Below are 57,105 nucleotides of genomic sequence, written 5' to 3' on the forward strand. Positions count from 1 at the left end.
CATCGCTGGCGCTCCTTCGAATCAAAGCGCCAGTGAGAGAATCATACAACATGCTGCAGAGACGCCACTTCTTGCTGCACCGAGTCAATCTGTCGCGCCCCAAAACCGTGTAGACACGCTAGTGCGAAAGCAGGGACCCATAACCACAAATGCTGATTGTTGAACGATGTTGGGACAACGAGTCCCACTCAACACCTGCCGCGGCGTATGGGTCCCTGCTTTCGCACGGACGACACCGAACAAGCTGTTTGACAGTTGAATCCGAAAACCAATGTGGCTCATAACCGCCGCAACGCGACGAACCGGCGTCCGCTGCTATCCAGCCGGCATCAGGATCGCCTCTCGCGCCGCGTGCCAGCTCGCCTCGTCGGGTGCGCACAGCAAGCCGCCGGTCAGATTGACCGGCCGGTAGGATGATCCGTCGAAATGCGCGCTGTAGCCGCCGGCCTCGCGATGCAGCAGCCAGCCCGCGGCATGATCCCACGGCATCAGCTTGTTGTAGAACAGCAGGTGGCAATGTCCGGAGGCCGCCATGCGATACTCGTGCGCGGCGCATCTGAGCCAGGCGCTGCCGCCGAGCCTGGAAAGATTGCCGGCGACAATTGTGCGTAGCGGCTCGGGCAGGAAGTTGACGCCGACGATCGTATCCATCTGCTTGACCGGCACGGCGGGAGCCACTTTCAGGTCATGCCGCCGGCCGTCCGGCATCGCGAGCCACGCGCCCTCGCCGCGCAGCGCGAATGCGGTGTCGTTGCTGACCGGATCATGGATCGCGCCGAGCACGATCTCGCCGCGCATGGTGGCCGCCACCATGGTGCCGAACAGCGGCAAGCTCGAGGTGAAGTTCCGCGTGCCGTCGATCGGATCGATGATGAAGGCAAGCTCCGCGGTTCCGACCTGATCGAGCGCGGCCGGATCACGCGCGGTGCCCTCCTCGCCGATCACAACCGCATTCGGAAACGCCCGCAGCAGCGCCGCCGATATCGCCTGCTCGGCAAGCTCATCGGCTTCGGTGACGACGTCGAATGCCGATGTCTTGGTGCGGACCTCGATCTCCCGCACGCGGCGGAACCGCGGCATGATCTCGCTGCGGCCGACTTCGGCAAGGATGGCTCCGATATCAAGCGCGTCGGCGTGGGACAGTTTCACGCGGCATTCTCCTGCGTTGCGCCGGCATCCTATCGTGGAATTGCGACTGCGTGGCGGTCAGCGGCGCTGGTTGTAGACATCGATGCAGACGGCGCCCAGCAGGACGAGGCCCTTGATCACTTGCTGATAATCGATGCCGATACCGAGGATCGACATGCCGTTGTTCATCACGCCCATGATCATGGCACCGACCACCGCGCCACCGACCCAGCCGACGCCGCCATAGGCCGACGCACCGCCGATGAAGCAGGCGGCGATCACATCGAGCTCGAAGCCGAGGCCGGCCTTCGGCGTCGCGGTGTTGAGCCGGGCTGCGAACACCAGCCCGGCGAGCGCGGCCAGCACGCCCATGTTGACGAAGGTGAAGAAGGTGAGCCGTTCGGTCTTGACGCCCGACAGTTTCGCCGCCTTGGCGTTGCCGCCCACCGCGTAGATCTGCCGCCCGATCACCGTCCGCCGCGTGACGAAGCCATAGAGCGCGATCAGGACGGTCATGATGACGAGCACGTTGGGCAGGCCGCGATGCGAGGCGATCAGGTAGGTGAAGTAGAGCACCGCGCCCGCCAGCGCGATGCTCTTGACGACGAAGAACGCATAGGGCTCGACGGCGATGCCGTGCGCCTGCTCACGCGCCCGGCTCCTGGCGGTCGCCAGCACCAGCACAAACGCCAGGACGATGCCGATCGCGAGCGACGTCGGATAGAGCGTGCCGGCGCTCGGGAACAGCTCGGGGATGAAGCCCGACGACAGCTTCTGGAAGGTCGGCGGGAACGGCCCGACCGACTGGCCCTGCAGGACCGCAAGCGCGAGGCCCTTGAACACCAGCATGCCCGCCAGCGTCACGATGAAGGACGGAATGCCGAAATAGGCCACCCAGTAGCCCTGGGCCGCGCCGATCGCGGCGCCGACCAAGAGGCAGGCGACGAAGGCGATCGGGTAGCTGACATGGTAGCGCACCATCAGCACCGCCGCGACGGCGCCGACGAAGCCCGCGACCGAGCCGACCGAAAGATCGATATGCCCGGTGACGATCACCAGCAGCATGCCGAGCGCCATGATGACGATGTAGCTGTTCTGCAGCACGAGATTGGTGAGGTTGAGCGGCTGCAACAGCGTGCCGTCGGTCACGATCTCGAAGAACAGCATGATCGCGAGCAGCGACAGCAGCATGCCGTAGTTGCGCAGATTGTTCTTGATGAAGCCGGAATGCCTGGGGGCCTCGGGAAGCGATACCGTCTTGTCGGTCATGGTGCCCCTCCTCCGGCGCGTGCCACCCTTTCGTCGGCGCGGCGTCCGGACATTCTGTCATTGCGCATGATGGCGCGCATGATCTTCTCCTGCGTCGCATCGTGGCCTGCGAACTCGCCGACGAAGGCGCCGTCATTCATCACGCAGATCCGGTCGCAGATGCCGAGCAGCTCGGGCATCTCCGAGGAGATCACCACGACGCCCCTGCCGGCCTCCGCCAGCTCGTTGATAATGGAGTAGATCTCGTATTTCGCGCCGACGTCGATCCCGCGCGTCGGCTCGTCCAGCAGCAGCACCCTCGGATCGGTCATCAGCCATTTCGACAGCACGACCTTCTGCTGGTTGCCGCCCGAGAGGTCGCCGGTCGCCTGGTAGACGTCGGAGCAGCGGATCCGCATCCGGGTGCGGTAGTCGCTCGCGGCCTTCAGCTCGGCGACATCGTCGATCACGCCGCGATCCGACACCTGGCGCAGGCTCGCCACCGTCACGTTCTTGCGGACGTCGGCGGCAAGGATCAGCCCGAGCTGCTTGCGGTCTTCGGTGACATAGGCGATGCCGGCATCGATCGCGGCCGGCACGCTGGACAGATCGGCCTCGCGTCCATCGAGGCGGACCTTGCCGGAGACGTTGGTGCCCCAGGCGCGGCCGAACAGGCTCATGGCGAACTCGGTGCGGCCGGCGCCCATCAGGCCGGCGATACCGACTACCTCGCCGCGCCGCAGTGTGAAGTCGACGTTCTTGATCACCTGCCGCTCGGTATGCAGCGGGTGATACACTGACCAGTTCTCCACCGTCATCACGGGTTCGCCGATCTCCGCCTTCCGCTCGGGAAAACGATGCGCCAGATCGCGGTCGACCATGCTGCGGATGATGCGGTCCTCCTCGATGCGCTCGGTCCGGCAGTCGATGCTGTCGACGGTGCGGCCGTCGCGCAGCACCGTGATGCGGTCGGCGACCCGCGCAACCTCGTTCAGCTTGTGCGAGATCAGGATCGAGGCGATGCCCTGCTCGCGGAAGGCCAGGAGACGCTCGAGCAAGGCGGCGCTGTCGGCCTCGTTGAGACTGGCGGTCGGCTCGTCGAGGATCAGGATGCGCACCCGCTTGGACAGGGCCTTGGCGATCTCCACGAGCTGCTGCTTGCCGACGCCGAGGTCGGTGATCAGCGTGTCCGGCGGCTCCCGCAAGCCGACCTGCGCCAACAGTTCGGCGGTCCGCCGATGCACCGCGTTGCGGTCGATGACGCCGAACCGCGACGGCGGATGCGACAGAAAGATGTTCTCGGCAATCGACATCAGCGGGATCAGCGCCAGCTCCTGATGGATGATGATGATCCCGAGCGCCTCGCTGTCGTTGATGTCGCGGAAGCGCCGCTCCTCGCCGTCGAACACGATCGATCCATCGTAGCTGCCGGCCGGATAGACTCCGCTCAAGACCTTCATCAAGGTCGACTTGCCGGCGCCGTTTTCGCCGACCAGCGCATGGATCTGCCCAGCCTCGACGGTAAAGCTGACGTCGCGCAACGCCTGCACGCCGGCAAAGCTCTTGCTGACGCCGCGCATCTCAAGCATTGCCGTCATCGGATCATGTCCTGCAGCGTCAATCGCCCCCCGGCCCGGCTCGCCGCCGCTTGCCCGGCGATCCGCCCTGAAGCCTATTCCGTTCCGATTAAATCGGAACGGGGCTCCAGATTCTAGTTTTGACGCGTTTTCCTCACGCGAACCGGTACCCGCTTCGCTCGAAAACGCTCTAGTCGAATTGCGAGCGCTTGTAATAGCCGCTGTCAATCAGGACTTTCTCCCAATTGGTCTTATCCACCACGACCGGCTTGAGGAGATAGGACGGAACCACCTTGACCCCGTTGTTGTAGGTCTTGGTGTCGTTGACGCTGACCTCCTTCTTGCTCAGCACAGCGTCGACCATGTCGGCGGTGACCTTGGCGAGGTCGCGGGTGTCCTTGAAGATGGTCGAATATTGCTCGCCGCGCAGCATCGCCTTGATCGAGGGGACTTCGGCATCCTGCCCGCTGATGTACGGCATCGGCTGGTCCTTGCTGCCGTAGCCGACGCTCTTCAGCGAGGAGATGATGCCGATCGACAGGCCGTCATAGGGCGACAGCACCGCGTCGACGCGCTTCTTGCCGTAGAACGCACTGAGCAGGTTGTCCATCCGCGCCTGCGCGGTCGCACCGTCCCAGCGCAGCGTCGCAACCTTGTTCATGCCCGTCTGGCCGCTGCCGACCACGAGCTTGCCGCTGTCGATATAGGGCTTCAACACCGACATCGCGCCGTCGTAGAAGAAGTACGCGTTGTTGTCGTCGGGCGAGCCGCCGAACAGCTCGATGTTGAAGGGCCCCTTGCCCTCCTTGAGCCCGAGCGCGTTCTCGATCGACTGGGCCTGCAGCACACCGACCTGGAAATTGTCGAAGGTCGCGTAATAGTCGACGTTGGGGGTGCCGCGGATCAGGCGGTCATAGGCGATCACCGTGATGCCCTGGGCCTTGGCCTGCTTCAGGACATCGGACAAGGTGGTGCCGTCGATGGCCGCGATGACCAGCACCTTGGCGCCCTTGGTCACCATGTTCTCGACCTGGGAGAGCTGGTTCGGAATGTCGTCTTCGGCATATTGCAGATCGGTGCCGTAGCCGCGCTCCTTCAGCACCTTGACCATGTTGTTGCCGTCGTCGATCCAGCGTGCCGAGGACTTGGTCGGCATCGCGATGCCGATGGTCGGCTTGCTCTGGGCCATGGCGTCGCGATCCGACACCGTCGCGGCAAGGCCGGCCAGCGCAAGCGCGAACAAGGTGGTCTTCAATTTGAACATGCTTCACTCCCTTGCTTTTTTGAGTTGGGATTCCAGTTGCCGTGGACAGCATCAATCGACGGCGATCGCTCGTGGGCCGGCCTCAGATTCTACGGCGATGTCGGATCGGCGCCGGGACCGTCACGAACCGAAATTGCGGAATGTCGATCGTACCCGTCAACAGCGCCAATGCTCGCTACGCATGGTCGGTCATGTCGATCCCGCAATGCCGGGTTCAGCCGCGAGCCATGTCGTTGGACGAACGAGGCGCAGGAATGACGTGGAGGATCATGAGGCGCCGGTCTCCCGGAATCGTTGGCGAGCGCCAGCGTCCGACAGGACGTCTGGCGGTGCGCTGCCGTTTTCTGCACCCTTTGGTTGATGTTGCCGCTGCAATGTGGACGCAAGCGCCGACTGGCCATTTATTTAATTATCCGAAGAAATTGATCGGAGACGCGGAGGGTCGCAGGGGTACTGTCCGGAATCGCTGGCAAGTCCCATCGCCTCCCAGGTGGTGCAGCACCGCTTCTGGTAACCTTTGGCCGGATTGTGCCTTCACCCTGCTATGGATGCAAGCGCCATTTATTTCATCATCTGAATAAATTGGCCTGAGCTGCCGGCCGGCGGCAGCGATCTTCAGGCGTCGATGTCAGAGAGATCGTCAACAACCAGCAATGCCTCGGTGAAATCGTCGTCGCTGAAATAGGTGCTGCGGGTGATGACCACGGGGATGCCGGCGCGCGCCGCGGCGGCGAGGCCGTTGCCGGAATCCTCGATTGCGACGCAATCTCCCGGCCCGAGCCCGAGCCGGGTCAGGACCTCGGTGTAGACGTCAGGCGCCGGCTTCTTCCGCGGCACGTCGTCGCCGGCAACGATCGCCTCGAACTGATCGGCCCAGTCCAGCCCCAGCGAAACCGAAAGCAGCGCATCGATATTGCCGTGCGAGGTGGTCGTTGCGATCGCCAGGCGCTGGCCGCGGCTGCGCGCGCCGGCGAGCCAGGCCCTGACACCCGGCCGCAATGGGCAGCCGCCCGAGGCAATCAGCGCGGCGTAGCGCGCGGTCTTGATCCTGTGCAGGTCGGCGATCTCGGCGAATGTCAGCATTGGGACCGCGTTGCGCTGGTCGAAGGCGCGGATGCGCTCCTTGCCTCCGGCCACCCGAAGCAGCCGCGCATAAGTGACCTGGTCCCAGAACCAATCGAGGCCGGCTTCGGCAAAGGCTTCATTGAAGGCGCGGCGGTGCACCTCCTCGGTTTCGGCGAGCGTGCCGTCGACATCGAAGATCAGGGCGCGGGCGCTCACGATGATGTCGCGCATCCCGGCGGACCGGATCACGGCGAGCGCCTCGTTCATCGTCCCTCGCCCGGCGCACCGGCGCCTTTGACGAACACCCGGCTAGCGAGCACGTCGCCGGCCTCGATCGACATCACGTCGTCGGCGGTGAGCGTGCGGTCGAGCTTCGCCACGATCCGGTTGGCCTGGCGCAGCCGGATGCGATCGAGCGCATTGCGGATCGAGCGTGCATTGGAGAACAGCGGCTGTTCTTTGCGCACGGCGATGTAACGGATGAAGGCCTCGCGGGCTTCCGGAGAGAACCGATAATTCTGCTGCTGCAACATCAGCTCGGCGATCCAGAGCAACTCGCCGTCCGAATAGTCCGGGAAATCGATATGATGCGCGATGCGGGAGCGGAAGCCTGGATTGCTCTGGAAGAATTTCTCCATGCGGTCGCCATAGCCGGCCAGGATCACCACCAGATCCTCGCGCTGCTGCTCCATCACCTGCAGCAGGATCTCGATCGCCTCCTGCCCGTAGTCGCGCTCATTTTCCGGGCGATAGAGGTAATAGGCCTCGTCGATGAACAGCACGCCGCCCATCGCCTTCTTCAATATCTCTTTCGTCTTCGGCGCGGTGTGGCCGATATATTGGCCGACGAGGTCGTCGCGCGTGACGCTGATGACGTGGCCGCGGCGCACGAAGCCGAGCTTGTGCAGGATGCCGGCCATCCGCAGCGCGACCGTGGTCTTGCCGGTGCCGGGGTTGCCGGTGAACGACATGTGCAGGGTCGGAAACGTCGTCGCCAGCGCCATCTTCTGCCTGATGCGTTCGACCAGCAGCAGCGAGGCGATCTCGCGGATGCGGGTCTTCACCGGCTTCAGGCCGATCAATTCGGTATCGAGCTGGTCGAGCACGTCGCCGATGCCGAGGTCGGCGAATTCATGGCGAAGGTCGATGGTCTCGAGCGGGGTCTCGCGGATTTGTTCGCTGATCTGTTCTTGCGCCTGCGTCATTATCATCTCGCCTGGAAAAGCTCCGTCGCCGCGGCGGCGACGACGGAGAAGTGCATCCGGACCAGGACGGTCGAGGGAGCAACCCGCCTGGTTTGCAAGCCGGACGCGGTCAATGATCGGTGTAGCGTTCGCCTTCGGGGCGGCCCGCTGCATAGGAATGGGTCGCATAACGCAGATTGCGTCCGGCCGCCTCCTGGCGGTCGAGCCGGAAGCCTGGCTCCTCCTGCGGCCGGTTGACGATGAAGGAGATGCGAACCGACTCCCAGCCCGGGCTGGAATCAAAGCCGGAGATCCGGATATAGCGGTCGCCATAGACCCGTCGGCAGTCGGCGAGCTCCTTCATGATGCCCGCCGCATCGCGCAGGTCGAACATCGGCAGGCCCCACATGTCCCAATAGGTGTTGCGGGGATGCGGATCGTCGGTGAACTCGATGTTCACCGCCCAACCCTTGTCGAGGCAGTATTGCACCTGCGCAGCGATCTGCTCGTCGGTGAGATCGGGCAGGAACGAGAAGCAGCCTTGGGTAACGCGCATGAGTATCTCCTCTCAGACCGCCATGCTCGGCGTGGGAACGAAATCGGGGGCGTCGGTCGACTCGTAGTTGAAGGTGACGTCCTTCCAGACGTCGAGCGCCTCGCGCAGCGGCGTGCAGGTCTGCGCCGCCTTGGCCAGGATCTCCGGCCCCTCATGGACGTAGTCGCGCCCCTCGTTGCGGGCGAGGATCATGGCCTCCAGCGCGACGCGGTTGGCGGTGGCGCCGGCCTGGATGCCGCGGGGATGGCCGATGGTGCCGCCGCCGAACTGCAGCACGACGTCCTCGCCGAGCAGATCGAGCAGCTGGTGCATCTGGCCGGCATGAATGCCGCCAGAGGCCACCGGCATCAGCTTGTTGAGGCTCGCCCAGTTCTGGTCGAAGAACACGCCGTGCTCCAGGTGCAACGGATTGAAGTCCTCGCGGCAGATGTCGTAATAGCCGCGGGTGGTGTTCGGATCGCCCTCGAGCTTGCCGACCACCGTGCCGGCATGGATGTGATCGACGCCGGCGAGCCGCATCCATTTCGCGATCACGCGGAACGAGACACCGTGGCTGCGCTGCCGCGTGTAGGTCGAGTGGCCGGCGCGATGCAGATGCAGGATCATGTTGTTCCTGCGCGCCCACTTCGCCATCGACTGGATCGCGGTGTAGCCGATCACAAGGTCGATCATGACGATGTTGGAGCCGAGCTCATGGGCAAACTCCGCGCGCTCGTACATGTCCTCCATGGTCGCCGCGGTGACGTTGAGATAGGTCCCCTTGATCTCGCCGGTCGCGGCCTGCGCGCGGTTGACCGCCTCCATGCAGTAGAGGAAGCGCTCGCGCCAGTGCATGAAGGGCTGCGAGTTGATGTTCTCGTCGTCCTTGGTGAAATCGAGCCCGCCTTTCAAGGCTTCATAAACAACGCGGCCGTAGTTGCGGCCGGACAGGCCGAGCTTCGGCTTCACGGTGGCGCCGAGCAACGGACGGCCGAACTTGTCGAGCCGCTCGCGCTCCACCACGATGCCGGTCGCGGGGCCCTGGAATGTCTTCACGTAGGCGGTCGGCAGCCTCATGTCCTCGAGCCGCAGCGCCTTCAGCGGCTTGAAGCCGAACACATTGCCGATGATCGAGGCCGTCAGGTTCGAGATCGAGCCCGGCTCGAACAGGTCGAGGTCATAGGCGATGTAGGCGAAGTAGCTGCCCGGCGAATTCGGCACCGGATCGACGCGGTAGCACTTCGCCCGGTATTTCTCCGCGGCCGTCAGCCGGTCGGTCCACACCACGGTCCAGGTCGCGGTCGAGGATTCGCCCGCCACCGCCGCGCAGGCTTCGGTCGGATCGACGCCATCCTGCGGCGTGACGCGGAACAAGGCGATGACGTCGGTGTCCTTGGGCTCGTAGTTCGGCTCCCAATAGCCCATCCGCTTGTATTCCATCACGCCGGACTTGTAGCGATCCTTGCCGCGCACTGTGATCGACTGCTGCATGTTCATCGAAATCTCCTGTGGTTCGTCGCCATTTGCTCAGGCGGCCTGGGTCATCTTTCCAATTTGCGGATCGAGCGCGCCGGCGCGATAGCGGCGGGCCATCTCCGGCAGTGCAACCACCTTGATCCGGGCGGCATTGCCGGCCGTGCCGAACTGCTCGAAGCGATCACGGCAGAGTTCGCGCAGCGCATCCATCGCAGGCTTCAGGAATTTGCGCGGATCGAACTCGCTCTTCGATTGGACGGCGACCTTGCGGAAGGCCGCCGCCATCGCCAGGCGGCAATCGGTGTCAATATTGACCTTGCGCACCCCGTGCTTGATGCCGCGGACGATCTCCTCGACCGGGACGCCCCAGGTCTGCGGCATCTCGCCGCCGAACTGGTTGAACATGTCCTGCAGCGGCTGCGGCACCGAGGACGAGCCGTGCATCACCAGATGCGTGTTCGGCAGCCGCGTGTGGATCTCCTCGACCACGCGCATCGCCAGGATCTCGCCGTCGGGCCGCCGCGTGAACTTGTAGGCGCCGTGCGAGGTGCCCATCGCGATCGCGAGCGCATCGACCTTGGTGGCGCGGACGAAATCGACCGCCTGGTCCGGATCGGTGAGCAGCTGATCATGACTCAGCTTGCCCTCGACGCCATGGCCGTCCTCCTGCTCGCCGCCGCCATGCTCGAGCGAGCCGAGCACGCCGAGCTCGCCTTCGACCGACGCGCCGACCCAGTGCGCCATGTCGACCACCCGGCGGGTGATATCGACATTGTAGTCATAGTCGGCTGCGGTCTTGGCGTCGGCCTTGAGCGAGCCGTCCATCATGACGGAAGTGAAGCCGTAGCGGATCGCGGTGGCGCAGGTCGCCTCTTCATTGCCGTGATCGAGATGCAGGCAGAGCGGAATCTGCGGATGCATCTCCTCGAGCGCGTCGATCATCTTCGCCAGCATGATGTCGTTGGCATAGGAGCGCGCGCCGCGCGAGGCCTGGATGATGACAGGCGCATCGCAGGAAGCCGCCGCCTCCATGATGGCGAGGCCCTGCTCCATATTGTTGATGTTGAAGGCCGGAACGCCGTAGCCGCGTTCGGCGGCGTGGTCCAGCAACTGCCTCAGGGTTATCCGCGCCATGGTGGCGTCCTCCTTTCAATTCGCTCGTTGAATGAGCTGTTTTGCTGCAGCAGCGATTGCCGCGGGCGTGATGCCGAATTCGCGGTAGAGCACGTCGGCCGGCGCGGAAGCGCCGAAGCCGGCCATGCCGACGAACGCACCGTTGTCGCCGAGCCAGCGGGCCCAGTCGCCCTCGACCGCAGCCTCCACGCCGACGCGCGGGGCGCTGCCCAGCACCTGGGCGCGATAGTCGCTCGGCTGCTGGCGGAAAAGGTCGAAGCACGGGCCCGAGACGACCGCGGCCTGTACCCCGTCTTCCGCCAGCAGCTTTGCGGCTTCGAGCGCAATCGCCACCTCCGAACCCGTTGCAATCAGGGTGACGTCACGCGCGAAGGCCGGCTCGACGAGAACGTAGGCGCCGAGCGCGACCTGGTTGTCCTTGCTGCCGTCGCGAACCGTCGGCAGCGCCTGCCGCGACAGGCAGAGGATCGACGGCGAGGTCTCTGCCTTCAGCGCGCAGTCCCACGCTTCCGCGGTCTCGACCGCATCGGCCGGACGGAACACCAGGACGTTTGGGATCGCGCGCAGCGCCGCCAGATGCTCGACCGGCTGATGGGTCGGCCCGTCCTCGCCGAGCCCGATGGAATCGTGGGTCATCACATGGATGACGCGGATCCCCATCAGCGCCGCAAGGCGGATCGCCGGCCGGCTGTAATCGGCAAAGCTGAGGAAGGTGCCGCCATAAGGAATGAACCCGCCGTGCAGGGCGATGCCGTTCATCGCCGCGGCCATGCCGTGTTCGCGGATGCCATAGTGGATGTAGCTGCCGTCGAGCGTTTCCGGCCGCACCGAAACCTGCGACTTCGCCAGCGTCAGATTGGAGTGCGTGAGGTCGGCCGAGCCGCCCAGCAAATTGGGCAACGCCTCCGCGATCACGTCGATGACCTGCTGCGAAGCCTGTCGCGTGGCGAGCTTCGGCCGCTCGGTCGCGAACCGCTCCACCAACTTTGCCATCGCCTCGGCATAGGCGCAGGGCAATTTCCGGTTCAGCGCATCGTGGAACGGAGACCGCTCGGCCCTGTCGCCCTTGCAGGCGCTGCGCGAACGGTCGATCCAGGCCCGCCGCGCGTCGCGGCCGCGGCCGCCGAGCTCGCGCCACTCCGCCAGCACCGCATCGGGGATTTCGAATGCCGGATACGGCCAGCGCAGCGCGGCACGGGTCTTCGCCATCTCATCGGCACCGAGCGGCGCGCCATGCACCTTTTCGCTACCCTGCCGGTTCGGCGCACCGAACCCGATCACCGTCCGGCAGGCGATCAACGACGGACGATCGCTCGATCGCGCCTGCCTGATCGCCGCGGTAATCGCCTGCGGATCGTGGCCGTCGATGCGGTTGACGTTCCAGCCGCTGGCCTTGAACCGCGCTGCCTGGTCGTCCGAACAGGACAGCGACGTGACGCCGTCGATCGAGATATGATTGTCGTCGAACAGCACGATCAAGCGGTTCAGCCGCAAATGGCCGGCCAGCGAGATCGCCTCATGGCTGATGCCTTCCATCAGGCAGCCATCGCCGGCGATCACATAGGTGTAGTGGTCGACGAGGTCGTCGCCGAAGCGCGCGTTCATCAGCCGTTCGGCAAGCGCCATGCCGACCGCGGTCGCAACCCCCTGCCCGAGCGGCCCGGTCGTGGTCTCGACACCCGGGGTGTGGCCGTACTCGGGATGGCCCGGGGTCTTCGATCCCCACTGCCGGAATGCCTTGAGCTGATCGAGCGTCATGCTCTCGTAGCCCGTCAGATAGAGCAGCGCGTAGAGCAGCATCGAGCCGTGCCCCGCCGACAGCACGAAGCGGTCGCGGTCGGGCCAGGCCGGATCGGCCGGGTCGAACTTCAGGAACTCCGTGAACAGCACGGTCGCGACATCGGCCATGCCCATCGGCATGCCGGGGTGGCCGGATTTCGCCTGCTCGACCGCGTCGACGGCGAGGAAGCGGATGGCGTTCGCCATCTCGTCGTGGCTGATTTCGGGGCGGCTGGCAACGGACGCAAGTGCGGTCATATCGTTCGCCTCTTTCGTTCGATCAGTTGCAGGATCAGCGGGGTCAGGATGAGCTGCATCGCGAGGTCGAGCTTGGCGCCGTGCACCACGATCGAATTGGCGCGCGACATGAAGCTGTTCGGGATCATCGAGAGCAGATAGGGAAAATCGATGCCGCGCGGATTCTTCAAGCGGATCACGACCATCGATTCATCCGGCGTCGGGATCCAGCGCGCGATGAACGGGTTCGACGTGTCGACGGTCGGCACGCGCTGGAAGTTGATGTCGGTCTCGGTGAATTGCGGACAAATGTAATTCACGTAGTCCGGCATGCGGCGCAGGATGGTGTCGGTCACCGCCTCGGTGGAGTAGCCGCGATGGCTGCGGTCGCGGTGCAGCTTCTGGATCCATTCGAGGTTGATGACCGGCACGACGCCGATCTTGAGGTCGGCATGCTGCGCGACATTCACCTTGGCGGTGACCACGGCACCGTGCAGGCCCTCGTAGAACAAGAGGTCGGAATTCTCCGGCAGCGCCTCCCAGGCGGTGAAGGTGCCGGGCTTGGCGCCGTAGAGCCGCGCCTCATCCTCGTCGTGCACATAGTGCCGCGTGGTTCCGGTGCCGGTCTCGGCATAGTCGCTGAACAGCTTCTCCAGCTCCTCGAACAAATTGGTCTCGGGGCTGAAATGGCTGAAGTGCTTGTTGCCGTGCTCGGCCCTCTCCGCCATCAGGCTGCGCATCTCGGCGCGGTCGTAGCGGTGGAAGGCGTCGCCCTCGATATAGGCGGCGACCACGTTCTCGCGGCGGAAGATGTTCTCGAACGTCTTCTTCACCGAGGTGGTGCCGGCCCCGGAGGAGCCGGTGATCGAGATGATGGGATGCCGACGTGACATGCGGTCCTCCTCAGCGGAACAGGCCGCGCCGCGCGAACAGCGGGGCATCGCTGCTTTCGAACAACGGCTCGACGGTCAGGTGGATCGCATCGACGTCGCGCACGGCGCTCGCCGATCCCATGATCAGGGGCACACGCTGATGCGGCGTGCGTGCCGACAGTTCGAGAATGCGCGACCGGCCGTTCGACGCCGCACCGCCCGCCCATTCCATGATCAATGCGATGGGATGCGCCTCGTACAGCAGACGCAACCGGCCTTCGCGGTAGCCCTGGCGCGCATCCGCCGGATACAGGAACACGCCGCCGCGCATCAGGATGCGGTAGGCTTCAGCGACCAGCGAGCCGATCCAGCGCATGTTGAAGTCCTGCCCGCGCTCGCCGTTCACTCCGGCGAGGCAATCGTCGATGTAGCTGCGCACCGGGCCGCTCCAGTGCCGCCGGTTCGAGGCATTGATGGCGAATTCCGACGCGTCCTGCGGCACGCGCAGATCGCGCGCGGTCAGGACGAACTCGCCACTTCGCGGGTCCAGCGTGAAGCAGTCGACGCACTGGTCGATCGCCAGCACCAGCACGGTCTGTGGACCGTAGATGAAACAGCCGGCGGCACATTGCGCCGTGCCGGGCTCGAAGAAGGTCGAGATGACGTCGTTTCCTTTCGGCCGGATCGAGAAGATCGTGCCGATCGAGATGTTATTTTCGAGATTGGCGGATCCATCGAGCGGATCGATCGCGACACAGAGCGGCGCGTCGGGATCGAGCGTCTCAGGCAGTTCGACCTCCTCCGACAGCACTGCGGCGACCGGCGCGGTGCGCAGCGCGTTCCGCATCAGATCGTCGGCGACGATGTCGATGGTCTTCTGGCGGTCGCCGTCGGGATTGACGCCACCGCTCTCGCCGCCGACTCCGGCGAGCGGCCCGGCGGCAATGATGCGCGAGAGCTCGATCGCCGCACGCGCAAGGGCTTCGATCACCACAACGGTCGCGGCGCGCAACGGGTTGTGCTGCGCGGGCCACTCCAGATGGGCATGCAATGCTGGACGAATCTCCACCGGCCTCTCCCTATGATCGCGCCCTCTGTCCCGAGGCTTCGAGAGGCGACCTCAGGGGAGTCGCCTTCGCCCTATCAACGCGCGAATTGCCCAATTAGGGAAATTTTATTATCTTTGGTCCGAGCAAAGTATTTCTTATGGAGCTTGTCATGGCCGGCAACTTCTCGCGGGATCTCACCATCCGCCAGCTGCGCGCACTGTCGACCCTGCACGAGGCAGGCTCGATCACGTCCGCCGCCAACCGGTTGAACCTGACGCAGCCCGCGGTGACGTTGCAGCTCCGCAACCTGCAGGCGCTCGCAGGGTTGCCGCTGATCCAACGTACCGGCGACGGCATGGCGCTGACGGATGCCGGCGCACATGTGCTGACGCTGGTCGAGCGGATCGAAGCGGCGCTGAAGGATTGCGAGCAGTCGCTCGACATGATCGCCGGCCGCAGCGGCGGCCGCGTCGCGATGGGCGCGGTCTCCACCGCGAAATACTTCGTGCCGTTCGCGATCGCGGCGTTCTCGCGCCGCTTTCCCAAGATCGAGGTCACGCTCAGGATCGGCAACCGCGAGGAGATTCGCGACGCGCTGCGCGGCTATGATCTCGACATCGCGGTAATGGGCCGGCCGCCGGCCGACATCGAGGTCGAGATGAAGCCGCTCGGCCGGCATCCGCACTTCATCGTCGCCGCGCCCGATCATCGGCTGGCGCGGCGGCGGCACGTCGCCCCATCGGAGCTCGCCAACGAAACCTTCATTACTCGCGAGCAAGGATCGGGCACGCGGATGTTGATGCAGCAGTATTTCGAACGGGTCGGGCTGGAGCCGAAACTCGGCATGGCGATGGACAGCAACGAGACCATCAAGCAGGCTGTGATGGCCGGGCTCGGCATCGCCTTCATCTCCCAGCACACGGTGTTCCATGAGCTGGAGGACGGCCGGCTGGTGGTGCTCAAGGTGAAGGGCCTGCCGATCGTCCGGCAGTGGCACGCGATCAGGCGCGCCGACAAGATCCTGCTGCCGCCCGCGCAGGCCATGCTGGATTTCCTCGGCAAGGAGGGCTGGCGCTATCTGCCGAATTCAAACTAGCGCCCGGGCGACGTCGCAACGCCCGATCGAGCCAGAAAATCGAGGTGGCGCCGTATGTTAGGCATTGAAGTTCCGCGAAACGCATGTCACATCTTGACTGCGGTCACCCGGCGGACCGCACCCTGCGAGGGAGGTTGAACTGCAGAACCAGTCCCCGCCGACGCCCGACTTCAAGGCGTTATTCGAGGCGGCGCCCGGCCTTTATCTGGTGCTGACGCAGCCCGACTTCCGCATCGTGGCAGTGAGCGATGCTTATCTGCGCGCCACCAAGACCGAGCGCGCCGCGATCCTCGGGCGCGGGCTGTTTGAGGTGTTTCCCGACAATCCGGACGATCCGACCGCCGACGGCGTGCGGAACCTGCGCGCCTCGCTCGAGCGCGTGGTTCAGTTCCGCCGCCCCGACACCATGACGGTGCAGAAATACGATATCCGCAAGCCCGAGTCGGAGGGCGGCGGCTTCGAGGAACGCTACTGGAGCCCGCGCAATACGCCGGTGCTGGGGCCGAACGGGCAGTTCACCTACATCATCCATCGGGTCGAAGACGTCACCAGCTTCATCCAGCTGAAGCAGCGCGGTGCCGAGCAGGACCAGCTGACCGACCGGCTGCGCGAGCGCACCGAGCAGATGGAAGCGGAAATCTTCATGCGCGCCCGCGAAGTCGAGGCCGCCCGCGAACAGCTCGAAGCCGAGCAAAAGCTCCGCCAGGTGCAGAAAATGGAGGCCGTCGGGCACCTCTCCGGCGGCATCGCCCACGACTTCAACAATATCCTGACCGTCATCACCGGCCTGATCGACATCCTCGCGGAAGCCGTTGAACATGATCCGGCGCTGTCGTCTGTCGCCAAGATGATCACCGATGCGGCGTTTCGCGGTGCAGAAGTGACCAAGCACCTGCTGGCCTTCTCGCGGCTGCAGCCGCTGCAACCGCGTGAAGCGAATCTCAACACGCTGGTGCAGGACACCGCGCGGCTGCTGCGCCCCTCGCTTGGCGAGCAGATCGAGATCGATACCGCGCTCGAGCCCGATGCCTGGTCGGCCTTCATCGATCCGAACCACATGGCGACCGCGCTGCTCAATCTCGCGGTCAATGCCCGCGATGCGATGCCCGATGGCGGCAAGCTGATGCTGGAGACCAGCAACGTCATCCTCGACGAGGTTTATGCCGTCGCCAACCCCGACGTGCGGGCGGGTGAATATGTGATGGTCGCGGTTAGCGACACCGGCGGTGGCATCCCGGCGGGGATCCGCGACAAGGTGTTCGAGCCGTTCTTCACCACCAAGGACACCGGCAAGGGCACCGGGCTCGGGCTCAGCATGGTGTACGGCTTCATCAAGCAGTCCAACGGACACCTCAAGATCTATTCCGAAGAGGGCCACGGCACCTCGATCAAGCTCTATCTGCCGCGCAGCAGCGGCGACATGATCGACGTCGAGCCGCCTCCTCCGGTCGACACCCGCGGCGGCAATGAATCCATCCTGGTCGTCGAGGACGATCCGCTGGTGCGCAATTACGTCAGCGCCCAGCTCGAGCAACTTGGCTATCACACCATGGTCACCGCCAACGGCCCGGAAGCACTGGCTGCGGTCGACAACGGGTTCGTCTGCGACGTGCTGTTCACCGACGTCATCATGTCCGGCGGCATGAATGGCCGGCAGGTCGCCGACGCCGTGATCGCCAAACTGCCCTCGGTGCGCGTGCTCTTCACCTCCGGCTACACCGAGGACGCGATCATCCACCACGGCCGTCTCGACCCGGATGTAACGCTGCTGCCGAAGCCTTACCGCAAATCCGATCTCGCGCGGATGATCCGGCAGGTGCTGGCCCAGCCGCCGGCGGCGGCAATGGGCAAGTGACGCAGGGCCGGCGTCACGCCTCTCCGTTCTGCTTCTTGATCTGGTCGGCCGGCACGGCGCATCCGGACAAGAACAGTGCCGCGCAGGCCTTGGCGCGGGCCTCGATCTGCGCCCGCGACGGCGGCGGCCTGTGGCCGTACATCACGTCGCGTTGCGGCTGGAACACGAGCATGCCGAGCAGCATGCCCGCAGCGGCCTGCGCGTCGTCCACGGCGATCCGTCCCCTCCGCTGCTGCACGCCGAGCCACGCAGCGAGCGCGCCAAGCGTCCGCTGCATCGCCTTCTCGTAGAACATCTCGGCGATGTCGGGAAATTTGTCGCTGTCGGCCAGGATGATGCGCTGAAGCGCGATGACCTCGGCATCGAGGATCAGCTCGCCACAGGTCGAGAGTGCGGCCTCCAGTGCCGCCGCGATATCGCGGCCGTCGCAGGCGCCGAGATTTACGGCCGATATGAATCGGTCCATCCGGTCCGTCACCGTGCCCTCGAACAGCGCCAGCTTGGTCGGGATCAGCCGATAGAGGGTCTTGGTGGAGACGCCGGCGCGGCAGGCCACGTCGGCGATGTTGGCCGCAGCAAAGCCGCGCTCGGAGAACTCGCGCCGCGCGGCGTCATAGATCAGCGCGCGCGTCTCGTCGTCGGAACGCAGCTGCGGCCGCCCCCGGCCGCGCCGCGCCGGCGCGCCTTGCTCAGTCTGATCCTTGGCATTCCGGTTCATCCGCGAGCCATGCTTTTAAATGATGCCTGTCATTCTATTGACACTCCCAATATGGGCTCTATTTTGGAAAACATCAAGTTTCCTAATTAACCCTGCCGGCATCGGCCGAAATTAGCAAGATTTTCCAGCAGGATAGAACGGATCAGGGAGCACTGCCATGAGCCAGCATGAGACATCATTCAAGGCCGAGAGCCAGGTTCCGGCCGAGACCGCCAGGCAATTGATCGCACATCCGGAGGCCGCCAGGCCGCCCGCCGCCAAGGGCAGGCTTCGCCGCCTCCTGCTGGCCGGCGCGGCGCTCGCCGTCCTTTCGGGCGGCGCCTGGTACGGCTGGGATTACTGGACGGTCGGCCGCTTCCAGGTCTCGACCGACGACGCCTATGTGAAGGCCGACAACACGACGATCGCACCAAAAGTCTCCGGCTATCTCAGCGCGGTGCTGGTCGGTGACAATGAGCATGTGCGCGCCGGCCAGATGCTGGCGCGGATCGACGATCGCGATTTCAGGGTCGCGCTGGATCAGGCCAAGGCTGACGTCGCGGCCGCCGAAGCCGCGATCGCCAGCAAGCATGCGCAGCTCGATGTGCAGCAGTCGGTGATCGAAGCGGCACGTGCGACCCTCGCCGTCGATACCGCGACGCAGACCTTCGCCGAGCAGGAGAACAAGCGCTACACCGACCTCGCCGGCACCGGCTTCGGCAGCGTGCAGAACGCGCAGCAGGCGCAGTCGCGCTACGCCAGCGCACAGGCCGCCGTCGCCCGCGATACCGCGAACCTCGCCTCCGCGCTCCGCCAAGTGGAGCTGCTCAAGGCCGACATTGCACAGGCGGTCGCGTCGCAGGCGCGCGCAACCGCGCTCCAGCATCAGGCCGAGTTGAACCTCGGCTACACCACCATATCAGCCCCGATCGACGGCGTGGTCGGCAACCGCACCCTGCGCACCGGCCAGTTCGTCCAGGCCGGCACGCAGCTGATGTCGCTGGTGCCCGCCACCGGCGCCTATGTGATCGCGAACTACAAGGAGACGCAGCTCACCAATGTCCGCAAGGGTCAGCCGGTCGAGATCGCCGTCGACATGTTCCCCGGACAGGTGGTGCGCGGCCATGTCGACAGTCTCGCGCCCGCCAGCGGCCAGGAATTCGCACTGCTGCCGCCCGACAATGCGACCGGCAACTTCACCAAGGTGGTGCAGCGCATCCCGGTGAAGATCGCGCTCGACGCGACGGCGGTCGAATTGCGGCCCGGCATGTCGGTCATCCCGACCATCGCAACCTTGTCGCAACCTGGCGAGGCGCCGCGCTCCGGCGCCTCTCCCAAGCTCGCTGTCGCCTCCTTCAAATAGGTGATGTCATGTCCGATCTCGCGCTCTCCTCCCCGGCTGCTGAGCCCCGCGCGGCACCCGCAGTGGTCGATCCCAACCGCGCCAGCATGGCCGTCTGGATCTCCATCGTCGCTGCCATGATCGGCGCGTTCATGGCGATCCTCAACATCCAAATCACCAACGCCTCGCTGCTCAACATTGAGGGCGGCATCGGAACCGGCGTCGACAACGGCTCCTGGATCTCGACCTCCTATCTGATCGGCGAGATCGTGGTGATCCCGCTGACCGACTATCTCAGCCGGGTGTTTTCCTTCCGCAAGATCATCATCGGCTTCGCCACCCTGTTTGCGATCTTCTCGGTCGCCTGTGCCTTCACCCACGACCTGCCCTCGATGATCGCGATGCGCGGCTTGCAGGGTTTCTTCGGCGGCGTGCTGATCCCGATGGCCTTCACGCTGGTCTTCACCAAGCTGCCGAAGGCCCAGCAACCGGTGGGCCTTGCCATGTTCGCGCTCGCGGTGACCTTTGCCCCCGCGATCGGACCGACCATCGGCGGCTACCTCACCGAGAATTACGGCTGGCAGACCATCTTCTTCGTCAATGTGATCCCGACCGCCATGATGGTCATCACCCTCTATTTCACGCTGGAACGCCAGCCGATGCAGTTGCATCTGCTCCGTGAGGGCGACTGGCTCGGCATCGTCACGATGGCGATCGGTCTGTCGTCGCTGCAGGCCGTGCTCGAGGAAGGCAACAAGAACGACTGGTTCGGCTCGCCCTTCATCGTCAGGCTCGCGGTGATCGCAGCGGTCAGCCTCACTCTGTTCGTCTGGATCGAGCTCGTCGTCGAGAAGCCGCTGATCCGGCTGCGTCTCCTGACCCAGCGCAGCTTCGGCTTCGGCACCATCTCGGCGGTGTTCGTCGGCTTCGCGCTGTTCGGCTCGGTGTACCTGCTGCCGGCCTATCTCGGCCAGGTGCAGCGCTACAACGCCGAGCAGATCGGCCAGGTGCTGGCCTGGACCGGCCTGCCGCAGCTGATCCTGATCCCGCTGGTGCCGAAGCTGATGCAGCGCTTCGATCCGCGCTTCATCGCCTTCACCGGCATGATCCTGTTCGCGGTCTCCTCCTTCATGAACATCGCGATGTCGCTCGATTACTCCGGTGACCAGTTCTTCGTCCCGAACATCGTCCGTGCGATCGGCCAGGCGATCATGCTGGCCCCGCTGTCGGCGGTCAGCCTCGGCAGTGTCGCGCCGCAGGATGCCGCGGCGGCCTCCGGCATCTCCAACATGATGCGCAATCTCGGCGGCGCGATCGGCACGGCCCTGCTCGCCACCATCGTCACCAAGCGCGAGCAGTTCCACTCCAACATCATCGGCCAGTCGGTCGACCTTGGCCGCGAGGAAGTGCGCACCCGGATCGCCGAGGTGACCAATTACTTCCTCAGCCACGGCATCTCCGATCCGGCGACCGCGCACCACCAGGCGATCGTGGCGCTCGGCAATATCGTGAAGCGCCAGGCCCTGGTGCTTGGTTTCAGCGACACCTTTGCCGTGATCGGCATCGTGCTGGTGTTCGCCGCGATTGCGATCCTCTTGACCGGCAAGCCGAAGAACGCCGCCGGCGGCGGCGCGGCGCATTGATCTGTCGGGCGGCGGCCGCGGGCCGTCGCCCTCCCCTTTTACTTGTCAGCTTGCCTCGCGCAGCTTGAAGCGCTGGATCTTCCCGGTCTGGGTCTTCGGCAGCGCCTCGACGAAGGCGATCGCGCGGGGATATTTGTACGGCGCGATCGTCGCCTTGACGTGATCCTGTAGCAGCTTGACCTCGACCTCGTCGCAGCGCGCGCCCTGCTTCAGCACGATGAACGCCGAGACGATCTGCCCCCGCTCCTCGTCAGGTGCGCCGATCACGGCGCACTCCGCGACATCGGGATGGCCGAGCAGCGCGGCCTCCACCTCGGGACCGGCGATGTTGTAGCCCGCCGAGATGATCATGTCGTCGGCCCGTGCCACGAAGGACAACCGGCCGTTCTCGTCCCTGACGAAGGCATCGCCGGTGATGTTCCAGCCGTCGCGGACATATTTGGTCTGCCGGGAGTCGGCGAGATAGCGGCAGCCGGTCGGACCGCGAACCGCCAGCTTGCCGACCTGGCCCGCCGGCAGCTCGTTCATGTCTTCGTCGACGATCTTCGCCTCGTAGCCGGTGACAGGCGTGCCCGTGGTGCCGCCGACGGCGCTGCCGGTGCGGTTGGTGATGAAGATGTGCAGCAGTTCAGTGCTGCCGATGCCGTCGAGGATCGGCTTGCCGGTCTTCCTGGTCCAGCTCTCGAACACCGGCGCCGGCAGCGTCTCGCCGGCCGAGACGGCGAGCCGCAGCGACGACAGATCGGCGCCCTTGTCCATCGCGGCCATCATCGCCCGATAGGCGGTCGGCGCGGTGAAGCAGATCGTCGCCTTGTAGGTTTCGATGATCCGGATCATCTCGCTCGGCGCCGCATTCTCCAGCAGCGTCGCGGTGGCGCCGAAGCGCAGCGGGAAGATCGCGAGCCCGCCGAGGCCGAATGTAAACGCAAGCGGCGGCGAGCCGACGAACACGTCGTCGGGCGTCACCTTGAGCACCTCGTTCGCATAACCGTCGGCAACGATCAGGAGATCGCGGTGGAAGTGCATGGTCGCCTTGGGCTCGCCCGTCGTGCCCGACGTGAAGCCCAGCAACGCGACGTCGTCGCGGCCGGTCTTCACCGCATCGAACTTGACCGGCTTGTTCAGCGCGATCCGGTCGAGCTCGGCGTCGTGGTTCTGCGTGCCGTCGAAATTGACGACCTGCTTGAGGAATTTGCTGGTCTTGGCGCAGGCCACCAGTTCATCCGCGATGCGGCTGTCGGTCAGTGCCAGCGAGATCTCGGCCTTGTCGACGATCTTGGCCAGTTCGCCGGCGCGCAGCATCGGCATGGTGTTGACGACGACGGCACCGGCCTTGGTCGCCGCGAGCCAGGCCGCGACCAGCGCCGGGTTGTTGCCCGAGCGGATCAGGACGCGATTGCCGGGCTTTACGCCATAGTTCTCCACCAGCGCGTGCGCCAGGCGGTTCGACCAATCGGTCAATTCCTTGTAGGTGCGCTGACGGCCATTGCCGATCAACGCGATGCGATCGCCCATCCCCTGCTCGACGATGCGGTCGGTCAGCTCGACCGCGGCGTTGAGATAATCCGGATATTGAAACTCCGGCCGGTCGAGCAGCAGCTGCGGCCATTGCGCTGATGGCGGCAGGTTGCGCCGCGCGAAATCGTCGACATGCCCGGATGGGCCGAGCCCGGGAAATTCACCTGACATTCGATTGCCCCTCGCTTTCCATCCAGAAAGGCCAAGACCAACGTCGAGAAGAACAAGGACGCCCGGCAGCGTTCCAATCGCCAATCATTTTATACTTAAAATAATTCGGCGCAAGCCTGGAAATCGCGCGGCAATCGCCGGCCGATCCTTCAGAACCTCAGGTTTGCGTAAGCTGCTTCAGCCGCGCGACCATCGCCGAGCCCGGGTCGGCGAGCGGCGCGATCGCGGTGAAATGATTGGCGTCCGGCACAACGCCGAACCGCGTTGCGACGCCCGCTTTGCCCCAGACATCGACGATGGTCCGGCTCTGCCGGTGATATTCCGCGCTCTCGGCGCCGCCGACGACGGCATCGAGCGTCGCGCCCGCAGGCGGCGTCCAGGACAGCGGGCTCGCCGCACGTGCTGCGGCGCGGTCGAAGCCAAGCGCCTTGTTGATGGAGGTGCCGACCAACGGCTCAAGCTCGAACAGGCCGGAGATCGCGTAAGCAGCCCTGACCAGGTCCTTCGGCAACGACGCATCATAGGCCGGCCAATCGGTCGCGAGCATGCATGCGGCAAGATGTCCGCCTGCGGAGTGTCCCGACACGACCAGCGACCGGCCGAGCCTGGCCAGTTCGCGGCACGCCGCACGCATCTCGCCGATGATGTCGCCGACCGTGACATTGGGACAGAGATCGTAGCTCGGCACCGCGACGCTGATGCCGTGGCCGTTGAGCCCTCGCGCGCAGTGGCTCGATGACGAGCCGTCGAGCGCCTGCCAGTAGCCGCCATGGATGAAGACCACGAGCGGCCCGCCACGATCGCCCTCGAACAGGTCGATGACGTTGCGGCTGCCCGGACCATAGGTCAGCCGCCGCGGCGGATGCTGCTCGCGATAGGCCGCGGAGTCCCTCGCCCAGCCGGCCATCAGCGCCGGATTTTCCGGCACCCGCGCCCGGTTGTTGTATTCGACCTCGTAATCGACCTCGCTCACGGCTTAAGCGCTCCTTGCCTTGGCGGAGCGCTGCGCCGAGCCCTTGGCCTTGGCGAGCAGCCGCATCAGTTCGCGGATATCCTTCGGCGAGAGATCGCCGAAGATATCGGCGATCCACTTCTCGTGCTCGGCGGCCATCTTGCGGAATTCGGCGCGGCCGAGCTTTGTGAGCCGGATGAACTGCACGCGGCGGTCCGTCTCCGAGGTGCGGCGATCGAGATGGCCTGATTCAACCAGGCGCTCGACCAGCCCGGTGACGTTGCCGTTGGATACCATCATCCGCTTCGACAGGTCCGACAGCGTCATGCCGTCGGACACCTTGTCGAGCTGGGCCATCAGGTCGAAGCGCGGCAGCGTGACGTCGAACTTCTCGCGCAGCCGGCTGCGCACCTCGCCTTCGATCAGCGTGGTGCAGGTCAAGAGGCGCAGCCACAGCCTGAGCTCGGTGCCGTGGTCGTCGGGCAGTTCGACGGCTTTGGTTTCGGAATCGAGGATCATGCGGCGATCGTGCCTCCGCGGCGGGTTCCGGTCGGACCAATTGCTTTGAGCTTCAAGCAATTCGCGGCGCCCCGCAAGGACAATTGCGAATCGTGCCTGACGCGCCTGGGCAATCCTGCAATTTCTTTAAACTTCAAGCAATTGGCGCGGCGCTTGCATGGGCTGCGCCTGCATGATGCGCGACGATCGCCCTGACGCGATGCCACATCGCTTGCGGCGATCGCACGCGTCAGACTAAGCTGCGGCCAAATAAAGCGGCCGAGGCATCGAGCCAGTGGTTAGGGGAGAGACATGAAACAATTGACGAAGCTCGTGGGATTGGCGGCGCTGCTCGGTGTCGCGGTCACCCCGGCGACCGCCCAGGAGAAGATCAAGATCGGCGTGCTGGTGACGACCTCGGGCCCGGCCGCGGCGCTTGGCCAGCAGGTCCGCGACGGCTTTGCGCTCGCGATCAAGGACCTCGGCGGCAAGATGGCCGGCCGCGATGTCGAGATCATCAACGCCGACGACGAACTGAAGCCCGACGGCGCGGTGGTCAAGGTGCGCGGCCTGCTCGAGCGCGACAAGGTCGATTTCGTGGTCGGCCCGATCTTCTCCAACATCCTGCAGGCGATCCACCGCCCGGTCACCGACAGCAAGACCTTCCTGATCAGCCCGAACGCCGGCCCCTCCAGCTACGCCGGCAAGGAGTGCAACCCGTTCTTCTATGTGACGTCGTACCAGAACGACCAGGTGCACGAGATCCTCGGCAAGGTGGCGCAGGACCGCGGCTACAAGCGCGTCTACCTGCTGGTGCCGAACTATCAGGCCGGCCGCGACTCCGTCGCCGGCTTCAAGCTCGACTACAAGGGCGAAATCGTCGAGGAATCCTACACGCCGCTGAACACGCTGGATTTCCAGCCCGAATTGTCCAAGATCGCCGCGCTGAAGCCGGACGCGCTGTTCACCTTCATGCCGGGCGGCATGGGCGTCAATCTCGTGAAGCAGTACAAGCAGGCCGGCGCCACGGTGCCGGTGCTCTCCGCTTTCACCGTCGACGAATCCACCCTGCCCGCGCAGCAGGACGCAGCGGTCGGCATGTTCGGCGGGGCGAATTGGGCGCCCAACCTCGACAATCCCCAAAGCAAGAAGTTCGTCGCGGCTTATGAAGCCGCCTACAACGGCGTGCCCGGCACCTATGCCATGCAGGCCTATGACGCAGCGTTGTTGATCGACAGCGCGGTGAAAGCCGTGAAGGGCGATCTCTCCAACAAGGACGCCGTCGCGGCTGCGCTGAAGAAGGCCGACTTCACCTCGCTGCGCGGTAACTTCAAGTTCAGCAACAACGGCTATCCGATCCAGGATTTCTACCTCACCAAGGTCGCGAAGCGTCCGGACGGCAAATTCCAGACCGAGATCGTCGAGAAGGTGTTTTCGAATTATGGCGATCGCTACGCCAAGGACTGCGCGGCGAAGTAGATCATAGGAGCAAGCATGAGCATGAAAGACGAGATTGCGGGCATCACCCGCGCCAATGAAGGCATGCAGGGCATTTCCTGGAGCATCCTTGGCCAGACCTACGTGCCGAAGAGCCGCACCGAGCATTCATTCTCCTGGCACTCCACCTTCCCGCCGGGCACCTTCGTTCCTCCGCATATCCACCCCGACCAGGACGAGTACCTCTATATCCTCGAGGGCAAGCTCGACTTCATGCTCGACGGTGCCGACGAATCCGCAACTCCAGGCGATCTGGTTCGCCTGCCGATGGGCAAGCCGCACGGCATCTTCAACAAGTCGCAGCAGCCGGCCAAGACGCTGTTCTGGGTGTCGCCGACGCGGAGGCTCTACGACCTGTTCTGGGCGATCCACAACATGAAGGAGCAGAACCCGGATGACGTGGTGCGGCTCGCCGCCGAGCACAACATCCACTTCCTGCCGCCGCCTCAGGCTTAGCTTATTCCGTCATTGCGAGCGAAGCGAAGCAATCCATATTTCCGCGATCGCGGAACGATGGATTGCTTCGTCGCTTTGCTCCTCGCAATGACGGTGTGGAGATGGCCTGCCGGACGTCTCCTCCTGCAAAGGACCTACTGCCGCGCCACCACGCGCGCGGCAAAGCCGGCCTTGGCCGCATAGCCGCGGACGATCGCCTCGCGCGCCTCATAATTGAGGATGGTGTCGACGTCGGTAAAGCCCTGCGGCGCGAGCTGCTCGACGGCGTCGATCACGCCCTCCGGCCCGCCGCGGCGGTTGGAGGCGACGATGTCGGCGGTCATCGGCAGCCGCTGCCGCTCATAGGCCGCCAGCGCCTGGCGCGGGTGCTCCGATCGCGCCAGCAGGTCGGCCAGGCTGCGCGCATCGAGAATGGCTTGAGAGGCGCCGTTCGAGCCGACCGGATACATCGGATGCGCGGCGTCGCCGAGCAGCGTGACCCGGCCACTCGACCAATACGGCAAGGGATCGCGGTCGCAGCACGGATACTCCCAGAATTCCGGCGTCGCGTTGATCAGTCCGGTAAAGTCGACCTGCGGGATCGTGAAACCAGTGACATAGGGCATCATCTCGTCGCGCCGGCCGAGATTGGACCAGCCCTCGCGGCGCGGCGGCGGCGAGGTGCCGTCGCCGATCCTCACCAGCACCGCCCAGTTGGTGAGGCGGCTTGCCGGGCTCGAGCCCGGCGCGATCGGATAGATCACGGCCTTGGCGTTCAGGCCGCCGGCGATGATCATCGAGCGCCCGGTCAGGAACGCTGGCCAGTCGGTCGCGCCGCGCCACAGCATCAGGCCGTTCCAGCACGGCCCGCCCTCGTCCGGAAACAGCGTCTGCCGCACTTTCGAATGGATGCCGTCGGCGCCAATCAGGATGTCGCCGCGCGCGGTATGCACATGGGCGCCGCTGCGATCGAAGAAATAGGCCGAGACGCCGCCCTCATCCTGGGTGAAGGAGCCGAGCCGGCAGCCGGTGTGGATCGCATCCGCGCCGAGCCGATCGATCACGGCCTGATGGATCACGCCTTGCAGGCGGCCGCGATGGATCGAGAATTGCGGCACGTCGTGGCCGGCATCGAGCCCGCGCTTCTCGTGCCAGACCTGCTGGCCATGTCGCGTCAGATAGAACAGCTCATAGGTGCGGATCGCCACCTCGTCGAGCTTGTCGAGCAAACCAAGCCCCGCCAGCTCGCGGATCGCATGCGGCAATGTGTTGATGCCGACGCCGAGCTCGCGGATCGTCTCGGACTGCTCGTACAGCTCGCAACTGATGCCGCGCGAGCGCAGCATCAGCGCAGTGGTGAGGCCCCCGATTCCGCCTCCGACGATAATCGCCTTCATCGTCCTCACCTCCACTCACAACAGGACGCTTTTACGCTTTGGGCTAAGGTCGCATGCCCCGTTGTCCGGCCGCAAGCGGGTTTGCGGCCCGGGACGAGGACTGGCCCACGACGATTGGGCTTAGCCTTAACATTGCTTCAGCGTACCCCGATCTATCCCCGTCACCCTGAGGAGGCCGCAACGCGGCCGTCTCGAAGGGTCGACGGCCACCAGCCGGGACGTGCATCCTTCGAAGCTCGCTCCGCTCGCACCTCAGGATGACGGGATTGGCGGAACTGCGTCACCCTCAATCCGGCACCACCGCAATTGCCTGGATTTCCACCTTGGCGCGGTCCTCGATCAGGCCGGCAACCTGGATCGCGGTCATCGCCGGAAAGCGCCGGCCGATGATGTCGCGATAGACCGTGCCGATCTCCTTCAGCCGCGCGGAATATTCCTTGCGGTCGAGCAAGTACCAGGTCATCGACACGATGTGCTCGGGGCCGGCGCCGCCGGCGGCGGCGACTGCGACGATGTTGCGCAGGGTTTGGCCGATCTGCGCCACGAGATCGTCGGTCTCGAACACGCATTGTCCGTTCCAGCCGATCTGGCCCGCGATGAAGAGCTGTTTGCCGCGCGCGGCCATGCCGTTGGCGTAGCCGATCGGCTTGGCCCATCCTTGGGGTTGCAGGATCTCGATCATCTCAATTGCCCTCGAAGGCCGGTTTCTGCTTGGCGGCGAACGCCTCGAAGGCGCGGCGGAAATCGCCGGTGACCATGCAGATCGCCTGCGCCTGCGCTTCCGACTCGATCATCTCGTCGACGCCCATCGCCCATTCCTGGTTGAACATCGTTTTCGTCACGCCATGCGCGAACCACGGCCCATCCGCGAGCGAGCGCGCCAATTCTTGCGCAGCACCGGCGAGTTCCGCCGGCGGCACCAGACGGTTGTGGAAGCCCCACGCAAAACCTTCCTCGGCGCTCATCGCACGCCCGGTGTAGAGCAGATCGGCCGCATGGCCCTGCCCGATCACGCGCGGCAACAACCCGCATGCGCCCATATCGGCGCCGGCAAGGCCGACGCGGGTGAACAGGAACGCGGTCTTGGCTTGCGGCGTCGCCAGCCGCAAATCGGACGCCAGCGCCAGCATCGCCCCGGCCCCGGCGCAAATGCCGTCGATCGCTGCGACGATGATCTGCGGGCATTTGCGCATCGCCCGCACGACCTCGCCGGTCATCCGCGTGAAGGCCAGCAGGTCCGGCATCGCCATCCGCGTCAACGGCTCGATGATCTCGAACACATCGCCGCCAGAGCAGAAATTACCCTCGGCGCCGGTCAGCACGATGGCGCGGACATCGGCGGCGTATTTGAGATTGGTGAAGAGATCGCGCAGCTCCTCATAGGACTCGAAAGTCAGCGGGTTCTTCTTGTCCGGCCGGTTCAGCGTGATGGTCGCGACACGGCCGCTCGCATCGACCTGCCAGCGGAAGTGCTTGGCGGGATAATCCTTGAACGGCCGTAGCTTTGCTTTCATCTCGGACATGACGTGTTCCTTCACCCGGTAAAGACTTCGCCGCCGGCGACCGCGACGGCTTGTCCGTTGATTGACGATGCAGTCTCGGAGGCAAGCCAGAGGATGGCGTCGGCGACCTCCTCCGGCGTCACCAGCCGCTGCATCGGATTGACTTTGGCAAGCGCAGCGCGCGCCTCCTGCTCGCTGCGGCCGGTCTTGGCGACGATGTTCGCGGCGGCATCCGCCACCAGCGGCGTATCGGTGTAGCCGGGGCAGACCGCATTCACGGTGACGCCGCGCCGTGCATATTCCAGCGCCAGCGAGCGCGTCAGGCCGATGACGCCGTGCTTGGCCGCGACATAGGCGGAGACGTAGGCATAGCCGGTGAGGCCCGCGGTCGAGGCGACGTTGATCACGCGCCCGCGGCCGCGCTGCGCCATGCCTGGCAGCACGGCTTGCGTCACCAGGAACACGCTGGAGAGGTTGCTCGCCAGCATGTCGGCCCACAGCGCCGCGCCGGTCTTGTCGAACGGCGCGCTCGCGGCCTTGCCGGCATTGTTGACGAGAATATCGATCGGGCCAACTTCGGCCTCGATCTGCGCGAAACCCTTGCTCACCGCGGATTCATCCGTCACGTCGATCGAAACCACGGCGCCGGCCTGCTTGTCGAGCGATGCCGCCGTCGCTTTCAGCGCGTCGATCCGCCGTCCGGCGATGCTGACGCGCACGCCGGCTTTTGCCAGCGCGAACGCCGTCGCGGCGCCGATGCCGGAACCGGCACCGGTCACCAGCGCATGTGCGTTGGGCCAGAACCTCATCATGCCTTCACTCCCGCAGCCGCGCGTTCGAGATTGGCCTCGTATTGCGACTTGCCCGACAGATACTGCTTCGGCCACGCGATCTGCTTGACGCCGATCTTCGCAGCCTCATGCAGCGTCCAGGCCGGATCGGCGAGATGCGGCCGCGCGATGGCACAGAGATCGGCGCGGCCGGCGGCGATGATCGAGTTGGCGTGATCCGCCTCCGAGATCGCGCCGACCGCGATGGTCGCGATGCCGACCTCGTTGCGGATCTTGTCGGCGAACGGCGTCTGGTAGAGCCGGCCATAGATCGGATGGTCGTCGGCCCAGACCTGCCCCGAGGAGCAGTCGATCAGGTCGGCTCCCGCCTCCTTGAACAGCTTTGCGAAGACCAGCGCATCCTCTGGCGTGTTGCCGCCCTCGGCCCAGTCGTGACACGACAGGCGGACCGACATCGGGTCCTCCGGCCACACCGCGCGGACGGCGCGGAACACCTCCAGCGGATAACGCGCGCGGTTCTCGATCGATCCGCCGTAGTCGTCGGTGCGGCGGTTAGTCAGCGGAGAGAGGAAGCTCGACAGCAGATAGCCGTGCGCGCAGTGCAGCTCCAGGATATCGAAGCCGGCGGCCGCAGCGCGCCTGGCTGCGGCGACGAACTGCTCGCGCACCTCGTCCATCTCGGCGCGGCTCATCGGCTCCGGAATCTGGCCGTCGGGCAGATAAGGCACTGACGAAGCCGACACCAGCGGCCAGTTGTGGTCCGGCAGCGCTTCGTCCATGCCTTCCCAGGCGACGCGCGTTGAGCCCTTGCGGCCGGCATGGCCGAGCTGGATGCCGATCCTGGCTTGCGAATTCTGATGCACGAAGTCGACGATGCGCTTGTAGGCCGCCGCCTGCGCGTCGTTCCAGAGGCCGCAGCAGCCGGGCGTGATCCGCGCTTCCGGCGACACGCAGGTCATCTCCGTAAACAGAAGGCCGGCACCGCCGAGCGCGCGGGAGCCGAAATGCACCAGATGGAAGTCGGTCGGCACGCCCTCCTCCGCCGAATACATCGCCATCGGCGAGACGATGATGCGGTTATGAAGCGACAGGCCGCGGATCTGGAATGGCGTCAGCATCGGCGGCGTGACGCGGTCGTTGGTCGTGGCCACGCCGCTGCGCTCCGCGAACCAGCGCTCATAGCCCTCGAGCCAGGTCTTGTCGCGCAGCCGCAGGTTCTCGTGGCTGATGCGCTGCGAGCGGGTCAGCAGCGAATACATGAACTGCTCCGGCTCCAGCGTGTCGGCATAGCGCGAGCCGACCACTTCGAACCATTCCATCGCGTTGCGCGCGGCGTTCTGGATCCGTGCCACGTCGACCCGGCGCAGCTCCTCGTAAGCCTTGAGCACCGCGGGAATGCTGTCGCGCGTCGCGCCGTGGATCTTGAACTGGTTGGTCAGCTCGATCGCATCCTCCAGCGCGAGCTTGGTTCCCGAACCGATCGCGAAATGCGCGGTGTGGGCGGCATCGCCCATCAGCACGACATGGCTGTTGCCGTTGAACGCGGTCCATTTGCCGCAGATCAGCCTGGGAAACGACAGCCAGGCCGAGCCGCGCAGGTGCCGCGCATTCGAGACCAGATGATGCCCCTCGAGGATTTCCGCGAACACATTCTCGCAGAACGCGATGGAGTCGCCCTGCTCCATCTTGTCGAGACCGTGGGCGAGATAGGCCTCCTCGGTGGTCTCGACGATGAAGGTCGCCGCGCCCTCCTCGAACTTGTAGATGTGCGCCTGGAACCAGCCATGCTCGGTCTTGCGGAAGTCGAAAGTGAAGGCGTCGAACGGACGGTTGGTGCCGAGCCAGATGTAGCGGTTCGGCCGCATCAGCATGTCGGGTTGGAACGTCTCGGCATATTTGACGCGCACCTTCGAATTGACGCCGTCGCATGCCACGACGAGATCGGCGTCGGGGAATTCGAGATCGGAATTCACCTCGCGCTCGAAGATCAGCTCGACGCCGAGTTCCTCGGCGCGCGCCTGCAGGATGTTGAGCAGCCGCTTGCGGCCAATGCCGACGAAGCCGTGGCCGGTGGTGCGCATGCGCCGGCCCTTGATCAGGACCTCGATGTCGTCCCAATGGTTGAAGGCCTGCTCGATCGTGTCAGCGGTGACCGGATCCCATTTGCGCATGTTGTCCATGGTCGCATCCGAGAACACCACGCCGAAGCCGAAGGTGTCGTAGGGCCGGTTGCGCTCGACCACCGAAATGACGTGCGCGGGATCCAGCATCTTCATCAGGATGCCGAAATAAAGCCCGGCCGGCCCGCCTCCAATGCAAACGATACGCATGGCGTTCTCCCGTTGGCTTCGGCGGCGCGGGCACGGACGAGGCGCGTTCCCCTGGAGCCGATACGGGATATTATTTTATACTTAAAATAATTGTCAAGGGAGTTGGCGCCCCACCCAACGCTGTCGTCCCGGCGCAGGCCGGGACCCATACGCCGCAGCAGATATTGTCGGCGGGACTCGTCGTTCCAGCGACGTACAACAATGACGATCTGTGGTTATGGGTCCCGGCCTGCGCCGGGACGACACTGAACTTGTTGCCGCTGATTTGCCCGTCGAAGGCGTGGCAAGACGGCGGATTGCGCTGCGCTAATCCGCCCTACGCCGACGACAGGCCGCGCCGCGCGCCCTCAATGCACCGCGGCGTACAGGATCTTGTCCTGCGTCGCGTCCGCCGCGTCGAACTCGGCGACGATGCGGCCGGTGCGCGCGACCAGGATGCGGTCGGACACCGCGAGGATCTCCGGCAGGTAGGACGAGATCACCACCACCGCCTTGCCCTCGTCGGCGAGGCGGCGGATTTCGCCGTGGATGTGCGGGATGGTGCCGACGTCGACGCCGCGCGTCGGCTCGTCGAAGATGATGATCGAGGGGTCCTGCACCAGCGTCTTGGCCAGCACCACCTTCTGCTGGTTGCCGCCGGACAGCTCGATGATCCTGGCCTTGCGCTGCAATGCGCTGATCTTGAGCCGATCGACCCAGTAGCTGGCGAGCTTGCTGCGCCGCGCGCGCGACAGCAGGAAGCTCCAGCCCTTTCCGGTGGCGAGGCTGCCGATATAGACGTTGTCGTCGACCACCATGGTCTCGAAGAAGCCGTTGGCCTTGCGGTCCTCGGTGATGTAGGCGATGCCGTCATTGATCGCCTGCCGCGGCACGCGGTAGCGGATCGGCTTGCCGCGCAGCCGGATGGTGCCGCCATTCACCAAATTGCGCTTCAGCGCGCCGTAGATGATCTTGGCGATCTCGGTGCGGCCGGAGCCGATCAGGCCGGCGATGCCGACCACCTCGCCGGCATAGACCGAGAACGACATGTTCTTGACCGCCATGCCCATGGTGACGTTCTCGACCGTCAGCACCTTCTCGCGGCGTTGATGGGTTTTCGCCTTGCCGCCATAGACCGCCTGCGCCACCTCGCGGCCGACCATGTGCTGCACCAGCGCATCGCGCGTCAGCTGCCTGGCCGGCGCCGTGATCACCAGCTTGCCGTCGCGCAGCACGGTGATGCGGTCGGCGATCTGCAGCGACTCCTCCAGCGCATGCGAGATGTAGATGATCGAGACGCCGCGGGCGCGCAGGTCGCGCACCAGATGGAAGAAGTGGACGATCTCCTCCGGCGTCAGCGATGCGGTCGGTTCGTCGAAGATGATGATGCGCGCCTTGTTGTAGATCGCGCGCGCGATCTCCACCATCTGCTTCTTGGCGGTGCCGAGCAGCGCCACCGGCGTCGCCGGATCGACGTGGAAGTTGAGCGACTGCAACAGCTGCTGGGCCTGGATGTTCAGGGTGCGGAACCGGGTCAGCAGCTTTTCGTTGCCGAGCTCGATGTTCTGCGCGGCGGTCATGGTCGGCACCAGGCTGGTCTCCTGATAGACCATGCAGATGCCGGCATTGAGCGCGTCGCGCGGCTGCTCGAAACCGGTCGGCTTGCCGTCGAGCAGATAGTCGCCGGAGGTGAGCTGGATCGCGCCCGCGATCGCCTTGCACAGCGTCGATTTGCCGGCGCCGTTCTCGCCGACCAGCGCATGCACCTCACCGGGATAGAGGTCGAAATTGACGCCCTCGATGGCGTGGACGCCGCCATAGATCTTCGAGCCGTTGGTGATCCGCAGCACCGGCTCGCGGACTGCGGAGGTCTCTGCCGTCTTGGCGCCGGGGGTCGCCTGCATCACACCGTCATTCATCGCAGCTCTCCCGTATGGCGCAGCAGGCGTCCGGCGCCGCGCGCCGCGATCACGACGCCCGATGGCGTGGCGCAGGCGGCGGTGACGCCGTGGAAGCGGCCGCCGGCGCGGCTGTGCAGGCCGTCGGTCGCATCGCCCTCGGCATCGAGATGCACCAGCAGACCATAGGAGCGCGGCGGCGCCCACGGCTTCTGGATGCCGAGCGCCTTGACGCTGCCGATCTGCATCGGCTCGAGGCAATCGCTGCCGCCGGCGAGCGCCGGCGCGACCCAGTAATCCGGCGGCATCGTCGCCATCATCTCCTCGCGGAAATCGTCTTCCTTGAGCACGAACTCGATCAGGTGGGTGCGGCGGGCGAAGATGCCGAGCAGCATGCCGCCGTGGCCGTCCGGATGCAGCCGCGCCGGATAGCCCGGCATGTTGCCGGCGACGGTCTCGCGCGGACCAAGCCCGTTGCCGCCGAGCGCGAACCGGCTGAGGCGATGGGCCCAGCTTTCGGTGAGCCACAGGCTGCTGCCGTCGGCCGAAACACTCACGCCATAGGGATAGGGCAGATCGCGCAGCAGCAGCTGCGGATTGTCGAGCCCGGCGCCGCAGCTGACGAGCCGGCCATCGGCGCGCTTCTCCATCAAATCATGCCGCCATTCGCCCGGGCGTCGGCCGGTGCTGCCTTCGACGGCATAGATGCGGCCATCGGGCGCCGCCGTCACCGACAGCAGCCCTGTGAGCGCGCTGCCGCCGGCAGCCTCCAGCCAGCGCGGATCGGGCTTTGCCGGATCGATCGCGGCAAGGCCCCTGCCCGCGACGCAGACCAGCAGGCGGCCGTCCGGATGCAACGCGAGCCCGCCGGCATCATCCTCGAACTCGGCGACGACCGTACGTGTCGACAAGTCATTGCCGCCGAGCTTCAGCACCCGGCGTCCGGCCGAGACATAGACCGCGCCGTCGCCGGCGGCGATCACGTCGTCGACGCCGGGCAACGGCTCGCCGATCGGGGTGGCGCTGTCGAGCCGGTCGTTCGGGCTCAGCGCACCGTCGAGCGGCGGGATCGCGTTCTGGCCGCCGTCGCGGTCGATGACGCTGCGGATGTCGCGCAGCAGATGATCGAAAAATCCCATTACGTCGTCACCCTGCTCTTTGCGCCCCAATAGGCATCGTAGCCGGTCCAGCTGTCGTCGACGCCGTCGAGCTTGATGCGGCCGATCCGGTTGTTCTCGAGCCCGCCGAGATAGAGATAGCCCTGGTGCTCGCGCATCGAGGTCAACGTCGAATGCGAAATGCCGGTCGGATCCCACCAGGATTCCAGCGCCTCGCCCTGCTCGTTGAATTTCAGCACGCAGCCATGGTTGAGCGCCGGCGCCAGCCACTCGTCGGTCGGCACCTGCTTCACCATGCGCAGGCGGAAGCCGGGCTTTCGCGCGCCAAGGTCGAAAGTCGGCGTGCGGATGCCGACCAGCGCCAGCCAGTAGGTGCCGTCGGACGCGCGGTTGATATTGTCGGGGTTGCCCGGCAGCTCGTCCATCAGCACCTCCGTCTTGCCCTTGTTCGGCCCGTCGATCCAGTGCCGGAACACCTTGCACAGCGAGGTCGACGCGATCAGGATCGACTTGCCGTCATGCGAGACGCAGATCCCGTTCGGGAAATAGAAGTGGTTGATCACCGTGCGCGTGGTCCTGGTCGCCGGGTCGTAGCAGACCACGCGGCCGTTCGGCCGGCCCTCGAGGATGTCGAGGGTGTTGGTGGTCATCTCGTAGCGCGTGGTGCAGTCGCTGAAATAGATCTTGCCGTCGGGTGCGATGTCGAGGTCGTCGGCCATGCGCAGGCGGCTGTCGTCGTTCAGCTTGTACCAGGTGCGGTTGGTCTCGTCGGTGACCTTGAAGATGCGGCCGTCGGGCGCGACGCCGTAGACGCCCATGCCGGCGACGGCGACGATCAAATTCTCATCGCGATCGAACTGCATGCCGAGCGGCCGGCCGCCGATATGGGCGAACACCTCGCGGGTCTCGAAGTTCGGCCCGGAAAAACGGATCACATTGCCGTCGCGGGTCGAGCCGTAGAGCCGGCCCTGGCGGTCGAGGATGACATCCTCGGGCCCCTCGACCTGATCGACGCCGATCGCCTGCGCATTGATTAGCCGGTCGTTCTGCGCATAGGGCGACGCCGCGCCGGGCTGCACCGCGGGCGCCGAGGCGAGCGGCACGAAGGCCGGATTGACATAGATCTTCTGGATCGCCTTGCCGCGGTTCTTCGACCATTTGACGTCGATGCCGACGGCCGCGAGCAGGATCATGCCGGTCACCGCCGAAGTGACATAGCCCGGGATGCCCATCCGCACGAGGCCGTTGATCAAAAGAAAGATGATCAGCGCGCCGATCATCGCCCGCCACACCGTGCCCTTGCCGCCGGCCAGCGACACGCCGCCGAGCACCACGGCGGTGAGCGCCTGGAATTCCCATCCCACGCCCGTGGTGGAATCCGTCGAGGCTTGGCGCGCGGCGTAGAAGATGCCGCTCGCCGCACACAGCGTGCCCGACAGCACATAGGTCATGAACAGCATCAGGCGGACGCGGATGCCGGCATGACGCGCCGCCTTGCGGCTGGCGCCGATCGCGGTGAGATGCCAGCCATAGCGCGAGCGCGACAGGAAGATGTGGCAGATCAGCAGCACCACGAACAGCGTCGCCGCATTGACGGGAATGCCGAGCACGCTGCCGCCGCCGATGAAATCCCAGGCATCGCTCTCGACCGAATTGGTCGCGAATACCTGGGCGTAGCTGGTGTTAAGCAGATTGACCGAAGCGCGCAGGATGATCAGCGTCACCAGCGTGGTCAGGAACGGCCGCGTCTTCAGGAAGCCGATCAGAAAGCCGTTGATGCTGCCGAGCAGCGCACCGACCAGCAGCGTCGCCGGCACCGCGAGGCCGACCGGCCATTCGCGCACCAGCAGGAAATACAGCGCCGCGAAATTGCACAGCGCGAAGATCGCGCCGACCGACAGGTCGATGCCGCCGGTGACGAGGCAGAAACCCATCGCGAGCGCGACGAAACCGAATTCGGCAAACAACCGCAGCAGCGACACCGAGTTCTGCACCGAGGCGTAGTCGGGAATGGTGAGCGCGAAATAGGCCCACAGCCCGATCATCACGGTGAACGGAACGACCGGCTCGAACCACTGTTTCAGCAACAGCTCCGACAGCAGGAGCCGGGGTGAGAACCGCCGCACCGATGCGGAAAAGGAATCAACTGCCATCGACATCGCCAAAGCACTCCCTGATCCGGTTTCAACGTTTCCGGATTCTGACCCGTGATACAGCCGGCGCGGGAATGCCCCCCGCGCCGGCTGTCTCGCGCCTTGTTAGTTTTTCTTGGGTAGCGCGAAGCAGGTGCCGCCGAGCGAGGCGTTGGTCTTATCGATCCAGATCGGCCGCGTGTAATAGGACAGGTTTTTGGTGCCGGGCTTGTCGCCGGACATCAGCAGCGTCTCGGCTGCGAACATCAGATCGTGACCCTGCTCGGTCGCCTTGTAGCTGAGGAATTTGCTGAAATTCCCGGAGTTGACCTGGTCGCAATCGAGCTGCGAGCCCTCGCCCGAGGCGAACACCTTTACATCGTCGATCTTGCCGGCATTGCGGATCGCCTGCGCGGCGCCCGACTCCATGATGCCCCAGAAGCCGATCGAGGCGCAGAGATCGGGGTGCTGCTGGATCACGGTGGCGGTGATGTTGAGCGCGGTGTTGGCGTCCCAGTTCGCGGCCTGGTTCGACACCACCTTGATGTTGGGATCCTTGTTCAGGACCTCCATGATGGCGCCGACCTGGTCGACGCTGGCCGCCGCGGTCAGTTCGCCCTGCACGATCTGCACCTTGCCCGACTTGCCGGAGCCGGTGCCGCAGGCCTTCACGGCTTCGTTCGCCAGCATCCTGCCGATCTCGCGCCAGTCGACGCCGACAAAGGCGCCGGACTTGTAGTTCGAGGCCATGTTGACCTGGATCACATGCGTACCCTGGCTTTCGGCGCGCTTCAGGTCCTTCATCAACAGCGTCACGCTCGGATTCTGCACGATCAGGACGTCGGGCTTCTGGTCGACCAGCGCGGTCAGCGCCTGCTGCATGGCCGACGGGTTGTTGTTGGGGTCGCGCACGATGTATTTCATGCCGCGCCACTCCGCCTCTTCCTGCACGACGCGGCCCCATTCGTCGGACAGCGGCACGCCGAGTGCGATCGGCAGATAGGCGACGGTCTTGCCCTGCAGCGACTTGTCGTACGCTGCGCGCAGCTCGCGCCCGGCCTTGGTACCTTCATCCTGCGCCGACGCCGCGAACGGCATCGCGGCAAGCGCCACCCCGGCGAGCAGGATCGTCCAGAACTTGGTCGTCTTCATCGTCTCCTCCACACAAAATTCTTTTGATTGATTTGGAATCGCTTTGATTGGCGCGAGGGACGCGCCCAGTCTTCATGTCCTAGTCGCCTTGCCGCGCGGTCTCCTCGTCGCGGGGGTGCAGCCAGTTGTCGAGCACGATGGCGGCCAGCAGCACCACGCCCTTGATGATGTTCTGCACCTCGCTGTTGACGTCCATGATGGTGAAGGCGTTGAGCAGCGTGCCGATCAGGATGCAGCCGACCACGACGCTGAACACGCTGCCGCGGCCGCCGATTAGGCTGATGCCGCCGATCACGACGACGAGCACGACGTCGAAGATCATGGTGCCCTGGGTGATCGCCATCTGCATGCTGCCCGTGGTGCCGACCCAGACTAGGCCCGCAATCCAGGCGAGCAGTGCAACCAGCACGTGCTCGAGCACGATCAGCGGCCGCAGCGCGACGCCGGTCAGCCGCGCGGCCTCCGGATTGTCGCCCTGCGAATAGATGAAGCGGCCGATCGAGGTGCGCGACAGGAACAAATGCATTGCGATTGCACAGGCCGCGAACACCAGGATCGGAACCGGGATGCCGAACAGCCGTCCGGCGCCGAGATACATCAGGCCCGGCGCATCCTTCGGCGCATAGACCACCCAGGCCGGCGCGATCCAGAAGGCGAGGCCATAGATCACGAAACCGGCAGCCAGCGTCACGAACAGCGCCGGCGCCTCGACGAAGGCGACCATCACGCCGTTGACGACGCCGATCAGCACCGCGACCGCCAGCGCCAGCAGCACTGCCGTGAAAACAGGCATGCCGTTCTGCATGTAGATCAGCGCGATCGCCCAGGAACCCGCCATGATCGCGACCTCGGAGAGGTCGATGCCGCGGCTGATCACGATAAGACCCATGCCGAGGCCGAGCACGCCGAGGATGGAAATACTCCGCAACAAATTCAGGAGATTGGAGACGGTGGCGAAGCCGTTCAGCGTCAGGCCGAACACGATCAGGAGCGCGATGGTGATCAGGAGCACGATCTGCTCCTGGCTCGGTTTCGCAAACATTGCGCCCAGGCGAGATGATGCCGCAGGGACAGCAACGCCGCGCGATGGCGATTGCACGCTCATCGTTTCCTCCAGGTATTATTTTGCTTGAGACTTTAAGAGTGCCGATTAGTATTCGTCAAATGCATTCGGCGGATACGGATTGATCATTTCCATGCATGTACGCGACGTCGATCTGAACCTGTTCGTCGTGTTCGACGCGATCTATTCCGAGGGCGGCGTCAGCCGCGCCTGCTTCCGCCTCAACCTGACGCAGCCCGCGGTAAGCCATGCGCTCAGCCGGCTGCGCGCGATGTTCAACGATCCGCTGTTCGTGCGCCGCAACCACGTGATGACGCCGACCCCGCTGGCCCGGCAGATCATCACCACGGTGCGCCAGGCGCTCAACGGCCTCGAGACGACGCTGACCCACACCCACCGGTTCGATCCGGCGCAGACGCCGAAGCGGTTCGTGATCGGGCTGCGCAACAATCTCGAGGCACCGATGCTGAGCGCGCTGATCAACCGCATCAGCACGGTGGCGCCGCTGGTCGAGATCGCCACCGTGCGCAGCGAGCGCAACAATCTCGAGCGCGAGCTTGCCGCCGGCACCCTCGACGTCGCGATCGATACGCTGTTGCCTCTGTCGGCGGAGGTGCGGCGCGAGCAGATCCTGACGGAGCATATCGCGGTGTTCGCGCGGCGCGGCCATCCCGAGCTCGGCACCCGGCTCGACAAGAAGGCTTATTTGCGCATGGAGCATGTCTGCGTGACGTCGCGGCGCAGCGGCCTGTCATTCGAGGATTTTCAGCTCCAGCGCCTCGGCCTGACCCGCACTGTTCGCCTGACCTGTCAGAATTTCGCAACCGCCTGCCACGTCGTGAGCCGCAGCAACATGCTGCTGACCGCCTCGGAGAGCGCCGCCTCCGTGCTGGAAGATCCCGGGCTGCTGCAGTGCTTCCCCTGCCCGTTTCCGATCAGTCCGCACGTCAATTATCTCTACTGGCACGCCACCGCCGAGGACGACACCACCAATCAATGGCTGCGCGAGCAGTTGCGCGCCGCCGCGGCGCTGCTGGCCGGCAGCCGCTTCAGCAAGAAGAATCGCCGCGCAGTGAAAGCGCGCCCCAGGGTCGGCATCCCGCTTCCGGCCAGCCTCGCCGCCGAATAGCCGCGTCCGCCCGGTATTATGGCGCAAACGCCACAAGCCTACCGAAACTCCGGTTCCTAGATTCCGGGAGGGTACCGTGAGCTAGGAGAAGCGCCGTGTGGCGGCGCGCGGCTTGGGCCGCAACGCTCTTAAGTCTTTTGATTGTATGCCGGAGCGGCGTCGGCGACAAAGTAGCCGTGCGTATTGGGATTATCGACCCTCCGCCAGCAAAAGCCGCTTTCACGGCGGACCTGTATGAACTCGAGATAGACCAAATTGCAATAGAACCAGAGGGTTTTGCCGCCTTTGCGCAATGGATCCGAAAACTCGCCGCTGGCGATGAATTCAAATTCGTTAACTTGCATTCCGTTTGGCCGCCGAGGCTGTTCAGATACCGGGTGGAACCATGAAGCTGAAACGTGGATCGTTTACGGCGATCTTCTTCCTTGCATGCGTCGCGGCACTAGAGCTTGAGCAGGTAGTGCTGGAGGTGATTTGACCGCAATAACCGGCAACTTAGTGCCTTGAGGCGTTTTCAGATCGTTCCGTGATCGGGGAGAAACATATTGCTGGCGCTCGCACGAAATAGAGCGCAGCTTTGTCTCTATCACCGCACGGCCTTTCGGCATCTATCGGTGACGAGATCGCTGTCAGTCACCGCGCTCCCGCCTCGCCCCAAGCAACGCAAGTGGAGCGCGCAATGCCTGAACTGCCACGTTTCGAATCCCATTCTGTCCCGGCACGCATTTGCCTTGGCATTGCAGCTTTCAGTACTGCCGTGCTCGTCCTCATAACCCTTGTGGCGTTTGCGCCATAATACCGCGTCGGCCCACCACGCGGATCGGGTCCGAGCCGTCCCAGGTCGCGGCCACGGTCCTGATCGTCTCGAAAAACCGCCCCTTCGATCCCGAGATGTCTGAGATCTCGATCACGGTGCCGGCATGGCCGGCGGTGTCGAAATAGGCGAAGCGTCCCCTGGGGCCGCCGATCTGGCCTTCATGACCGACCGTGAAGCCTGCCGCGACGGCGCGGTCATAGAGCAACTGGTAGTCCGTGCTCCAGTACGACATGTGCTGCAGGCCCTCGCCGTGGCGCGCCAGAAAATCCAGATACATCGACGGCGCGTCGTTGCGCTGTTGGATCAGCTCGATCTGCAGATCGCCGGAATTGGCCAGCGCGATCGACATCTCGACCGCGGAGTCCACGCCGCGATAGCGGAACCAATCGACCTTGACCGAGGGGATCAGGAAGAATGGCCCGACCCGCAGTGTCTCGGTCCAGAACTTCAGCGCCGCATCGATGTCGCGAACGACGTAGCCGTTCTGACAGACCTTGCCGAACAATGCGCTCATGCGCCCTCCCCGCCGCTCACAAACCGCTGAGCCCGCCGTCGACCGCGAGCGTCTGCGCGGTGACATAGACGCTTTCATCCGACATGAAGAACAGCACGGCATAGGCGATCTCCCACGCCGTCGCCTGACGGCCGAACGGGATATGCCCCTTGCCGCGCGACGGCCGGCCCGCGCCGGCCTCGCGGCCGTTCGGGGTGTCGACCAGCCCGGGATAGACCAGATTGGCGCGGATGCCGCGCCGCGCGCCCGTGTGTGCGATGTTGCGCATCAGGCCGCCGAGCGCGGCCTTGGAGGAATCATAGACCGCCATCTGCGATCCCGCCTTCAGCGCCGCGATCGAGGAAATGAACACGATCGAGCCGCCGTCTTCGAATTTCGGCAAGGCCGCGCGGCAGCACAGCATCGGGCCGCGGACATTGACGTCGTAGATCCTGTTCCATTCCTCCGCGCTGACATTGTCGAGCCCGGTCTTGCCGAAGGTACCGATGTTCAGCACCATGCCGTCGAGCCCGCCCATCGTGCGATGCGCCTCGTCGATCATCCTGATGACGTTGGCTTCCTTGGTGACATCGGCGGCGATCGCGAAAGCGCGGCCGCCGTCAGCAGCGATGCGCGCAACCGTGTCCTCGGCCGAGGCGCGGTTGAGGTCGGCGACCGCGACATGCGCGCCCTCGCGTGCGAACAGCAGGCTCATGGCGCGGCCGTTGCCGATCGGATCGGTGGCGGCATCGAACACCCGCTGGCCGCCGCCGACCACGAGGATGCGGCGGCCGTTGAGGCGTCCCCTGCCCGGCGCGGTACCCGAGGATTCCGCGCTCAGCGGACGGACATAGCGCTCCGGCTCGGGGTCTTGCTTGGCCTCTTGCGAAGTCTCCGACATCTCGTCAACCCTGCTTCTTGCCGCCTTCGAACACGGCCATGCCGGCGGCCGGATCGAGATCGGTCTCGGTCGCCTCGGTCAGCCGCGCCATCATCATGTAGAAGCCGAGCGCGACGATCGCCTCGACGATCTCCTGATCGCTGAAATGCTCGCGCACCGCGGCAAAGGCGGTATCGCCGACGCGGACCTTCTCGACCACCTCGCGGCCGAAGCGAAGCAGCGCGCGCTCGGCTGCGTTGAGTGCGGCATCGTCGTAATCGCCGCGCTCGACGGCATCGATCTGCGCCTGGGTGACGCCGACACCGAGCGCGATCGGCACGTGCTGGCGCCATTCATAGGCGCCGCCCTCAAGCTGCGCGGCCTGCAGGATCAGGAGCTCGCGGTTGACCGCCGACAGCTTCTGCTTGTGCAGGATCGAATTGGCGAGCCGCATCGCCGGGATCATATTGGCCTCGGCATGGGCCATCATGCGGAAGATGTTGAGCTTGACCGGCATGCGGTCGAATGAGGCGCGGATCTCTCCGCTCGTCGTCTCCGGATCAATCAGGGGCAGCCTTGCCACGCGTGTCTCTCCCTTTTTTGCTTGTTCGTTATTCTTGCCGTCGGTGCGACCAGCTAATGCACCGGGCCGACCGAGATCAAGCCGACCGGCTCGACATTGCCCGAATTGCGGGGTTCAGCCATGCGGTTCCGCGCTTGAATCCGCATCCACGGGCAGGCATAAGGAGCGCCAACTCCCCTAAAAAATGCCCTTAGCCCAAGGATTTGAGAAGGATTTACGATGCCCGCCTATCGCTCCCGCACCACCACCCACGGCCGCAACATGGCGGGTGCACGCGGCCTCTGGCGCGCCACCGGCATGAAGAACGAGGACTTCGGCAAGCCGATCATCGCGGTGGTCAATTCCTTCACCCAGTTCGTGCCCGGCCACGTCCATTTGCAGAATCTCGGCCAATTGGTCGCGCGCGAGATCGAGAAGGCCGGCGGCGTCGCCAAGGAGTTCAACACCATTGCGGTCGATGACGGCATCGCGATGGGTCATGACGGCATGCTGTACAGCCTGCCCTCGCGCGAGCTGATCGCCGACAGCGTCGAATACATGGTCAATGCGCATTGCGCCGACGCGATGGTCTGCATCTCGAACTGCGACAAGATCACGCCCGGCATGCTGATGGCGACGCTGCGGCTCAACATCCCGACCGTGTTCGTCTCGGGCGGACCGATGGAATCGGGCAAGATCGTGCTCAAGGGCAAGAAGCGCGCGGTCGACCTGATCGACGCGATGGTCGCGGCCGCCGACTCCAACGTGTCGGACGAGGACGTCGCGGTGATCGAGCGCTCGGCCTGCCCGACCTGCGGCTCCTGCTCTGGCATGTTCACCGCGAACTCGATGAACTGCCTGACCGAGGCGCTCGGCCTCGCGCTGCCCGGCAACGGCTCGGTGCTGGCGACGCATGCCGACCGCAAGAGCCTGTTCGTCGAAGCCGGCCATCTGATCGTCGACCTCGCCCGCCGCTACTACGAGCAGGACGACGCCAAGGTACTGCCGCGCAACATCGCGAACTTCAAGTCGTTCGAGAACGCGATGACGCTCGATATCGCGATGGGCGGCTCGACCAACACCGTGCTGCATCTGCTCGCCGCCGCGCGCGAGGGCGAAGTGCCGTTCACGATGACCGATATCGACCGCCTGTCGCGCAAGGTGCCGGTGCTCTGCAAGGTCGCGCCCTCGGTGCAGGACGTCCACATGGAGGACGTGCATCACGCCGGCGGCATCATGGCGATCCTCGGCGAGCTCGACCGCGCCAAGCTGCTCACGACCGACGGGCCGACCGTGCATGCCGCAACGCTGGACGATGCGCTGAACCGCTGGGACGTGGTGCGCACCACAAGCGACAAAGTACGCAACTTCTATTGCGCCGCGCCGGGCGGCGTGCCGACCCAGGAAGCCTTCAGCCAGGACCGCCGCTTCGACGAGGTCGATCTCGATCGCGAAAAGGGCGTCATTCGCGACGCCGAGCATGCCTATTCCAGGGACGGCGGCCTCGCCGTGCTGTTCGGCAACCTCGCCGAGGACGGCTGCATCGTGAAGACCGCCGGCGTCGACGAGAGCATTCTGAAGTTCTCAGGTCCCGCCCGCATCTTCGAGAGCCAGGACGCATCGGTCGAAGCCATCCTTGGCAACAAGGTGAAGGCCGGCGACGTCGTGCTGATCCGCTATGAGGGACCGCGCGGCGGCCCGGGCATGCAGGAGATGCTGTACCCGACCAGCTATCTGAAGTCGAAAGGCCTCGGAAAAGCCTGTGCGCTGATCACCGACGGCCGCTTCTCGGGCGGATCGTCGGGCCTGTCGATCGGCCACGTCTCGCCGGAAGCCGCCGAAGGCGGCCTGATCGGCCTCGTCGAGGAAGGCGATATCATCGAGTTCGATATCCCGAACCGCAAGGTCAACCTCAAGGTCGACGATGCCGAGCTGAAGCGCCGTCGCGCAGCGATGGAAGCCAAGGGCAACGCGGCCTGGAAGCCGGCAGCGCCACGCAAGCGCGCCGTCTCAACCGCGCTGAAGGCCTATGCGGCGTTCGCCAGCAGCGCGGCCAAGGGTGCGGTTCGCATCCTGCCGGAGTGATCGGGGCGAGCTGGCCGCTTTTGGCTTCGGTCTCGTGGCGGAGTTGCTGCACCTCTCCCGCTTGCGGGGTCGAGACGAGCGAAGCTCGCTCTTAGGTCGACGCGCGACGAGCGACGCGAAGCGTCGTCCGCAGCGCGGCGGGGGTGGGGGCTCTTTCCACAATACGACTCGCGGAGCGAGCCCCCACCCCGGCCCTCCCCCGCAAGCGTAGGGCAATCGCATATGGCCGTTTGAGGTAATCGGAGTTCCCACAAACTCGTCATGGCCGGGCTTGTCCCGGGCATCCACGTCTTCGTTTCCACGCGGAGAAAAGACGTGGATGGCCGGGACAAGCCCGGCCATGACGGCGCGGAGGAATCGGTTCATTCATATGCGATTCCCCTGCCCGCAAGCGGGAGAGGGAGCGCATTGCGGATGTAGCTGGTAGTCGACCTGTGACGTCAGCTCACGTGCAAGTCGGCCGCCTCGATCCGGATGCGGTCGGCATGCAATGACCAGTCGCACAGCGATTGCTCCTGGCAAAACTTGACCTTGGCCATCTCGGTGGCCTGGCCCTCGCTCGAGGCGTCGATCTCAAGCGCACCCTGGCAAACCTCGCGCTCGCGGCCATTGCCGCCGAGCACGTCTTTCATGAAATGAACGACGAAGCGTGACATGGAACCCTCCCTGCTGCACCGGCAGAGCCCGGGGGTACCACGCTAGCACTAACACGAAAGGGTAGTGAGTTAATTCGGCTGATACGCGTGCGACTGTTCGCAGCGGGAAAAGCTACGCGCCGGCCTGGGGCAGGCTGGCGGCGGCGATCGCGACGATCTGCGCAAGACGGCGGCCGATCCTGGCGGGCGCGTTGCGGAGCAATGACTGGACCTGTCGCATGAACCTCTTCCTTCCGTGCCCGGAATGGTCGGGCACAGACGGAAAATGGCGATTTCGGGCTAAGCCGTCGATATCTCAGGGAAAATAACAACGGACGTGTTGCGAGGCGGTCGTTCGGCAGTGGGTTTATTGCCTCGATCGAGGCTGCAACGAAGGAGATTTTCTCCGGTATTTTTGCCCGCGCAACAACGCTCGCACGGCTGGCCGCTTGTGCGAGGGAAGCACCGGCGGAAGAGTTCCCTTCCGCCCTTGCGGGTATTCTCCCCCCGCAAAGCCCAGCGCTTGCACGATTTCTGAATATTGGAAATGTACCCCTGAGTTGCCCGACGCGTCAAGATGCCCGCTCGAACAGATGCCCGCTCGAACGCCGACAGCCGCCAGCTCCTTTGCATGGGGTTGTTTTCGATATTTTTGACCGCGCGCAGCCGCGGCCCCGCAGGGGCACTGCCGACCCTACCCCGGCATGAACCCGAACGCCTTCTCGAACCGTCTTGCGTAGACCGGCCAGACCTCGGGATTGATGATGCGCGGCGGGCGCTTGCCGTCGAGGGCATCGAGGATCTGCTCGGCGGCGATCCGGCCCATGTTGATGCGCGCCTCGCGGGTGACGCCGGCGGTGTGCGGGCTCGCCAGCACATTGTCGAACTGCAGCAGCGGATGATCCGGCGGCGGCGGCTCCTTGTCCCAGACGTCGAGGCCCGCACCCGCGATTCGCTTTTCACGCAGCGCTTCCTCCAGCGCCTTCTCGTCGTGGATGAAGCCGCGCGCGGTGGTGACGAAATAGGCGTGCGGCTGCATCAGCGCGAACTGGCGCGCGCCGATCATGCCGCGGCTGTTCTTGTCCAGCGGACACGAGATCGAAACAAAGTCCGCGCGACGCAGGAGATCGTCGAGCTCGACCTTCTCCCCGCCCCGCTTTGCCATCTCATCCGCCGTGAGATAGGGATCGTAGGCGATCACCTTCATGTGCAGGAGGCCCCTGCACAGCTCGGCGATGCGGCGGCCGACATTGCCGAGCCCGACGATGCCGACGGTCTTCTCCTTCAGCTCGTTGCCGATCAGGTCGTTGCGGTTGACATTGGCCTCGCGCCGCAGCCTGCGGTCGGACTGGATGATCCGCTTCGACAGCGTCAGCATCATGCCGAGCGCGTGTTCGGCGACCGAATTGGCATTGCCGCCGGACTGGTTGACGACAAGCACGCCCGCCGCGGTGCAGGCATCGACATCGACGGGATCGAAGCCGGCACCATTCGACGACACGATCAGAAGATTCGGCGCACGCTTCAACAGCTCGGCGTGGGCATGGAAATGCGGCGCCAGCTCATCGCGCGCCGCGCCGATCTGATAGGCATGCGCGTCGGCAAGAACCGGCGCGAACGTCGCCTCCGGCGTCTCGTTCTCGAGACGATCGAGCCTGACGTCCGGCCGCTTCTTCAGGATATCGACGTAGATCTCGTGGGCGAGGTATTTGACGTAGAACACGCGCTTGTTGTTGACGGTCATGTCTTCGAGCAGCTTTCAGTTTGGGAAGCCATAGAGTCGTGCGGGATTGTCGACGAGGATACGGTGCCGGGTCGCCGCGTCCGGCGTCCAGTCCTGGAACAGCGTCAGCAGATGGCCGGCGTCGGGCATTTCGCCTTCGACCCGCGGATGCGGCCAGTCGCCGCCCCACACCAGCCGTTCAGGATTGGCTGCGACCAGCGCTTCGTGGAATGGCCGCGCATCGGGATAATCGGGCGCCCGCCGGCTCAGGCGATGCGCGCCCGAGAGCTTGGTCCAGCACCAGCCTTCGTCCACCGCACGCAGCAGGCTCTGAAAGCCCGCGGTGTTGATGCCGGCGGCAGCATCGGTGCGGCCCATGTGATCGACCACGACCGGCAAGCCGAGCGTCTTCAGCGTCGGGATCGTGTCAGGCAAATCCTTCACGTCGATCCAGAGCTGCAGATGCCAGCCGAGTTCGGCCATCACGCCCGCATGCGTCTCGGCAACGTTCAAGGGAATGCCGCCGCGATAGTGCAACTGCCCGCCGCGGAAGAAATGGTTGAAGCGCAGGCCGCGGACGCCGAGCACATGCCATTGCCGCAGCGTGCCTGCCGCCACATCGGCATCGGCCACCGCGACGCCGCGCAGCCGCGCGGGCTCACGCTGCAACGCATCCAGCATCGCCGAATTGTCGTGGCCGTGCGCGCTGCCCTGCACCAGCACGCCGCGGGCGAAACCGAGTGCATCAAGCATGCCGAGATAGGTCGCGAGCGGCGCGTCCGGCGGCGTGTAGCTGCGATCGCCGGCATAGGGGAAGCGGTCAGCCGGGCCGAACACATGCGCATGCGTATCGCAGGCCTTCGGCGGCAGCTTGTCTCTGGGCGGCGTCACCGGACGCGGCGGCAGGCAGGCGGGAATTTTTGACGCGGCCATCGTCTACTCCGCCTTCATGCCGGCGGCCTTGATGATCGGCCCCCATTTGTCGTAGTCGGCCTTGATCTTGGCGGCGAACTTGTCCGGCGCGGAGCCGATCGGGATCGCACCGAGCTTGCCGAGCCGCTCCTTCACGGCATCGGTGTTCACGGCCGCGACGAAATCATGCGAGATCTTGGCGACGAGGTCGGCCGGCATGTTGCCGGGCCCGAGCAGCCCCCACCACACTTCTGTGTCGTAGCCGGGCACGGTTTCCGACATGCTGGGCACGTCAGGCAGGAACGGCGCACGCGAGCCGGTCGTCACCGCCAGCGCGCGAACCGTGCCGGCCTGCAGCTGCCCGACCGATTCCGGTCCGTTGTTGAACGACATCGGAATTTGCGCGCCGAGCAGATCGTTGATCGCCGGCGCGCCGCCCTTGTAGGGGATCGCGTCGAGATCGATCTTGGCGAGGCTCTTGAGCAGCTCGCCGGCCAGATGGGTCGAGGTGCCGTTGCCGGCATGGGCGAAGGACAGCCTGCCCGGCTTCGCCTTCGCCGCAGCGATGACGTCGGCGACCGATTTGAACGGCGAATCCGCGCGCACCAGCAGCACGTTCGGCGACGACGCCAAGAGCGAGATCGGCGAGAAATCCTTGAAGGTGTCGTAGGGCAGCTTTGGATAAAGGAACGGATTGGTGGCGTGGCCGCTCGCCACCATGATCAGATTGTAACCGTCGGGCGCGGAGGTCGCGATCGCCTGCGAGGCGATCACCCCGCCGGCGCCGGGCCGGTTCTCGACCACGATCGACTGCGTCCAGGTCTTCGACACTGCTTCGGCGAGCGTGCGCGTCAGCACATCGACGCCGCCGCCGGGCGGATAGGGAACGAGAATATGAACGGCCTTGGCCGGGAACGCCTGCGCGGACGCAAGGCCGGCCACAAAAATGGCCGCTGCCGCAATGGCGGTCCGCCAGACCCATCCGGCCATCGACGCCTCCCGTCCCTTTTTCGTTACGCCTGTATCCCACGTTGGTCCGGCGCTGCGATGGCCGAATTCCGCAGATCGCGTTGCGGCCGCGACATGTTGACAATCGCAGGCACCGCGTCAAGTTTCGTGCGGCAAGCGGCCACCAGCGTCGCACGAGCAGGGAGAACAGGATGGCGGCCGCGGAACAAGCCTCGTCCCAGAAGACGGCGACCACCTGGCACGGCATCGTGCTGCAGACGCTGAAGCGGAACGAGATCAAGCTCGTGCCCTACGTGCCCGACCGGGTGCTGACCACGCTGATCAAGGACCTGCACGCCGATCCCTACTTCACGACATTTCCGACGGCGCGCGAGGAAGAAGCGGTCGGCATCGTTTCCGGTGCCTGGATGGCGGGCACGCGCGGCGCGGTGCTGATGCAGACCTCGGGCTTTGCCACGCTGGCCAATGTGCTGGCCTCGCTCGCGGTGCCCTACCAGATCCCGCTGATCATGTTCGTCTCCGAGCGCGGCACACTCGGCGAGTTCAACTACGGCCAGGCGCTGGTCTGCCGCACCATGCGCCCGGTGCTGGATTCGCTGGCCATGGAGCATCACACCATCACCCGGCTCGACGAGCTCGAATTCATTGCCGACCGCTCGATCAAGCAGGCCGTCACCACCCAGGCGCCGGTGGCACTGATACTCTCGCCGCTGCTGACCGGCGGCAAGACCTTCGACAAGTGAGATCAGCCATGACCAGCACCCCCGCGCGCAACACCAAGGTGATGAACCGCTTCGAGCTCACCCAGCGCCTCGTCGCCGGGCTGAAGGACGAGGCCGTGGTCGGCGGCATCGGCAACACCAATTTCGACCTCTGGGCCGCCGGCCACCGCCCGCAGAATTTCTACATGCTGGGCAGCATGGGGCTGGCGTTTCCGATCGCGCTCGGCGTCGCGCTGGCGCAGCCGAAGCGGCGCGTATTCGCACTCGAAGGCGACGGCTCGCTGCTGATGCAGCTCGGCTGCCTCTCGACCATCGCGACACTGGCGCCGAAGAATCTCACCATGGTGGTAATGGACAACGGTATCTACCAGATCACGGGCGCGCAGCCGACGCCGGCCGCCGGCCATACCGATATCGTTCAGGTCGCAATCGCCAGCGGCATCGCGAGTAGCTCATGGGCCGCCGACGAGGACGATTTCGAGCGACTGATCGAGCAGTCGAAACAGGCCTCCGGCCCAACCTTGATCGGCGTCCGCATCGACGACAAGCCCGGCACCGGCACCACCCGCCGCGACCCCGTGCAGATCCGCGAGCGGTTTATGCATGGGATGGGGGTGAGGCAGCTGCTCTAGATAAGAAGGCGCCTGCGACCGACGCATCCGTCATTGCGAGGAGCTCGCGACAAAATTGCAGAGCAATCTTGCGCTGAAGCGACGAAGCAATCCATGCATCCGCGCATGCGGCTGGATGGATTGCTTCGCTGCGCTCGCAATGACGGCCGTGGCCACTCAATTCAACCTCAGCTCCGTGATGTGCCGCGGATCCGGCGCGAGCTCGCCGCGCTCGACGCGCTTGACGATGTCGGTCAGCGCGGCATTGGCATTGCAGGTGATGCCGAGCTTCTCGCCTTCGCGAACCACGAGCCCGTTGAGGAATTCGATCTCGGTGCGGCGGCCCTTCTGCATGTCCTGGCCCATCGAGGGACGCTGCGCCAATGAGGTGCGCTTGGCATCCTTGAAGCGCTGCTCGTCGCAGGCACGCGTTGCGGCCTCGTCGCCCTCGCCGGCGCGGGCGATGGTCTCGGGCGGCAGATGCAGGATCTCCTCCAGCTGATAACCCTGCGCCTGGCCGACGCGGATCGCCTCGCTGCCGAGCCGGGTCGAGAAGCGGCGCAGCGGTTCGCTTTGCAGCACCTCGCCGCCCGCCAGACCCGTGCAGGCCGAGAGCCCGTTGCCCATCACGTTGGCGACGAGCTTGGACCAGCGCTCGCCCCAGAGATTGGAGGTGACCTTGGCGCTGTCGGAATAACCGACCAGGCGGCAGACTTCCTCCGCCCGCGCGGTGATCCGGCCATGCACCTCGCCGGCGCGAAACACGGTGTGGGCGGCCCCGCCCTTGCCGGCGCCGCGGTGGATATGGCCCGGCTCCGGCAAATTGACGGTGATGCTGCTCGCGATGCAGCCGAGCGTCTTGCCCCAGCCGACGATGCCGGCGATGGTCTCCTCGTTCATACAGTTCTGCAGCGAGACGACGTAACCGTCCGCCGCGAGATATTGCCGGATCAGCATGGTGGCCCAGGCGGTGTCGTAGGACTTCATGCAGACGAAGGCGATGTCGACCGGTTTCTCTTTCGCCAGCTGCTGCGCGTCGGTGACATCAAGCGCGCGCACCGGCACCGAGAATTCCGCGACGTCCATCGCGTGCGTGACGCGCAGGCCGTGCTTGCGCATGTGCTCGACATGCGCGGGCCAGGGATCGATGAAGGTGACGTCCTCCCCCGCCTGCACCATATGCGCACCGGCGTAGCCGCCGACAGCGCCCGCGCCGACGATCGCGATCTTCCGAGCCATGCTTCCATCCCCTGTTCTTGATTGAGACGAACGCTGGCTGCGTCCATCCGTTGCGGATCAGTCTAGGGGATCGCGGCGTCAGGCCAACCGGTCGCTTCATGAAAAAAGCGGGCCTGTGCCATGCCAGTATTCATGGGACTCAGGAAAATCCCCGCGGGCGATGGGCCCGCGAGGATCTTCGTAGTCAGACGTCTCGACGCGATCAGTCGATGATCTTGACGATCCGGCGGGTGCGCGGCTCCACGATCACGCGGCGATCATTGACGACCGCATAGCGATACTCGGTGTAGCGCGGCACCGGGCGCAGCACGACGGTGTCGGGCAGCGGCTCGCCGACGACGACGCGTTCACGCACCACCACCGACGGCTCGTTGCGCGGGATCGACGTGATCACCGCATTCGGAATCTCGAGGCCGGCGCCGACCGCGGCACCCACCGTGCCGCCGACGATCTCGCCGACAGGCCCCGCGATTTCGCCGCCAGCCCGCGCGCCGTTCGCGGCACCCGCCGCGGTCGTGGACTGCGCGAAGGCCGAGCCGGACGCGAGCAGCGACGCAGCAGCGACAAGGGACACAGCAAAACGCTTGTTCATGATTCTCCTCCTCCGAATTGATCGATGCCCCCTCAACATCGCAAGCAACGAGAACGTTCCAGTTCCAACGCTGCAACCCGCGCAACGCCAGTTCCGCGCGCAATTCGCTTGATTCCGGCACGAACGAAAATGCTGCTCCGAACAACCTTCGAAGCAGCATTCATCCTGGGTTCAGATTCAGAGATCGTGCAGAACAGACCGCACTGCGCGCCGTTCATTCCGGCGATTTTTGATCGGCTCGCCGTCTCGGAGCTCGCCGTCTTGGCGGCGGTGCAGCCGCTGGCTTGATGCGAATTCGCATCGTCCCGCCTTTCGACTCGATCTCGAAAGCGTTGGTCCTGCGCACCAGTTCGCCGAGGGTGCGGAAGCCGTAGGTCCTCTGATCGAAATCCGACGCGAAATTGGCCAGCTGCCGTCCGACCTCGCCAAGCGTGACCCAGCCGTCTTCGCTCGCCATCTGGCTGATGACCTTCTTGATGATCGGCGTGGCAGCCTCCGGCGGCTGCAACGGCTGCGCCCGCACGGCGGCATCCTGATTGCTCGGCGCGCCGCCGCGCAGATTCTCGGTATAGACGAACCGGCGGCAGGCCTGCCGAAAACTCTCCGGCGTCTTCTGCTCGCCAAACCCGAACACGTCGATGCCGTGCTCGCGGATGCGGGCGGCAAGCCGGGTGAAATCGCTGTCCGACGACACCAGGCAGAAGCCATCGAACCGGCCGCTGTGCAGCAGGTCCATGGCGTCGATCACCAAGGTGATGTCGGATGCATTCTTCCCGGTCGTATAGGCGAATTGCTGCTGCGGGATAATGGCGTGCTTCGACAGGATGTCGGCCCAGCCCTTGGACCTCGGATTGGAGAAGTCGCCGTAGATCCGGCGCACGCTGGCCTCGCCGATCTTGGCGATCTCCTCGAACAGCCCATCGGCGATCTTTGCAGATGCGTTGTCGGCGTCGATCAGGACGGCCAGACGAGGCGAACGGAGTTCGGAAGGCATGGCATTTCTCGGCTGGGACAGGATGAATGGACAATTCCGCAGACAGCTGCGGAACCGGCGCAGCTGCCGTATCGGAGCACATCGCGCGTCCCAAGCATAGGCGGCATCGCCAAGACGTCGCGGCGATGCCAGCCTTGAGGCGGCGAGGTCAGATCACCTCGCCCAAGTCGATCGCCCGCCTGGCGAACTCGATGGCCTTCTCGGCGGTGATCGCGTCCGCTGTGGTCGTCGCCTCGTCGCGCACTGACGGCGGCGAAGCGATCCGGATCTTCTTGCCGTTCGAACGGCGGATGGTCGCGCGCCAGCGATCGATGTCGCGCCGGTAGGCATCGATGACAAAATCCCGATAGGCGACACCGCTCATCAGCGGCTGAATCGATACCGCTTCGACAGTGAGCGGCCGGCTTGCGATGTCGCGCACCATCTCGACAATCGTCTCGACGGCATGCTCACGCGCGACGCCGGTCGCGTCCCTGAGCAGGTAGTTCACCGCCGCGCCGATCTGCGCCCTCGCGCGATCGTCGCTCGCAAAATCCAGATCGGCCTGAACTGACATATGGGGAAAACGCCTCCGCCCGACGCAACATCGGATACCTCCAGGCATCCGGCACCTTGCAACAACGTGACGTTTAGTCGGCTCCCCATTAAAGCCGGATTATCTGTTAGCCCCCGATTTCTCGGATGCCGTTAACCGGCTCCTGATGCCGCTTCACAGGATGCCCGACGCGACAAGGATGGTCGGCCGGATCACGGGAGGACCGCGCTACGCGCCGATGTGTCCGCGGCCCGTCCGGTGCGGCAGCCCGGTTCGCGCACGCCAGTTTGTGCGTGATCAGCAATTGACATATCACTGCTATCTGTGTGACATTTTATTAAAAGGGCCGACAAGAGCCAATCAATGTCCACTTGGGGAGGCAGCAATGACCATTTCCGACGTCACCGCGGCAGCCGGAAGCCGGGCTCCGGCCGCCGTTGCGCGAACCGCGCAGGCGCAGCAGGTCGCCGATATCGCGGCGCGGCTCGAACGCCTGCCGCTCACCTCCTATCAGCGCTGGATCTTCGGAATCATCGCGACCGCGTGGTTCTTCGACAGCATGGATCTGGCCGCGCTCACCTTCGTGCTCGGTTCGATCCGCCAGACCTTCGGCCTGTCGACGGCGGAAACCGGGCTGCTGTCCAGCATGAGCTTCCTCGGCATGTTCGCGGGCGCCGCGTCCGCCGGCCTGCTCGCCGACCGTTTCGGCCGCGCCCGCGTCTTTCAGGTCAGCATGATCTTCTGGGGACTGGGCAGCCTGTGCTGCGGTCTGTCCACCACGGCGACCGCGCTCGGTGCATCCCGCCTGCTGCTCGGCTTCGGCATGGGCATGGAGTTTCCGGTCGCGCAGTCGATGGTCTCGGAGATCATGCCGGCGCGCAACCGCGGCCGCTACATCGCGTTCCTCGAAGGATTCTGGCCGCTCGGCTTCATCGCGTCGGGCTTGTTGACCTACTTCGTGCTGCAGGTCGCCGACTGGCGCTGGGTCTTCATCCTGCAGGCAATCCCGGCCGTGTTCGTGCTGGTGGTGCGCCGCTTCGTTCCGGAATCGCCGCGCTGGCTTGCGTCCCACGGTTATTCGGAGCGGGCCGAAGCGACCGTGCGCGACATCGAATCCAGGGTCCGCGACCGTCTCGGCGGCAAGGAGCTGCCGCCGGTGGTGCGCCAGGTGGCCGCCCCCGCGTCCGAAGTGACCGGCCTGAGAACGCTGTTTTCGGGCATCTATGCCAAGCGGACCACGATGTTGTGGACCCTGTGGTTCTTCGCGCTGCTCGGCTTCTACGGCCTGACCACGTGGCTCGGCGCGCTGCTGCAGGCCAAGGGCTTCCCGATCACCAAGTCGGTGTTCTACACCATCCTGATCTCGCTCGCGGGGATTCCCGGCTTCCTGGTCTCGGCGTGGCTCGTCGAATCCTGGGGCCGCAAGGCGACGCTGGTGATGAACCTGCTCTGCGGCGCGATCGCCTGCCATTTCTACGGCTCGGCGGCGGACCAGACCCAGCTCATCATTGCCGGCCTCTGCATGCAATTCTTCCTGTTCGGCATGTGGTCGGCGCTCTACGCCTATACGCCCGAACTGTACCCGACACATGTCCGCGCCACCGGAACGGGCTTTGCCTCCGCGGTCGGCCGAATCGGTTCGCTGATCGGCCCCTATGTGATCGGCGTGATCCTGCCGGCGGCCGGACAAGGCGGCGTGTTTGCGCTCGGCGCCGGCGCGTTCGTGGTGGCGGCGCTTGCGGTGCTGTTGCTCGGCGAGGAAACCCGCGGCCGGACGTTGGAAATCATTTCGCACTGATGGGCGCGCGGCGCGCCGTCCGATTCGGCGCGGCGCCGATCTACCGGCCTTGTCATTGCCATCGGGCGTGTGAGATATCTGCTGTACAGCAGCACTCACGATCCTGATGGTAAATTCGAGCAAACGATCCAGCACGGTGCGCGTGCGCACAGCAGGAAGCCGCCGGCCGGCACGGCAATCGTCCGCCGCCGGCGACAAGCCGCGCGGTTCCGCGCCGGCCCCGCTCCCGCAAAGCGACGTCACGCTCACCGATCGCGCCTATGCCGAGCTGGAAGAGCTGATCGTGACGCTGCAACTGCCGCCGGGCACCGCGCTCTCCGAGCTCGTGCTCGCCAAACGGCTCAACATCGGCCGAACCCCGATCCGCGAGGCCTTGCAGCGCCTGTCGCGCGACGGCCTCGTCAACATCCTGGCCCGCCGCGGCGTGCTGGTGTCCGAGATCGACCTCAGGGCCCAGCTGCGCCTGCTCGAAGTCCGGCGCGAGCTGGAACGGCTGATGGCGCGCGGCGCCGCCGAGCGCGCCACCAGCGAGCAGCGCACCCAGTTCTCCGAGATCGCCGCCGGCATGCGGCGCGCGGCGGAGAAATCCGACGACCTGCTGTTCATGCGGCTGGATCACCAGTTCAACACCCTGATCTCCGCGGCGTCGCGCAACGAGTTCGCCTCCCGCGCCATGGGCCTGATGCATGGCCTGTCGCGCCGGTTCTGGTACCAGCATTACAAGGAAGCGGCCGATTTGCCGCTCGCGGCGCGGCTGCATGCCGACGTCGCTGAAGCCATCGCCGAGCGCCGCGT

Annotated in this window: 51 protein-coding genes (1 of these 51 only partly in view); 13 read left to right on the top strand and 38 right to left on the bottom strand. The window is 65.0% G+C overall.

Annotated elements, in window-relative coordinates:
• Positions 1-315: 315 nt before the first annotated feature.
• The 12 genes from Q2M23_RS22380 to Q2M23_RS22435 all read right to left on the bottom strand — a co-directional run bounded on the left by Q2M23_RS22380 (position 316) and on the right by Q2M23_RS22435 (position 14,562).
• Complete coding sequence (locus Q2M23_RS22380; RefSeq protein WP_076833465.1) at positions 316-1,149, bottom strand: inositol monophosphatase family protein; 834 nt, start codon at positions 1,147-1,149, stop codon at positions 316-318.
• 57 nt (positions 1,150-1,206) lie between these two features.
• Positions 1,207-2,397, bottom strand: a complete 1,191-nt coding sequence (gene mmsB, locus Q2M23_RS22385) for a multiple monosaccharide ABC transporter permease (RefSeq protein WP_076833463.1) — start codon at positions 2,395-2,397, stop codon at positions 1,207-1,209.
• Complete coding sequence (gene mmsA / locus Q2M23_RS22390; protein ID WP_076833461.1) at positions 2,394-3,974, bottom strand: multiple monosaccharide ABC transporter ATP-binding protein; 1,581 nt, start codon at positions 3,972-3,974, stop codon at positions 2,394-2,396. Before mmsA ends, mmsB begins: the two co-directional genes overlap by 4 nt.
• 169 nt (positions 3,975-4,143) lie before the next feature.
• Positions 4,144-5,217, bottom strand: coding sequence for a multiple monosaccharide ABC transporter substrate-binding protein (gene chvE / locus Q2M23_RS22395; RefSeq protein WP_057015877.1), 1,074 nt, complete (start codon positions 5,215-5,217; stop codon positions 4,144-4,146).
• A 615-nt stretch (positions 5,218-5,832) separates the two neighbouring features.
• A complete protein-coding gene (locus Q2M23_RS22400; RefSeq protein ID WP_076833459.1) occupies positions 5,833-6,549 on the bottom strand; it encodes an HAD family hydrolase in 717 nt (238 codons plus the stop codon).
• On the bottom strand, positions 6,546-7,487 hold the full coding sequence (gene cbbX / locus Q2M23_RS22405; protein WP_316397084.1) for a CbbX protein: 942 nt from the start codon (positions 7,485-7,487) through the stop codon (positions 6,546-6,548). Before cbbX ends, Q2M23_RS22400 begins: the two co-directional genes overlap by 4 nt.
• Positions 7,488-7,596: 109 nt before the next feature.
• Positions 7,597-8,022 (bottom strand): ribulose bisphosphate carboxylase small subunit, encoded by a 426-nt coding sequence (locus Q2M23_RS22410; RefSeq protein WP_076833455.1) that lies wholly within the window; start codon positions 8,020-8,022, stop codon positions 7,597-7,599.
• A 12-nt stretch (positions 8,023-8,034) separates the two neighbouring features.
• Complete coding sequence (locus Q2M23_RS22415) at positions 8,035-9,492, bottom strand: form I ribulose bisphosphate carboxylase large subunit (RefSeq protein ID WP_038377118.1); 1,458 nt, start codon at positions 9,490-9,492, stop codon at positions 8,035-8,037.
• Between the two features lie 36 nt (positions 9,493-9,528).
• Positions 9,529-10,611, bottom strand: a complete 1,083-nt coding sequence (gene fba / locus Q2M23_RS22420) for a class II fructose-bisphosphate aldolase (RefSeq protein WP_076833454.1) — start codon at positions 10,609-10,611, stop codon at positions 9,529-9,531.
• Between the two features lie 15 nt (positions 10,612-10,626).
• Positions 10,627-12,648 (bottom strand): transketolase, encoded by a 2,022-nt coding sequence (tkt, locus tag Q2M23_RS22425; RefSeq protein WP_316397085.1) that lies wholly within the window; start codon positions 12,646-12,648, stop codon positions 10,627-10,629.
• Positions 12,645-13,520 (bottom strand): phosphoribulokinase, encoded by an 876-nt coding sequence (locus Q2M23_RS22430; protein ID WP_168857117.1) that lies wholly within the window; start codon positions 13,518-13,520, stop codon positions 12,645-12,647. The genes tkt and Q2M23_RS22430 overlap by 4 nt, the downstream gene beginning before the upstream one ends.
• 10 nt (positions 13,521-13,530) lie before the next feature.
• Positions 13,531-14,562, bottom strand: coding sequence for a class 1 fructose-bisphosphatase (locus tag Q2M23_RS22435; protein WP_410469753.1), 1,032 nt, complete (start codon positions 14,560-14,562; stop codon positions 13,531-13,533).
• A 155-nt stretch (positions 14,563-14,717) separates the two neighbouring features.
• On the opposite strand from Q2M23_RS22435, the gene Q2M23_RS22440 reads away from it, so the two are divergent.
• Together Q2M23_RS22440 and Q2M23_RS22445 are read left to right on the top strand one after the other, a co-directional pair.
• Positions 14,718-15,644: a LysR family transcriptional regulator gene (locus Q2M23_RS22440; protein ID WP_076833602.1), complete on the top strand. Its 927-nt coding sequence runs from the start codon at positions 14,718-14,720 to the stop codon at positions 15,642-15,644.
• Positions 15,645-15,783: 139 nt separating this feature from the next.
• Positions 15,784-17,499: an ATP-binding protein gene (locus Q2M23_RS22445; protein WP_256521540.1), complete on the top strand. Its 1,716-nt coding sequence runs from the start codon at positions 15,784-15,786 to the stop codon at positions 17,497-17,499.
• 13 nt (positions 17,500-17,512) lie between these two features.
• Here Q2M23_RS22445 and Q2M23_RS22450 read toward each other — a convergent pair whose 3' ends face one another.
• Positions 17,513-18,217: a TetR/AcrR family transcriptional regulator gene (locus Q2M23_RS22450; protein WP_076833446.1), complete on the bottom strand. Its 705-nt coding sequence runs from the start codon at positions 18,215-18,217 to the stop codon at positions 17,513-17,515.
• A gap of 157 nt (positions 18,218-18,374) precedes the next feature.
• On the opposite strand from Q2M23_RS22450, the gene Q2M23_RS22455 reads away from it, so the two are divergent.
• Both Q2M23_RS22455 and Q2M23_RS22460 read left to right on the top strand, forming a co-directional pair.
• Positions 18,375-19,559: an HlyD family secretion protein gene (locus Q2M23_RS22455; RefSeq protein ID WP_168857120.1), complete on the top strand. Its 1,185-nt coding sequence runs from the start codon at positions 18,375-18,377 to the stop codon at positions 19,557-19,559.
• Between the two features lie 8 nt (positions 19,560-19,567).
• Complete coding sequence (locus tag Q2M23_RS22460; protein WP_316397086.1) at positions 19,568-21,181, top strand: DHA2 family efflux MFS transporter permease subunit; 1,614 nt, start codon at positions 19,568-19,570, stop codon at positions 21,179-21,181.
• 45 nt (positions 21,182-21,226) lie between these two features.
• Here Q2M23_RS22460 and Q2M23_RS22465 read toward each other — a convergent pair whose 3' ends face one another.
• From Q2M23_RS22465 to Q2M23_RS22475, 3 genes are all read right to left on the bottom strand, one after another.
• Positions 21,227-22,870, bottom strand: a complete 1,644-nt coding sequence (locus Q2M23_RS22465; protein WP_057015865.1) for a benzoate-CoA ligase family protein — start codon at positions 22,868-22,870, stop codon at positions 21,227-21,229.
• 157 nt (positions 22,871-23,027) lie between these two features.
• Positions 23,028-23,843 (bottom strand): alpha/beta hydrolase, encoded by an 816-nt coding sequence (locus Q2M23_RS22470; RefSeq protein ID WP_316397087.1) that lies wholly within the window; start codon positions 23,841-23,843, stop codon positions 23,028-23,030.
• A gap of 3 nt (positions 23,844-23,846) precedes the next feature.
• Positions 23,847-24,341 (bottom strand): MarR family winged helix-turn-helix transcriptional regulator, encoded by a 495-nt coding sequence (locus Q2M23_RS22475; protein ID WP_016845834.1) that lies wholly within the window; start codon positions 24,339-24,341, stop codon positions 23,847-23,849.
• A gap of 291 nt (positions 24,342-24,632) precedes the next feature.
• Between Q2M23_RS22475 and Q2M23_RS22480 the strand changes: the two genes are divergently transcribed.
• On the top strand, positions 24,633-25,799 hold the full coding sequence (locus tag Q2M23_RS22480) for an ABC transporter substrate-binding protein (RefSeq protein ID WP_316397088.1): 1,167 nt from the start codon (positions 24,633-24,635) through the stop codon (positions 25,797-25,799).
• Positions 25,800-25,820: 21 nt separating this feature from the next.
• Positions 25,821-26,273, top strand: coding sequence for a cupin domain-containing protein (locus tag Q2M23_RS22485; protein ID WP_316397120.1), 453 nt, complete (start codon positions 25,821-25,823; stop codon positions 26,271-26,273).
• Between the two features lie 134 nt (positions 26,274-26,407).
• Here Q2M23_RS22485 and Q2M23_RS22490 read toward each other — a convergent pair whose 3' ends face one another.
• The 10 genes from Q2M23_RS22490 to Q2M23_RS22535 form a co-directional block, all read right to left on the bottom strand.
• Positions 26,408-27,649: a flavin-dependent oxidoreductase gene (locus Q2M23_RS22490; protein WP_076833439.1), complete on the bottom strand. Its 1,242-nt coding sequence runs from the start codon at positions 27,647-27,649 to the stop codon at positions 26,408-26,410.
• 286 nt (positions 27,650-27,935) lie between these two features.
• Positions 27,936-28,331, bottom strand: coding sequence for a RidA family protein (locus tag Q2M23_RS22495; protein ID WP_038382134.1), 396 nt, complete (start codon positions 28,329-28,331; stop codon positions 27,936-27,938).
• Position 28,332: 1 nt separating this feature from the next.
• Positions 28,333-29,172, bottom strand: a complete 840-nt coding sequence (locus Q2M23_RS22500) for an enoyl-CoA hydratase family protein (RefSeq protein ID WP_199805355.1) — start codon at positions 29,170-29,172, stop codon at positions 28,333-28,335.
• Between the two features lie 11 nt (positions 29,173-29,183).
• Positions 29,184-29,963: an SDR family NAD(P)-dependent oxidoreductase gene (locus Q2M23_RS22505; protein ID WP_253587311.1), complete on the bottom strand. Its 780-nt coding sequence runs from the start codon at positions 29,961-29,963 to the stop codon at positions 29,184-29,186.
• On the bottom strand, positions 29,960-32,272 hold the full coding sequence (locus Q2M23_RS22510; protein WP_316397089.1) for a bifunctional salicylyl-CoA 5-hydroxylase/oxidoreductase: 2,313 nt from the start codon (positions 32,270-32,272) through the stop codon (positions 29,960-29,962). The genes Q2M23_RS22505 and Q2M23_RS22510 overlap by 4 nt, the downstream gene beginning before the upstream one ends.
• A 347-nt stretch (positions 32,273-32,619) precedes the next feature.
• Positions 32,620-34,155 carry a sugar ABC transporter ATP-binding protein gene (locus Q2M23_RS22515; protein WP_076833429.1) on the bottom strand — a complete coding sequence of 512 codons (1,536 nt, stop codon included), beginning with the start codon at positions 34,153-34,155 and terminating at the stop codon, positions 32,620-32,622.
• 11 nt (positions 34,156-34,166) lie between these two features.
• Positions 34,167-35,288: a hypothetical protein gene (locus Q2M23_RS22520; protein ID WP_316397090.1), complete on the bottom strand. Its 1,122-nt coding sequence runs from the start codon at positions 35,286-35,288 to the stop codon at positions 34,167-34,169.
• Positions 35,288-37,426: an ABC transporter permease gene (locus Q2M23_RS22525; RefSeq protein ID WP_316397091.1), complete on the bottom strand. Its 2,139-nt coding sequence runs from the start codon at positions 37,424-37,426 to the stop codon at positions 35,288-35,290. The genes Q2M23_RS22520 and Q2M23_RS22525 overlap by 1 nt, the downstream gene beginning before the upstream one ends.
• A 99-nt stretch (positions 37,427-37,525) precedes the next feature.
• Positions 37,526-38,551, bottom strand: coding sequence for a sugar ABC transporter substrate-binding protein (locus Q2M23_RS22530; protein WP_076833596.1), 1,026 nt, complete (start codon positions 38,549-38,551; stop codon positions 37,526-37,528).
• A gap of 79 nt (positions 38,552-38,630) precedes the next feature.
• Entirely contained in the window at positions 38,631-39,563 is a 933-nt protein-coding gene (locus Q2M23_RS22535) for an ABC transporter permease (protein WP_229191388.1), read from the bottom strand.
• 184 nt (positions 39,564-39,747) lie between these two features.
• Here Q2M23_RS22535 and Q2M23_RS22540 point away from each other — a divergent pair, with 184 nt between their 5' ends.
• Entirely contained in the window at positions 39,748-40,743 is a 996-nt protein-coding gene (locus tag Q2M23_RS22540; RefSeq protein WP_076833425.1) for a LysR family transcriptional regulator, read from the top strand.
• A gap of 128 nt (positions 40,744-40,871) precedes the next feature.
• Here Q2M23_RS22540 and Q2M23_RS22545 read toward each other — a convergent pair whose 3' ends face one another.
• On the bottom strand, positions 40,872-41,087 hold the full coding sequence (locus tag Q2M23_RS22545) for a hypothetical protein (RefSeq protein ID WP_076833423.1): 216 nt from the start codon (positions 41,085-41,087) through the stop codon (positions 40,872-40,874).
• A gap of 41 nt (positions 41,088-41,128) precedes the next feature.
• On the opposite strand from Q2M23_RS22545, the gene Q2M23_RS22550 reads away from it, so the two are divergent.
• Complete coding sequence (locus Q2M23_RS22550; protein ID WP_316397092.1) at positions 41,129-41,221, top strand: DUF6471 domain-containing protein; 93 nt, start codon at positions 41,129-41,131, stop codon at positions 41,219-41,221.
• 289 nt (positions 41,222-41,510) lie between these two features.
• On the opposite strand, the gene Q2M23_RS22555 is transcribed toward Q2M23_RS22550, so the two are convergent.
• Genes Q2M23_RS22555 through Q2M23_RS22565 form a run of 3 tightly spaced genes read right to left on the bottom strand, consistent with a single transcriptional unit; the run spans position 41,511 to position 43,516 of the window.
• Positions 41,511-42,074: a VOC family protein gene (locus Q2M23_RS22555; RefSeq protein ID WP_076833421.1), complete on the bottom strand. Its 564-nt coding sequence runs from the start codon at positions 42,072-42,074 to the stop codon at positions 41,511-41,513.
• Between the two features lie 16 nt (positions 42,075-42,090).
• Entirely contained in the window at positions 42,091-42,954 is an 864-nt protein-coding gene (locus Q2M23_RS22560; RefSeq protein WP_316397093.1) for an SDR family oxidoreductase, read from the bottom strand.
• Positions 42,955-42,958: 4 nt separating this feature from the next.
• Positions 42,959-43,516: a carboxymuconolactone decarboxylase family protein gene (locus Q2M23_RS22565; protein WP_141340879.1), complete on the bottom strand. Its 558-nt coding sequence runs from the start codon at positions 43,514-43,516 to the stop codon at positions 42,959-42,961.
• 219 nt (positions 43,517-43,735) lie between these two features.
• On the opposite strand from Q2M23_RS22565, the gene ilvD reads away from it, so the two are divergent.
• The gene (ilvD, locus tag Q2M23_RS22570) at positions 43,736-45,580 is read left to right on the top strand and encodes a dihydroxy-acid dehydratase (protein ID WP_229191386.1); all 1,845 of its coding nucleotides are present in this window, start codon (positions 43,736-43,738) and stop codon (positions 45,578-45,580) included.
• Positions 45,581-46,020: 440 nt separating this feature from the next.
• On the opposite strand, the gene Q2M23_RS22575 is transcribed toward ilvD, so the two are convergent.
• The 4 genes from Q2M23_RS22575 to Q2M23_RS22590 form a co-directional block, all read right to left on the bottom strand.
• Positions 46,021-46,236, bottom strand: a complete 216-nt coding sequence (locus Q2M23_RS22575; RefSeq protein WP_028331505.1) for a hypothetical protein — start codon at positions 46,234-46,236, stop codon at positions 46,021-46,023.
• A 673-nt stretch (positions 46,237-46,909) separates the two neighbouring features.
• On the bottom strand, positions 46,910-47,959 hold the full coding sequence (locus Q2M23_RS22580; RefSeq protein ID WP_057020283.1) for a hydroxyacid dehydrogenase: 1,050 nt from the start codon (positions 47,957-47,959) through the stop codon (positions 46,910-46,912).
• A gap of 15 nt (positions 47,960-47,974) precedes the next feature.
• Entirely contained in the window at positions 47,975-48,871 is an 897-nt protein-coding gene (locus tag Q2M23_RS22585) for an amidohydrolase family protein (RefSeq protein ID WP_316397094.1), read from the bottom strand.
• 3 nt (positions 48,872-48,874) lie between these two features.
• The gene (locus Q2M23_RS22590) at positions 48,875-49,840 is read right to left on the bottom strand and encodes a tripartite tricarboxylate transporter substrate binding protein (protein ID WP_316397095.1); all 966 of its coding nucleotides are present in this window, start codon (positions 49,838-49,840) and stop codon (positions 48,875-48,877) included.
• 170 nt (positions 49,841-50,010) lie between these two features.
• Here Q2M23_RS22590 and Q2M23_RS22595 point away from each other — a divergent pair, with 170 nt between their 5' ends.
• Positions 50,011-50,562: a thiamine pyrophosphate-binding protein gene (locus Q2M23_RS22595; protein ID WP_050405122.1), complete on the top strand. Its 552-nt coding sequence runs from the start codon at positions 50,011-50,013 to the stop codon at positions 50,560-50,562.
• 8 nt (positions 50,563-50,570) lie between these two features.
• Positions 50,571-51,173 (top strand): thiamine pyrophosphate-dependent enzyme, encoded by a 603-nt coding sequence (locus Q2M23_RS22600; protein ID WP_316397096.1) that lies wholly within the window; start codon positions 50,571-50,573, stop codon positions 51,171-51,173.
• A gap of 156 nt (positions 51,174-51,329) precedes the next feature.
• On the opposite strand, the gene Q2M23_RS22605 is transcribed toward Q2M23_RS22600, so the two are convergent.
• The 4 genes from Q2M23_RS22605 to Q2M23_RS22620 all read right to left on the bottom strand — a co-directional run bounded on the left by Q2M23_RS22605 (position 51,330) and on the right by Q2M23_RS22620 (position 54,533).
• Entirely contained in the window at positions 51,330-52,391 is a 1,062-nt protein-coding gene (locus tag Q2M23_RS22605; RefSeq protein ID WP_316397097.1) for a 2-dehydropantoate 2-reductase, read from the bottom strand.
• Between the two features lie 202 nt (positions 52,392-52,593).
• Positions 52,594-52,983 (bottom strand): DUF1236 domain-containing protein, encoded by a 390-nt coding sequence (locus Q2M23_RS22610; RefSeq protein ID WP_016842369.1) that lies wholly within the window; start codon positions 52,981-52,983, stop codon positions 52,594-52,596.
• Between the two features lie 214 nt (positions 52,984-53,197).
• On the bottom strand, positions 53,198-53,977 hold the full coding sequence (locus Q2M23_RS22615; protein ID WP_057020277.1) for an NYN domain-containing protein: 780 nt from the start codon (positions 53,975-53,977) through the stop codon (positions 53,198-53,200).
• A 148-nt stretch (positions 53,978-54,125) separates the two neighbouring features.
• On the bottom strand, positions 54,126-54,533 hold the full coding sequence (locus tag Q2M23_RS22620) for a hypothetical protein (protein WP_057020276.1): 408 nt from the start codon (positions 54,531-54,533) through the stop codon (positions 54,126-54,128).
• Between the two features lie 364 nt (positions 54,534-54,897).
• Here Q2M23_RS22620 and Q2M23_RS22625 point away from each other — a divergent pair, with 364 nt between their 5' ends.
• On the top strand, positions 54,898-56,310 hold the full coding sequence (locus tag Q2M23_RS22625) for an MFS transporter (protein ID WP_316397098.1): 1,413 nt from the start codon (positions 54,898-54,900) through the stop codon (positions 56,308-56,310).
• 106 nt (positions 56,311-56,416) lie between these two features.
• On the top strand, positions 56,417-57,105 hold the 5' portion of the coding sequence (locus Q2M23_RS22630; RefSeq protein ID WP_057020274.1) for a GntR family transcriptional regulator. The gene runs 70 nt beyond the window's last position; the window shows 689 of its 759 coding nt (coding positions 1-689); its start codon is at positions 56,417-56,419; the stop codon falls past the right edge of the window.

Origin of the sequence: Bradyrhizobium sp. 33ap4 (assembly GCF_032654765.1) — a bacterium.
GTDB lineage: Bacteria > Pseudomonadota > Alphaproteobacteria > Rhizobiales > Xanthobacteraceae > Bradyrhizobium > Bradyrhizobium australafricanum.

Bases quoted from the DNA above. Each gene is read 5' to 3' on its own strand.
- Q2M23_RS22475 (WP_016845834.1), bottom strand. From the start codon at position 24,341: ATGATCCTCGATTCCGAAACCAAAGCCGTCGAACTGCCCGACGACCAC.
- Q2M23_RS22460 (WP_316397086.1), top strand. From the start codon at position 19,568: ATGTCCGATCTCGCGCTCTCCTCCCCGGCTGCTGAGCCCCGCGCGGCA.
- Q2M23_RS22620 (WP_057020276.1), bottom strand. From the start codon at position 54,533: ATGTCAGTTCAGGCCGATCTGGATTTTGCGAGCGACGATCGCGCGAGG.
- Q2M23_RS22495 (WP_038382134.1), bottom strand. From the start codon at position 28,331: ATGATCGAGATCCTGCAACCCCAAGGATGGGCCAAGCCGATCGGCTAC.
- Q2M23_RS22500 (WP_199805355.1), bottom strand. From the start codon at position 29,172: ATGTCCGAGATGAAAGCAAAGCTACGGCCGTTCAAGGATTATCCCGCC.
- Q2M23_RS22530 (WP_076833596.1), bottom strand. From the start codon at position 38,551: ATGAAGACGACCAAGTTCTGGACGATCCTGCTCGCCGGGGTGGCGCTT.
- fba (WP_076833454.1), bottom strand. From the start codon at position 10,611: ATGGCGCGGATAACCCTGAGGCAGTTGCTGGACCACGCCGCCGAACGC.
- Q2M23_RS22490 (WP_076833439.1), bottom strand. From the start codon at position 27,649: ATGAAGGCGATTATCGTCGGAGGCGGAATCGGGGGCCTCACCACTGCG.
- Q2M23_RS22540 (WP_076833425.1), top strand. From the start codon at position 39,748: ATGCATGTACGCGACGTCGATCTGAACCTGTTCGTCGTGTTCGACGCG.
- tkt (WP_316397085.1), bottom strand. From the start codon at position 12,648: ATGACCGCACTTGCGTCCGTTGCCAGCCGCCCCGAAATCAGCCACGAC.
- Q2M23_RS22600 (WP_316397096.1), top strand. From the start codon at position 50,571: ATGACCAGCACCCCCGCGCGCAACACCAAGGTGATGAACCGCTTCGAG.
- Q2M23_RS22625 (WP_316397098.1), top strand. From the start codon at position 54,898: ATGACCATTTCCGACGTCACCGCGGCAGCCGGAAGCCGGGCTCCGGCC.
- Q2M23_RS22555 (WP_076833421.1), bottom strand. From the start codon at position 42,074: ATGAGCGCATTGTTCGGCAAGGTCTGTCAGAACGGCTACGTCGTTCGC.
- Q2M23_RS22550 (WP_316397092.1), top strand. From the start codon at position 41,129: ATGAAGCTGAAACGTGGATCGTTTACGGCGATCTTCTTCCTTGCATGC.
- Q2M23_RS22580 (WP_057020283.1), bottom strand. From the start codon at position 47,959: ATGACCGTCAACAACAAGCGCGTGTTCTACGTCAAATACCTCGCCCAC.
- ilvD (WP_229191386.1), top strand. From the start codon at position 43,736: ATGCCCGCCTATCGCTCCCGCACCACCACCCACGGCCGCAACATGGCG.
- Q2M23_RS22465 (WP_057015865.1), bottom strand. From the start codon at position 22,870: ATGTCAGGTGAATTTCCCGGGCTCGGCCCATCCGGGCATGTCGACGAT.
- Q2M23_RS22585 (WP_316397094.1), bottom strand. From the start codon at position 48,871: ATGGCCGCGTCAAAAATTCCCGCCTGCCTGCCGCCGCGTCCGGTGACG.
- Q2M23_RS22590 (WP_316397095.1), bottom strand. From the start codon at position 49,840: ATGGCCGGATGGGTCTGGCGGACCGCCATTGCGGCAGCGGCCATTTTT.
- Q2M23_RS22480 (WP_316397088.1), top strand. From the start codon at position 24,633: ATGAAACAATTGACGAAGCTCGTGGGATTGGCGGCGCTGCTCGGTGTC.
- Q2M23_RS22520 (WP_316397090.1), bottom strand. From the start codon at position 35,288: ATGGGATTTTTCGATCATCTGCTGCGCGACATCCGCAGCGTCATCGAC.
- Q2M23_RS22505 (WP_253587311.1), bottom strand. From the start codon at position 29,963: ATGATGAGGTTCTGGCCCAACGCACATGCGCTGGTGACCGGTGCCGGT.
- Q2M23_RS22485 (WP_316397120.1), top strand. From the start codon at position 25,821: ATGAAAGACGAGATTGCGGGCATCACCCGCGCCAATGAAGGCATGCAG.
- Q2M23_RS22575 (WP_028331505.1), bottom strand. From the start codon at position 46,236: ATGTCACGCTTCGTCGTTCATTTCATGAAAGACGTGCTCGGCGGCAAT.
- Q2M23_RS22455 (WP_168857120.1), top strand. From the start codon at position 18,375: ATGAGCCAGCATGAGACATCATTCAAGGCCGAGAGCCAGGTTCCGGCC.
- Q2M23_RS22605 (WP_316397097.1), bottom strand. From the start codon at position 52,391: ATGGCTCGGAAGATCGCGATCGTCGGCGCGGGCGCTGTCGGCGGCTAC.
- Q2M23_RS22410 (WP_076833455.1), bottom strand. From the start codon at position 8,022: ATGCGCGTTACCCAAGGCTGCTTCTCGTTCCTGCCCGATCTCACCGAC.
- Q2M23_RS22415 (WP_038377118.1), bottom strand. From the start codon at position 9,492: ATGCAGCAGTCGATCACAGTGCGCGGCAAGGATCGCTACAAGTCCGGC.
- Q2M23_RS22525 (WP_316397091.1), bottom strand. From the start codon at position 37,426: ATGTCGATGGCAGTTGATTCCTTTTCCGCATCGGTGCGGCGGTTCTCA.
- Q2M23_RS22450 (WP_076833446.1), bottom strand. From the start codon at position 18,217: ATGAACCGGAATGCCAAGGATCAGACTGAGCAAGGCGCGCCGGCGCGG.
- mmsA (WP_076833461.1), bottom strand. From the start codon at position 3,974: ATGACGGCAATGCTTGAGATGCGCGGCGTCAGCAAGAGCTTTGCCGGC.
- mmsB (WP_076833463.1), bottom strand. From the start codon at position 2,397: ATGACCGACAAGACGGTATCGCTTCCCGAGGCCCCCAGGCATTCCGGC.
- Q2M23_RS22440 (WP_076833602.1), top strand. From the start codon at position 14,718: ATGGCCGGCAACTTCTCGCGGGATCTCACCATCCGCCAGCTGCGCGCA.
- chvE (WP_057015877.1), bottom strand. From the start codon at position 5,217: ATGTTCAAATTGAAGACCACCTTGTTCGCGCTTGCGCTGGCCGGCCTT.
- cbbX (WP_316397084.1), bottom strand. From the start codon at position 7,487: ATGACGCAGGCGCAAGAACAGATCAGCGAACAAATCCGCGAGACCCCG.
- Q2M23_RS22560 (WP_316397093.1), bottom strand. From the start codon at position 42,954: ATGTCGGAGACTTCGCAAGAGGCCAAGCAAGACCCCGAGCCGGAGCGC.
- Q2M23_RS22430 (WP_168857117.1), bottom strand. From the start codon at position 13,520: ATGTCACGTCGGCATCCCATCATCTCGATCACCGGCTCCTCCGGGGCC.
- Q2M23_RS22400 (WP_076833459.1), bottom strand. From the start codon at position 6,549: ATGAACGAGGCGCTCGCCGTGATCCGGTCCGCCGGGATGCGCGACATC.
- Q2M23_RS22510 (WP_316397089.1), bottom strand. From the start codon at position 32,272: ATGCGTATCGTTTGCATTGGAGGCGGGCCGGCCGGGCTTTATTTCGGC.
- Q2M23_RS22615 (WP_057020277.1), bottom strand. From the start codon at position 53,977: ATGCCTTCCGAACTCCGTTCGCCTCGTCTGGCCGTCCTGATCGACGCC.
- Q2M23_RS22515 (WP_076833429.1), bottom strand. From the start codon at position 34,155: ATGCAGGCGACCCCCGGCGCCAAGACGGCAGAGACCTCCGCAGTCCGC.
- Q2M23_RS22610 (WP_016842369.1), bottom strand. From the start codon at position 52,983: ATGAACAAGCGTTTTGCTGTGTCCCTTGTCGCTGCTGCGTCGCTGCTC.
- Q2M23_RS22595 (WP_050405122.1), top strand. From the start codon at position 50,011: ATGGCGGCCGCGGAACAAGCCTCGTCCCAGAAGACGGCGACCACCTGG.
- Q2M23_RS22545 (WP_076833423.1), bottom strand. From the start codon at position 41,087: ATGCAAGTTAACGAATTTGAATTCATCGCCAGCGGCGAGTTTTCGGAT.